Annotated in this window: 51 protein-coding genes and 1 tRNA gene (1 of these 52 only partly in view); 15 read left to right on the forward strand and 37 right to left on the reverse strand. The window is 62.1% G+C overall.

Annotation, left to right across the window (positions count from 1 at the left end; all coding sequences use genetic code 11):
* Positions 1 to 4: 4 nt before the first annotated feature.
* The 8 genes from J5J83_RS08920 to phaC form a co-directional block, all read right to left on the reverse strand.
* Positions 5 to 80, reverse strand: a tRNA-Ala gene (locus tag J5J83_RS08920).
* A 112-nt stretch (positions 81 to 192) separates the two neighbouring features.
* Complete coding sequence (locus J5J83_RS08925; protein WP_212348085.1) at positions 193 to 1,599, reverse strand: FAD-binding oxidoreductase; 1,407 nt, start codon at positions 1,597 to 1,599, stop codon at positions 193 to 195.
* Positions 1,600 to 1,610: 11 nt separating this feature from the next.
* On the reverse strand, positions 1,611 to 2,576 hold the full coding sequence (gene rssA / locus J5J83_RS08930) for a patatin-like phospholipase RssA (protein ID WP_212348088.1): 966 nt from the start codon (positions 2,574 to 2,576) through the stop codon (positions 1,611 to 1,613).
* A 61-nt stretch (positions 2,577 to 2,637) separates the two neighbouring features.
* Positions 2,638 to 3,972: a 30S ribosomal protein S12 methylthiotransferase RimO gene (gene rimO / locus J5J83_RS08935; protein WP_212348091.1), complete on the reverse strand. Its 1,335-nt coding sequence runs from the start codon at positions 3,970 to 3,972 to the stop codon at positions 2,638 to 2,640.
* 50 nt (positions 3,973 to 4,022) lie between these two features.
* Complete coding sequence (gene phaR / locus J5J83_RS08940) at positions 4,023 to 4,622, reverse strand: polyhydroxyalkanoate synthesis repressor PhaR (RefSeq protein WP_212348095.1); 600 nt, start codon at positions 4,620 to 4,622, stop codon at positions 4,023 to 4,025.
* 126 nt (positions 4,623 to 4,748) lie between these two features.
* Positions 4,749 to 5,489 (reverse strand): beta-ketoacyl-ACP reductase, encoded by a 741-nt coding sequence (locus tag J5J83_RS08945; protein WP_212352915.1) that lies wholly within the window; start codon positions 5,487 to 5,489, stop codon positions 4,749 to 4,751.
* Positions 5,490 to 5,696: 207 nt separating this feature from the next.
* Positions 5,697 to 6,437, reverse strand: coding sequence for a beta-ketoacyl-ACP reductase (locus J5J83_RS08950; RefSeq protein WP_212348098.1), 741 nt, complete (start codon positions 6,435 to 6,437; stop codon positions 5,697 to 5,699).
* A 108-nt stretch (positions 6,438 to 6,545) separates the two neighbouring features.
* Positions 6,546 to 8,288, reverse strand: coding sequence for a class I poly(R)-hydroxyalkanoic acid synthase (gene phaC, locus J5J83_RS08955; RefSeq protein ID WP_212348101.1), 1,743 nt, complete (start codon positions 8,286 to 8,288; stop codon positions 6,546 to 6,548).
* Between the two features lie 99 nt (positions 8,289 to 8,387).
* On the opposite strand from phaC, the gene J5J83_RS08960 reads away from it, so the two are divergent.
* On the forward strand, positions 8,388 to 8,606 hold the full coding sequence (locus J5J83_RS08960) for a hypothetical protein (RefSeq protein WP_212348104.1): 219 nt from the start codon (positions 8,388 to 8,390) through the stop codon (positions 8,604 to 8,606).
* 44 nt (positions 8,607 to 8,650) lie between these two features.
* On the opposite strand, the gene pgeF is transcribed toward J5J83_RS08960, so the two are convergent.
* A complete protein-coding gene (pgeF, locus tag J5J83_RS08965; RefSeq protein ID WP_212348107.1) occupies positions 8,651 to 9,391 on the reverse strand; it encodes a peptidoglycan editing factor PgeF in 741 nt (246 codons plus the stop codon).
* Positions 9,388 to 10,377 (reverse strand): 23S rRNA pseudouridine(1911/1915/1917) synthase RluD, encoded by a 990-nt coding sequence (gene rluD, locus J5J83_RS08970; protein WP_349251876.1) that lies wholly within the window; start codon positions 10,375 to 10,377, stop codon positions 9,388 to 9,390. The genes pgeF and rluD overlap by 4 nt, the downstream gene beginning before the upstream one ends.
* On the opposite strand from rluD, the gene J5J83_RS08975 reads away from it, so the two are divergent.
* Positions 10,364 to 11,173, forward strand: a complete 810-nt coding sequence (locus J5J83_RS08975) for an outer membrane protein assembly factor BamD (RefSeq protein ID WP_212348113.1) — start codon at positions 10,364 to 10,366, stop codon at positions 11,171 to 11,173. The two genes, rluD and J5J83_RS08975, sit on opposite strands and share 14 nt — an antisense overlap.
* Before the next feature lie 87 nt (positions 11,174 to 11,260).
* On the opposite strand, the gene J5J83_RS08980 is transcribed toward J5J83_RS08975, so the two are convergent.
* The 4 genes from J5J83_RS08980 to J5J83_RS08995 all read right to left on the reverse strand — a co-directional run bounded on the left by J5J83_RS08980 (position 11,261) and on the right by J5J83_RS08995 (position 19,493).
* Positions 11,261 to 12,418, reverse strand: coding sequence for an alpha-hydroxy acid oxidase (locus tag J5J83_RS08980; RefSeq protein ID WP_212348116.1), 1,158 nt, complete (start codon positions 12,416 to 12,418; stop codon positions 11,261 to 11,263).
* Positions 12,419 to 12,513: 95 nt separating this feature from the next.
* On the reverse strand, positions 12,514 to 13,434 hold the full coding sequence (locus J5J83_RS08985) for a LysR substrate-binding domain-containing protein (RefSeq protein WP_212348119.1): 921 nt from the start codon (positions 13,432 to 13,434) through the stop codon (positions 12,514 to 12,516).
* A gap of 134 nt (positions 13,435 to 13,568) precedes the next feature.
* Positions 13,569 to 15,746, reverse strand: a complete 2,178-nt coding sequence (locus J5J83_RS08990) for a malate synthase G (RefSeq protein WP_212348138.1) — start codon at positions 15,744 to 15,746, stop codon at positions 13,569 to 13,571.
* 144 nt (positions 15,747 to 15,890) lie between these two features.
* Positions 15,891 to 19,493 carry an indolepyruvate ferredoxin oxidoreductase family protein gene (locus J5J83_RS08995; protein ID WP_212348142.1) on the reverse strand — a complete coding sequence of 1,201 codons (3,603 nt, stop codon included), beginning with the start codon at positions 19,491 to 19,493 and terminating at the stop codon, positions 15,891 to 15,893.
* A 212-nt stretch (positions 19,494 to 19,705) separates the two neighbouring features.
* Between J5J83_RS08995 and J5J83_RS09000 the strand changes: the two genes are divergently transcribed.
* Positions 19,706 to 20,203 carry an Lrp/AsnC family transcriptional regulator gene (locus J5J83_RS09000; protein ID WP_212348145.1) on the forward strand — a complete coding sequence of 166 codons (498 nt, stop codon included), beginning with the start codon at positions 19,706 to 19,708 and terminating at the stop codon, positions 20,201 to 20,203.
* Between the two features lie 104 nt (positions 20,204 to 20,307).
* Positions 20,308 to 21,951: a methyl-accepting chemotaxis protein gene (locus tag J5J83_RS09005; RefSeq protein ID WP_212348148.1), complete on the forward strand. Its 1,644-nt coding sequence runs from the start codon at positions 20,308 to 20,310 to the stop codon at positions 21,949 to 21,951.
* A gap of 71 nt (positions 21,952 to 22,022) precedes the next feature.
* Here the strand turns inward: J5J83_RS09005 and J5J83_RS09010 are convergent, their stop codons facing one another.
* From J5J83_RS09010 to J5J83_RS09065, 12 genes are all read right to left on the reverse strand, one after another.
* Entirely contained in the window at positions 22,023 to 23,525 is a 1,503-nt protein-coding gene (locus tag J5J83_RS09010) for an aldehyde dehydrogenase family protein (RefSeq protein ID WP_212348151.1), read from the reverse strand.
* 91 nt (positions 23,526 to 23,616) lie between these two features.
* Positions 23,617 to 24,099 (reverse strand): TerB family tellurite resistance protein, encoded by a 483-nt coding sequence (locus J5J83_RS09015; RefSeq protein WP_212348155.1) that lies wholly within the window; start codon positions 24,097 to 24,099, stop codon positions 23,617 to 23,619.
* Between the two features lie 58 nt (positions 24,100 to 24,157).
* The gene (locus J5J83_RS09020; RefSeq protein WP_212348157.1) at positions 24,158 to 25,120 is read right to left on the reverse strand and encodes a YCF48-related protein; all 963 of its coding nucleotides are present in this window, start codon (positions 25,118 to 25,120) and stop codon (positions 24,158 to 24,160) included.
* Positions 25,121 to 25,130: 10 nt separating this feature from the next.
* Positions 25,131 to 27,494: an efflux RND transporter permease subunit gene (locus tag J5J83_RS09025; protein ID WP_212348160.1), complete on the reverse strand. Its 2,364-nt coding sequence runs from the start codon at positions 27,492 to 27,494 to the stop codon at positions 25,131 to 25,133.
* 55 nt (positions 27,495 to 27,549) lie between these two features.
* Complete coding sequence (locus J5J83_RS09030; protein WP_212348163.1) at positions 27,550 to 29,325, reverse strand: DUF1302 domain-containing protein; 1,776 nt, start codon at positions 29,323 to 29,325, stop codon at positions 27,550 to 27,552.
* Positions 29,326 to 29,352: 27 nt separating this feature from the next.
* The gene (locus tag J5J83_RS09035; protein ID WP_212348166.1) at positions 29,353 to 30,732 is read right to left on the reverse strand and encodes a DUF1329 domain-containing protein; all 1,380 of its coding nucleotides are present in this window, start codon (positions 30,730 to 30,732) and stop codon (positions 29,353 to 29,355) included.
* A 49-nt stretch (positions 30,733 to 30,781) separates the two neighbouring features.
* Positions 30,782 to 31,246, reverse strand: a complete 465-nt coding sequence (locus tag J5J83_RS09040) for a cytochrome c (RefSeq protein ID WP_212348169.1) — start codon at positions 31,244 to 31,246, stop codon at positions 30,782 to 30,784.
* Positions 31,247 to 31,254: 8 nt separating this feature from the next.
* Positions 31,255 to 31,791 carry a methylamine dehydrogenase light chain gene (locus J5J83_RS09045; RefSeq protein WP_212348172.1) on the reverse strand — a complete coding sequence of 179 codons (537 nt, stop codon included), beginning with the start codon at positions 31,789 to 31,791 and terminating at the stop codon, positions 31,255 to 31,257.
* 26 nt (positions 31,792 to 31,817) lie between these two features.
* The gene (gene mauD, locus J5J83_RS09050; RefSeq protein ID WP_212348175.1) at positions 31,818 to 32,420 is read right to left on the reverse strand and encodes a methylamine dehydrogenase accessory protein MauD; all 603 of its coding nucleotides are present in this window, start codon (positions 32,418 to 32,420) and stop codon (positions 31,818 to 31,820) included.
* Entirely contained in the window at positions 32,417 to 32,968 is a 552-nt protein-coding gene (locus J5J83_RS09055; RefSeq protein ID WP_212348178.1) for a MauE/DoxX family redox-associated membrane protein, read from the reverse strand. The genes mauD and J5J83_RS09055 overlap by 4 nt, the downstream gene beginning before the upstream one ends.
* On the reverse strand, positions 32,968 to 34,122 hold the full coding sequence (locus J5J83_RS09060; protein WP_212348180.1) for an amine dehydrogenase large subunit: 1,155 nt from the start codon (positions 34,120 to 34,122) through the stop codon (positions 32,968 to 32,970). The genes J5J83_RS09055 and J5J83_RS09060 overlap by 1 nt, the downstream gene beginning before the upstream one ends.
* Positions 34,123 to 34,229: 107 nt before the next feature.
* On the reverse strand, positions 34,230 to 34,589 hold the full coding sequence (locus J5J83_RS09065; RefSeq protein WP_212348183.1) for a hypothetical protein: 360 nt from the start codon (positions 34,587 to 34,589) through the stop codon (positions 34,230 to 34,232).
* A gap of 181 nt (positions 34,590 to 34,770) precedes the next feature.
* Here J5J83_RS09065 and J5J83_RS09070 point away from each other — a divergent pair, with 181 nt between their 5' ends.
* On the forward strand, positions 34,771 to 35,763 hold the full coding sequence (locus J5J83_RS09070; RefSeq protein WP_212348186.1) for a helix-turn-helix domain-containing protein: 993 nt from the start codon (positions 34,771 to 34,773) through the stop codon (positions 35,761 to 35,763).
* Positions 35,764 to 35,983: 220 nt separating this feature from the next.
* Here the strand turns inward: J5J83_RS09070 and J5J83_RS09075 are convergent, their stop codons facing one another.
* Positions 35,984 to 36,757 carry an EAL domain-containing protein gene (locus J5J83_RS09075; protein ID WP_249115661.1) on the reverse strand — a complete coding sequence of 258 codons (774 nt, stop codon included), beginning with the start codon at positions 36,755 to 36,757 and terminating at the stop codon, positions 35,984 to 35,986.
* Positions 36,758 to 37,095: 338 nt separating this feature from the next.
* On the opposite strand from J5J83_RS09075, the gene J5J83_RS09080 reads away from it, so the two are divergent.
* From J5J83_RS09080 to J5J83_RS09115, 8 genes are all read left to right on the forward strand, one after another.
* Positions 37,096 to 37,773, forward strand: a complete 678-nt coding sequence (locus J5J83_RS09080) for an FCD domain-containing protein (protein ID WP_212348189.1) — start codon at positions 37,096 to 37,098, stop codon at positions 37,771 to 37,773.
* A gap of 29 nt (positions 37,774 to 37,802) precedes the next feature.
* Positions 37,803 to 38,609, forward strand: a complete 807-nt coding sequence (locus tag J5J83_RS09085; protein WP_212348192.1) for a transporter substrate-binding domain-containing protein — start codon at positions 37,803 to 37,805, stop codon at positions 38,607 to 38,609.
* Positions 38,610 to 38,678: 69 nt separating this feature from the next.
* On the forward strand, positions 38,679 to 39,347 hold the full coding sequence (locus J5J83_RS09090) for an amino acid ABC transporter permease (RefSeq protein WP_212348195.1): 669 nt from the start codon (positions 38,679 to 38,681) through the stop codon (positions 39,345 to 39,347).
* Complete coding sequence (locus J5J83_RS09095) at positions 39,347 to 40,000, forward strand: amino acid ABC transporter permease (protein ID WP_212348198.1); 654 nt, start codon at positions 39,347 to 39,349, stop codon at positions 39,998 to 40,000. Before J5J83_RS09090 ends, J5J83_RS09095 begins: the two co-directional genes overlap by 1 nt.
* On the forward strand, positions 39,987 to 40,721 hold the full coding sequence (locus J5J83_RS09100; protein WP_212348201.1) for an amino acid ABC transporter ATP-binding protein: 735 nt from the start codon (positions 39,987 to 39,989) through the stop codon (positions 40,719 to 40,721). Before J5J83_RS09095 ends, J5J83_RS09100 begins: the two co-directional genes overlap by 14 nt.
* A 71-nt stretch (positions 40,722 to 40,792) precedes the next feature.
* The gene (locus tag J5J83_RS09105; protein ID WP_212348205.1) at positions 40,793 to 41,236 is read left to right on the forward strand and encodes an NfeD family protein; all 444 of its coding nucleotides are present in this window, start codon (positions 40,793 to 40,795) and stop codon (positions 41,234 to 41,236) included.
* A gap of 77 nt (positions 41,237 to 41,313) precedes the next feature.
* Positions 41,314 to 42,177 carry an SPFH domain-containing protein gene (locus J5J83_RS09110; protein WP_212348208.1) on the forward strand — a complete coding sequence of 288 codons (864 nt, stop codon included), beginning with the start codon at positions 41,314 to 41,316 and terminating at the stop codon, positions 42,175 to 42,177.
* A 122-nt stretch (positions 42,178 to 42,299) separates the two neighbouring features.
* Entirely contained in the window at positions 42,300 to 42,761 is a 462-nt protein-coding gene (locus tag J5J83_RS09115) for a TerB family tellurite resistance protein (protein ID WP_212348210.1), read from the forward strand.
* A gap of 11 nt (positions 42,762 to 42,772) precedes the next feature.
* On the opposite strand, the gene J5J83_RS09120 is transcribed toward J5J83_RS09115, so the two are convergent.
* From J5J83_RS09120 to J5J83_RS09140, 5 genes are all read right to left on the reverse strand, one after another.
* Complete coding sequence (locus J5J83_RS09120) at positions 42,773 to 44,797, reverse strand: methyl-accepting chemotaxis protein (RefSeq protein ID WP_212348213.1); 2,025 nt, start codon at positions 44,795 to 44,797, stop codon at positions 42,773 to 42,775.
* An 87-nt stretch (positions 44,798 to 44,884) separates the two neighbouring features.
* Positions 44,885 to 45,580 carry a CerR family C-terminal domain-containing protein gene (locus J5J83_RS09125; protein WP_212348216.1) on the reverse strand — a complete coding sequence of 232 codons (696 nt, stop codon included), beginning with the start codon at positions 45,578 to 45,580 and terminating at the stop codon, positions 44,885 to 44,887.
* A gap of 11 nt (positions 45,581 to 45,591) precedes the next feature.
* Positions 45,592 to 46,731: an ABC transporter permease gene (locus tag J5J83_RS09130; protein ID WP_212348218.1), complete on the reverse strand. Its 1,140-nt coding sequence runs from the start codon at positions 46,729 to 46,731 to the stop codon at positions 45,592 to 45,594.
* 3 nt (positions 46,732 to 46,734) lie between these two features.
* Complete coding sequence (rbbA, locus tag J5J83_RS09135) at positions 46,735 to 49,509, reverse strand: ribosome-associated ATPase/putative transporter RbbA (protein ID WP_212348221.1); 2,775 nt, start codon at positions 49,507 to 49,509, stop codon at positions 46,735 to 46,737.
* A 4-nt stretch (positions 49,510 to 49,513) separates the two neighbouring features.
* Positions 49,514 to 50,578: an HlyD family efflux transporter periplasmic adaptor subunit gene (locus J5J83_RS09140; protein ID WP_249115662.1), complete on the reverse strand. Its 1,065-nt coding sequence runs from the start codon at positions 50,576 to 50,578 to the stop codon at positions 49,514 to 49,516.
* A 148-nt stretch (positions 50,579 to 50,726) separates the two neighbouring features.
* On the opposite strand from J5J83_RS09140, the gene xpt reads away from it, so the two are divergent.
* Both xpt and J5J83_RS09150 read left to right on the forward strand, forming a co-directional pair.
* Positions 50,727 to 51,335 (forward strand): xanthine phosphoribosyltransferase, encoded by a 609-nt coding sequence (xpt, locus tag J5J83_RS09145; RefSeq protein WP_212348224.1) that lies wholly within the window; start codon positions 50,727 to 50,729, stop codon positions 51,333 to 51,335.
* A 117-nt stretch (positions 51,336 to 51,452) separates the two neighbouring features.
* On the forward strand, positions 51,453 to 52,313 hold the full coding sequence (locus J5J83_RS09150; protein ID WP_212348227.1) for an HDOD domain-containing protein: 861 nt from the start codon (positions 51,453 to 51,455) through the stop codon (positions 52,311 to 52,313).
* Here the strand turns inward: J5J83_RS09150 and J5J83_RS09155 are convergent, their stop codons facing one another.
* From J5J83_RS09155 to nuoL, 5 genes are all read right to left on the reverse strand, one after another.
* Positions 52,314 to 53,264: an alpha/beta hydrolase gene (locus J5J83_RS09155; RefSeq protein WP_212348230.1), complete on the reverse strand. Its 951-nt coding sequence runs from the start codon at positions 53,262 to 53,264 to the stop codon at positions 52,314 to 52,316.
* 241 nt (positions 53,265 to 53,505) lie between these two features.
* A complete protein-coding gene (locus tag J5J83_RS09160) occupies positions 53,506 to 54,063 on the reverse strand; it encodes an NUDIX hydrolase (protein ID WP_212348233.1) in 558 nt (185 codons plus the stop codon).
* A gap of 147 nt (positions 54,064 to 54,210) precedes the next feature.
* On the reverse strand, positions 54,211 to 55,680 hold the full coding sequence (gene nuoN, locus J5J83_RS09165; RefSeq protein WP_212348236.1) for an NADH-quinone oxidoreductase subunit NuoN: 1,470 nt from the start codon (positions 55,678 to 55,680) through the stop codon (positions 54,211 to 54,213).
* 37 nt (positions 55,681 to 55,717) lie between these two features.
* A complete protein-coding gene (locus tag J5J83_RS09170) occupies positions 55,718 to 57,199 on the reverse strand; it encodes an NADH-quinone oxidoreductase subunit M (RefSeq protein ID WP_212348239.1) in 1,482 nt (493 codons plus the stop codon).
* A 78-nt stretch (positions 57,200 to 57,277) separates the two neighbouring features.
* Positions 57,278 to 57,671, reverse strand: partial view of an NADH-quinone oxidoreductase subunit L gene (nuoL, locus tag J5J83_RS09175; protein ID WP_212348242.1) — the end only. It continues 1,628 nt past the right edge of the window; the window shows 394 of its 2,022 coding nt (coding positions 1,629-2,022); its start codon lies beyond the right edge, outside the window; it ends in the stop codon at positions 57,278 to 57,280.

Genomic DNA, 57,671 nt, shown 5'->3' on the forward strand with positions numbered 1-57,671 from the left:
TCGATGGTGGAGGTAAGCGGGATCGAACCGCTGACCTCTTGCATGCCATGCAAGCGCTCTCCCAGCTGAGCTATACCCCCTTCGAAAGAGCGCGCATTATAGGCAGAGGTTTTAACGTTGTAAAGCATCTTTTACGACTATTCAGCGACACCTGGCAAGAAAGCCGCCAGCCCGCGTCCCACCACAGCCCCATCAAAGGAGCTTTCCCGGATTCATCAGTCCGGCCGGATCGAGTGCGGCCTTGATCCGGCGCATGAGCTCGAGTTCGAGATCGCTCTTGTAGCGTCGGATCTCGTCGCGCTTGAGTTGACCAAGTCCATGCTCGGCCGAAATGGAACCGCCAAGCTCGGACACGAGATCATGCACCACACGGTTTGCTTCGTCTGTTCTGGCGATGAAGGCATCGTTGTCCTCTGCGTCGGCCTTTGACAGGTTGTAGTGCAGGTTACCGTCTCCAATGTGGCCAAACGCGACAACCCGGACATCGGGCCAGATTGCCCGCAGCCGCTCGCCCGCTGCGACCAGAAAATGCGGAATGCGGCTGACGGGCACGGAGATGTCGTGCTTGATGCTGACACCCTCGATGCGCTGGGCCTCGGAGATATTCTCTCGCAGCGCCCACAGCGTGGCGGACTGGGCAAGACTCCCCGCGACTGCTGCATCGATGACAAGCCCGCGCTCGCTGGCCGACGCCAGCTCGTGCATCAGCATCTCTTCGAGCGCAGCATCCGGCAAGGTATCCGACAGCTCCACCAGCACGGACCAGAGCGCCGGCGACGACAGGGGGTCACGGGCGCCATCGATGTGCTTGAGAACGATTTCAAGCGCCGCACGTGCGACAAGCTCGAATGCCGTGATGCGGTCGCCGCACGCGGCGCGCATGCTTGCCAGCAAGGCCACGGCTGCTGCCGGGTCGGGCACCGCGACCCACGCAGTCGCCCGCGCCTGAGGCGACGGAAACAGCTTCAGCGTCGCCGCCGTGATGACACCCAGCGTACCCTCGGCACCCACGAACAGATGCTTGAGATCGTAGCCGGTATTATCCTTGCGCAATTCGCGCAGACCGTCCCAAACCCGGCCGTCAGGCAGCACGACTTCCAGCCCCAGGACGAGATCACGCATATTGCCGTACCGCAGCACCTGGACGCCGCCCGCATTGGTCGACAGGTTGCCGCCTATTTCGCAGCTGCCTTCGGACGCGAGCGACAACGGAAAGAAACGCCCTGCTCCACGCGCTGCTTCTTGCACCGCAGCCAGCTTGCAGCCGGCCTCCACGCACAGGGTGTTGTTGTCGGCATCGAGCGCACGGACGCGATTGAGCCTCGACAGGCTCAATACCACGGACTGCCCGTCGGCAAGCGGTGTCGCCCCCCCACACAGGCCGGTATTGCCTCCTTGCGGCACCACGGCAACAGCGGCCGCATGACAGGCTGCCACAACCGCCGCCACTTGCGCCGTGCTGGTCGGTCGTACCACCGCGCGCGCCGCACCCTGATACCGGCCGCGCCAGTCGACGAGATAGGGAGCAGCATCGTCCGCATCGACAAGCACGTGATCGCGGCCGACGATGTCCGTCAGCGTACGCAGAAATTCATCCATCAGACGCTCCTTCAGGCACCCGCGTCGTCGGCCTGTCCCATGACATAGCGCAACAAAGGCCGTATGCGGGCAACCGCGGCCACCCCTTCGGCGATGGCCTCCTCCGCCCGATGATAGTCCATCAGCCCAAGCTGACCGACACGTGGTGAGATCAGCACGTCGGCCGGTTCGCCGGCGAGACGGCTGCGCGCAATGCGGACCTGCATGATGTTGATGCTGGCATTGAGGACGCTGACCAGAGACGGCAGATTCTCTTCCGGCGCCGGGTCGCCGTGACCGTTGCCCGCCGGGCCGGTCGCACCCAATCCGAGTCGCGACAGCAGGCGGTCGCTCCAACTCGCCTCGGTTTCGCCCTCGGGGGCAGGCTCCGCGGCGCTATGCCGCCATGCCCGCCCGACGATGTCCGAGCCCAGATCGACGGCGATGACGATATCCGCCCCCATCGCGCGGCACAGCGACACCGGCACCGGATTCACCAGACCGCCGTCGACCAGCAGGCGCCCGTCGCGCGCAACCGGCGTCATCAGGCCCGGCAGGGCGATCGAGGCGCGCACCGCTTCGGACACACTGCCGGTATGGAGCCACACTTCCCGCCCACTCGACAGCTCCGTTGCCACGCAAGCAAAGCGCGTCGGCAAATCGGTGAAGTCACGGTCGGTGAAATTGCGCTCGAAGTACTGAATCAGCTTTTCACCCTTGATCAATCCGCTGCGCAGACTGACGTCGAGCAAACCGATGACATCCTTCCATTTGAGCGCGTCCGCCCACTTCCGCAGCTTGCCCAACTCACCGGCGGCAGCTGCTGCGCCAACGAAAGCGCCAATCGAGCACCCGCAGATGACTTCCGGCACCACGCCCTCGTCGGCCAGCGCGTTCAATACGCCGAGGTGAGCCCAACCGCGCGCGGCGCCACTTCCCAGTGCCAACCCGATCGTCGGCCGCTTGCCGCCGCTGTGCATCATGGGAAGCGCCGTCATGCCCCACCTCGCAAGTCGCGAAAATACTCCAACCTGTGTCTGTTGCGCCGTGCCCGGCTAGTCAGCCGTCGATGCGTTCGGCGTACAGATCGTGAACATCGCAATCGGTAATCCGCACCCGGACGAAATCACCCGGCACAAGATCGTCCCCATCGGGAATGACGACCATGCCGTCTATTTCCGGTGCATCGCCTGGCGAACGCGCCAGCGCGCCCTCTTCATCCACATCGTCGACCAGGACCGTCATCTCACGGCCGATCTTCGCCTCGAGACGTTGAGTGGAAATATCTTCCTGGAAGTCCATCAGGCGCGCCCTGCGCTCCTCGCGCACCTCATCCGGCACCGGGTCGGCCAGCTCGTTGGCGGTTGCCCCCTCGACCGGCGAATAGGCAAATGCGCCAACCCGGTCGAGCTGCGCCTGCTCCAGAAACTGCAGCAGCTGCTCGAAATCCTCTTCGGTCTCGCCGGGGAAGCCGGTTATGAAGGTTGACCGGATCGTCAGATCCGGACAGATGCTGCGCCACTTGCGCACGCGCTCGAGCACATTCTCGGCGTTGGCCGGTCGCTTCATCGCCTTGAGAATGCGCGGACTGGCGTGCTGGAAGGGCACGTCGAGATAGGGCAGGATCTTGCCTTCCGCCATCAGCGGAACGATGTCGTCCACGCTCGGGTAAGGGTAGACATAGTGCATGCGGATCCAGATACCCAACTCACCCAGTGCATTGGCCAGATCGTACAGCCTGGTCTTGAGCGGCTTGCCGTTCCAGAAACCGGTGCGGTACTTCACATCCACACCATAGGCCGACGTGTCCTGCGAGATCACCAGGATCTCCTTGACGCCGGACTCGGCCAGCGCCTCGGCTTCGCGCATGACCTCGTGAATCGGCCTGCTGACCAGATCACCACGCATCGACGGAATGATGCAGAAGGTGCACCGGTGATTGCAGCCTTCGGAAATCTTGAGGTAGGCGTAGTGCTGAGGCGTCAGGCGAATGCCCTGGGGGGGCACGAGATCGACGAAGGGGTCATGGGGCTTGGGCAGATGCTTGTGCACGGCCTGCATCACCTCCTCCGTCGCATGCGGGCCAGTGACAGCCAGGACCTGCGGATGAGCGGACATCACCACCCCGTCCTTGGCACCGAGGCAACCAGTCACGATCACCTTGCCGTTTTCGGCCAGGGCCTCACCAATCGCATCAAGTGACTCTTCGACCGCAGCGTCGATAAAGCCGCAGGTATTCACCACCACGATGTCGGCATCTTCATAACTGCCCGAGATCTGATAGCCCTCGGCGCGCAGACGCGTGAGGATGTGTTCCGAATCGACCGTCGCTTTCGGGCAGCCGAGGCTGACGAAGCCGACACGCGGCACGTCAGGCGTTTTGAGGGTGGTCATACTGGATGCGGCCTGTGGGGAAATGCGCCCCTGCAAAGGGGCGCTGCACCTCATTTTTCGGTGCGGGTCTTTGTAACGGGCTCGGCGGTTTCCGCCTTGTCGCCCTTGTCCTGTTGCGTATACGCGGGGAACTGGAAGCCGGTGAACATGTTGCGCGTCTGGCTTTCAACCTGCTCCTGCATCTGCTGGAACATCTTCTTCGACTGCTCGACGTAAGTGCCCATCATGCTCTGCAGCGCCGGCCCCTGAAAATTCAGGAACTGCGCCCAGAGATCCTGGCTGATCGGGCTGTTCTCGCCATAGATGCCACGCGCCTGCTCCTGCAGCTTGCCCTGCATGTCGGTAAATGCCTTGATATTGTTTTCAAGGTACTTGCCCATCATCCCCTGCATCGCATTACCGTAGAAACGGATCATGTGCGACAGCAGGTCGCTGGTGAACATCGGTGCCCCACCCGCCTCTTCTTCGAGGATGATCTGCAGCAGGATGCTGCGGGTGAGATCGTCGCCGGTCTTGGCATCCACGACCTGAAAATCTTCGTTCCCAAGCACGAGCTCCTTCACGTCCGACAAAGTGATGTAGGAACTGGTGCGGGTGTCGTACAAACGACGGTTCGGGTATTTCTTGATCAGTCGCGATTGATCAGCCATGGTGAAGTCCTCCTCGGCGGCGGTGGATCCGCGCTCACTTGTGTTGAAAATTATACCGCGCTGCGAAAAGAAAAACCCCGCCACAGGACGGGGTTACGCAAATCCGCGTTGTGCACGGTTGCGGCATCAGCACATATGCAGGCCGCCATTGATGTTGATCGTCGCGCCGGTGATGTAACCAGCCAGCTCGGACGACAGGTAGGCACACAGCCCGCCGATCTCTTCGGGCTTGCCCAGGCGCTTCATCGGTACCGTGTCGATAATGCCCTGACGGATGTCGTCACGGATCGCCATCACCATGTCGGTGCCGATGTAGCCCGGTGCAATGGCGTTAACGGTCACGCCCTTGGTGGCCAGTTCGGCCGCCAGCGCCTTGGTGAAGCCCAGCACACCAGCCTTGGCCGTCGAGTAGTTGGCCTGGCCAGCCTGACCCTTGACACCGTTGACCGACGAAATATTGATGATGCGACCCCATCCGCGCTCGGCCATCTTGGGCGAGACATGGTGCGTCACGTTGAACAGGCTGTTGAGATTGGTGTTGATCACCGCATCCCATTGACCCTTCTCCATCTTGGGGAAGAACTTGTCGCGGGTGATACCGGCGTTATTCACGAGGATGTCGATGGGGCCGACATCGGCTTCGATCTTGGCCACCATGGCTTTGCACGACTCATAGTCGGACACGTCCCCTTCTGCGGCGACGAAGTCGAAGCCCAGCGCCTTCTGCTGCGTCAGCCACTCGTCCATTTGCGGGAAAGCGGGCAGACAGTTGGCGACAACCTTGAAACCGTCCTTGGCGAGGGACTGGCAGATTGCGGTGCCGAGGCCACCCATGGCGCCCGTAACGAGTGCAATTTTCTGAGACATCATCAAATCCTTTTGCAGCGAGTTATCTTTTCCGGACAGCGCAGCCTGACGCCGCATTTGTCCGCACCAGTCCTGCGGCAACGCATCAGCCACATAACGGCTACAGTATAAACGCACTCGTGCAGGTGTGCTGCATCGCAATAACCCGAACAAAAAAAGGCCTGCCACATTCGTGGCAGGCCTCAGGCAAAAAAACGTTCAGTGGAATCAGAACATGTGCTGGCCACCGTTGATCGAAATGTTGGCCCCGGTTACGAAAGCCGCCTCCTCGGAAGACAGATAGGCAACCAGACCAGCGATCTCTTCCGGCTTGCCAAGGCGTGCCACCGGAATCTGCGGCAGGATCTTGGAGTCGAGGATTTCCTGCGGAATGGCCATCACCATCTTGGTGCCAATGTAGCCCGGCGAGATCGTGTTGACGGTCACACCACTGCGGGCAACCTCGAGCGCCAGCGCCTTGGTGAAGCCGTGCATGCCGGCCTTGGCTGCCGAATAATTGGTCTGGCCAAACGCGCCCTTCTGCCCGTTGACCGACGACACGTTGATCACGCGCCCCCACTTGCGCTCGAGCATGCCGTCCATCACCTGCTTGGTCATATTGAAGACGGAATCGAGGTTGGTGCTGATCACCGCATCCCAGTCCGCCTTGTTCATTTTCTTGAACGTCATGTCGCGCGTGATGCCGGCGTTATTGACCAGCACATCCACCGGCCCGACTTCCTTGGTAACCTGCTCGACACACGCCTTGCACGAATCGAAATCGGCTACATCGCAAGGAAAGGCCTTGAAGCCGTAGCCCATGTTGTTCATCGACTGCAACCACTCCGCGGCTTTCGCATTGCCGGGAGAGTGGGTCGTTACAACCTTGTAGCCCAGCGCCGCAAGCTTGATGCAGATTGCTTCGCCGAGACCACCCATCCCGCCGGTAACCAGTGCAACTCTAGACATATCGTATCTCCTCCCAATCGGGTGTTTCCGGGGGGGCTTTGAACCCTGCTGCAAGCGGCCCCACCCGATCCGCCGACAGCCTTTGACTCAAACCGAACGCGGTCTGGATCAGGATTTTTCTTTTACGTAACGCCCCGGAGCGGGTTCGATCGGCCCGAACTTGGCATTGCCGAGGCGGCCGCGCGCCGCGACCTGCTTGCCGCCGTAGGCCTTGAGCCATTGCGCCCAATGCACCCACCAGCTCCCTTTCTGCTCCTCGGCCTGGCTCAGCCATTCGTCCGGATCCGCTGCAGTAGACGCCCCTACCCAATAACTGCGCCGATTCTTCGATGCGGGGTTGATTGCGCCCGCGATGTGGCCGCTTGCGCCGAGCACGAAGGTCGTCTCGCCCCCAAGCAGGTTGCGTCCCAGGTAAGCACTGGCCCATGGCACGATGTGGTCCTCGCGTGCGGCCATCAGGTAGGCAGGGACATCCACCTTGCGCAGGTCGACCTTCTGGCCGAGCATCTTGAGTTTCCCCGGCACACGCAGGTTGTTCTCGAGATACATGTTGCGCAGATACCAGGTCAGGAACGGCCCCGGCAGGTTGGTCGAATCCGAATTCCAGTAGAGCAGGTCAAACGCCTTGGGCTTGTTGCCCTTAAGGTAATTGCCCACCACGTATTGCCACACCAGGTCGTTGGCGCGCAGAAACGAGAACACATTGGCAAGCTCCTGACCCTTGAGCAGCCCGCCCTTTCCTATGGCGGCTTCACGTGCCGTCACACTGGCCTCGTCGACCAGACACCCCAGCTCGCCGGCATCGGCAAAATCGAGCAGCGTAGTCATCAGGGTCAGGCTTGAAACAGGGTCTTCACCTCTCGCCTTGAGCACTGCCAGTGCGGAAGTCAGGATCGTGCCGCCAACACAGAAACCCAGCACGTTCGGCTTCTTCACCCGGGTGATGGCCCGCACCACCTCGAGCGCGGCAATCGGCCCTTCCTGCAGGTAGTCGTCCCAACCCTTGCGTGCTTCGTTTGCGCCCGCATTCTTCCACGACACGAGGAATACCGTATTGCCCTGCTCGACGGTGAAACGCACCAGCGAATTTTCGGGCTGGAGGTCCATGATGTAGAACTTGTTGATGCAGGGCGGCACGATCAGCAGTGGAACCTGCGCAACCTTTTCGGTCAGCGGCGAATACTGGATGAGCTGCATCAGCTCATTCTCGAACACGACAGCACCGGGCGAAACAGCGAGGTTGAGACCGACCTCGAAAGCACCGTCGTCGGTCATCGAGATACGGCCTTTCTCGAGATCCGAGATCAGGTTCTGGATGCCCTGGGTGATGCTCTCACCCTTGCTCTCGACCGCGGTCTTAATGAACTCCGGGTTGGTCGCGGCAAAGTTGGTTGGCGCCAGGGCATCGATGTATTGCCGTGTCAGGAACTGGATCCTGGACTTGGCACGACCATCCGAAATCGGCATCTCGTCGGCCACCTGTTTCAGGAAGTCCGCATTGACCAGATAGGCCTGGCGCACATAGTCGAACAGAGGACTCTCGGACCATTCGGGCGCGCTGAAGCGGCGATCACCCGGGTCGGGCTGGGCAATCTGCTGGCCGGGCTCACCGGGTTTGCGCCCGAGCATGGCCGACCACAGAGCCACATGTCTGGCGGCGAACGCCTGTTGCATCTTGTTCAGGGCGTCGGCTTCGGGCAAGGGCAACTGCGACGCGGCCACGCCGGAAGAGTCCTGCATCGCTGCGTGCTGCTTGGCGACCGCCGAGAAAAACGTCTGTGCCATCGCCTGGCCAGCCATCAGCATGGCCTGCATGGCCCCGGGCGCCTGCTTGTCATTCGAGTCGGACATCAGCCCCTCCTAAGGCTTGGTCGGCACAGTCACCGCTGCGCCCACCGGAATGGTGTTGCCCCAGCTACAATCGCCTTCAGCCACATCGGTCGAATCCACATGTACCTTATCGCGATTGCCTGGTTCTATGTCGCCCTGTTCGCCGCTATTTCCGATGACACCGTACTCGGCGGCGTGCTTACGTTCTTGTTCTATGGACTCGGCCCCATCGCCCTGTTCCTGTGGCTGTTCGGCTCGCCCTCCCGGCGGCGGCGCCAGAAGGCACTGGAGGCAGCCGAGGCCCTCAACGATAGAGGTGATTCAGGCGCCGGGCAATAGCGAATATGCGTGAAACGCCCCTAAATTGACGTTGCAGTGCGTCATCATGGCTCCGGCTCACGCCAGATCAGGGAAGCAAAGCGTCCGGTCACACCGTCCCGCCGATAGGAAAAGAAGCGCGCTTGCTCATGCCAGGTGCACAGGCCTCCGCCATAGACACGTACCACCCCGGCATGCACCAGTCTTCGCCTTGCCAGCATGTAGATGTCCGCCAGCCACTTGCCGGGCTGCCGTTGGGTCACGAAGGCGTCGGCGGCCCCAGGGTCTTTCGACAGGAATGCATCCCTGACATCGCTGCCCACTTCGAAGGCATCGGGGCCGATGGCGGGGCCCAACCAGGCCAGAATGCGCTCGGGGCGGACGCCCATTGCGCCGACAGCCGCCTCGAGCACACCCGCCGCCAGGCCGCGCCAGCCCGCATGGGCAGCCGCCACGACGGCGCCCGTGTCATCGCAGAACAGCACCGGAAGGCAGTCGGCCGTCATCATTGCGCACACGGTCTGCGCCTGCCGGGTCATCGAAGCATCCCCGCGAGCGAGCACAGGCACAAGGTCGAGATCGACCACCTGATTGCCATGAACCTGCTGCAGCCATACGGGATCGGCCGGCAGAAACCTGCGCAGACGCGCCCGGTTCTCCACAACCGCCCGCGGCATATCGCCCACATGGTCGCCCAGATTGAGACTGTCGAACGGCGCCACGCTGACGCCCCCCGCACGGGTCGTCACCAGCGCACGGATATTGGACGGTGCCGGCCAGTCGGGCACGATGAATGAACGGTTCACGGTAAGTGGTGCCCCCCCAACTGTTCCACCAATGACAGGATGTCTTCCGCGATGGGTGCAAACCACTCCAGTTCGAGCCCGGAGGACGGATGCACCAGACCAAGACGAAAAGCGTGCAGCGCCTGGCGCGAAAATGCATCCACAATCGGGTCGCCGGCACGCTTGAGCCCGTACACCGGGTCACCGACGAGCGGATGGCCAATATGAGCCATATGCACGCGGATCTGGTGCGTGCGCCCGGTCTCGAGCCGGCACTCGAGCAGACTCGTTTTCGCCAGCCGCTCGCGCACGACATAGCGCGTCAAGGCCGGACGCCCGTTGCCGACAACCGCCATTTTCGTGCGCTGGCTCGGATGCCTGCCAATCGGTGCATCGACTTCGCCCGCTGCGGCAACCACGCCGTGCACCAGCGCGAGATAGTGGCGCTTCACCGTCCGCGCCTGCAACTGGCGGATCAGGTCGGTCTGTGCCGCCAGCGTCTTGGCCACCACCAGCAGACCACTGGTATCCTTGTCCAGCCGATGCACGATGCCCGCGCGCGGCACACCCTCCAGCGCGGGCGCATGATGCAACAGGGCGTTGAGCAAGGTGCCGCTCCAGTTTCCACTCCCCGGGTGCACCACCAGCCCCGCGGGCTTGTTGACGACGAGCACATCCGCGTCCTCGAACACGATGTTCAGCGGAATGTCCTCGGCCTGCTCCGCGTGTGTCTGCGGCTCGGGCGCCGCGCTGACCAACAGCCGCTCTCCGCCCCAGATCCTGTGCTTTGCATCCGGTGTTCCGCCATCCACCAGGATGCGCCCCTCGCGCAACCATGCCTGCAGGCGACTGCGCGAGTGTTCGGGAAACAGCCGCGCCAGCGCCTGGTCTATTCTCAATCCGGCGAAATCGCGCGGAATCATCAATTCGGCGGGCGAGTCATCCGCGTCCGCTGGGCTATAATCGGTCAGTTCATTCACGCGAGTGTTATCGATGTCCAGGTTCACCTTCGGAAGTTTAGCGGGAAATGTTGCCCTGATTGGCGCCTTGCTGCTCGGCGGTTGCGGCATGCTGCCGGAACAGATCGACGAGACGGCGGGCTGGAGCGCGCAAAAGCTCTACTCGGAGGCGAAGTCCTCGATGACCGAGGGCGGCTACGACCAGGCCATCAAGTATTTCGAGAAGCTCGAGGCGCGCTATCCCTATGGTCGCTTCGCGCAGCAGGCGCAGATCGAGTCGGCCTATGCGTATTACAAGTCCAACGAACCCGCGCTTGCGCTGGCTGCAGCCGATCGCTTCATCAAGCTGCACCCGAACCACCCCAACGTGGATTACGTGTATTACCTGAAAGGCCTGGTGAATTTCAACGAGGATCTCGGCCTTCTCGCCAGCCTGTCGAACCAGGACTTGTCCGAACGCGATCCGCGCGGCGCAAGAGAGGCTTTCGACACCTTCAATGAGCTCGTCACCCGCTTCCCGGAAAGCCGTTACGCGGAAGACGCCACCCAGCGCATGCAATACCTGGTGAACTCGCTCGCCTCCCATGAAGTCCACGTCGCGCGCTATTACTACCGCCGCGGCGCCTACGTGGCCGCGGCCAACCGGGCACAGGCAGCGATCACGACCTACCCGCGGGCACCGGCCATCGAAGAGGCCCTGTTCCTGCTGGTCAAGAGCTACGACGCAATGGGCATGAACGACCTGCGCGACGACGCAGACCGCGTCATGCGCAAGAACTTTCCCAACAGTGTCTATTACTCCGGCGGCCCGGCGGATAACAGGCCCTGGTGGCAACTCTGGTAATAGCCTGGCCTGCATGCAAGAAGGGCGTTCCGGTGGAACGCCCTTTTTTGTTCTGGCCGCATTCAAAGACGAAGCGGACCCGCCACATCAGGTCGACGCGGGATACGTCCCCGGAATCAGCACCTCGCGCCCGACCCGGCGGATATCCGTGTGGCCGCAAAACGCCATGGTGATATCCATCTCGTTGGCGATGAGCTGCAGGCACTTGCTCACGCCGGCCTCGCCCATTGCGCCAAGACCGTACAGGAACGGGCGGCCGATCAGGGTTCCCTTCGCCCCCAGCGCGACCGCCTTGAACACGTCCTGGCCACTGCGAATGCCGCCGTCCATCCACACCTCGATCCGGTCGCCCACCGCGCCGACGATGCCCGGCAGGGCGTGAATCGACGATGGCGCACCATCGAGCTGACGGCCGCCGTGATTGGACACGATCAGTGCATCGGCGCCGCTGTCGGCTGCCAGACGGGCGTCTTCCTCATCCATGATGCCCTTCAGGATCAGCTTGCCGCCCCATTGCTTCTTGACCCACTCGACGTCAGCCCAGCTCAGCGCCGGATCGAACTGTTCTGCGGTCCAGCTCGACAACGAGGACATGTCGCCCACGCCCTTGGCGTGACCGACGATGTTGCCGAAACTGCGACGGCTGGTTCCCAGCATGCCAAGGCACCAGCGTGGCTTGGTGGCCAGGTTGATCATGTTGGCAAGCGTCGGCCGCGGCGGAGCCGACAGACCGTTCTTGATGTCCTTGTGACGCTGGCCGAGGATCTGCAGGTCCAGCGTCAGCATCAGGGCAGAACACCGGGCTGCGCGCGCACGCTCGATGAGGCGGACGATGAAGTCGCGGTCGCGCATCATGTATACCTGAAACCAGAAGGGTGCGGTCGTGTGCGCGGCGACATCCTCGATCGAACAAATGCTCATTGTAGACAGCGTAAAGGGCACGCCGAATTTCTCTGCCGCGCGCGCGGCCAGAATCTCACCGTCGGCATGCTGCATGCCGGCCAGCCCGGTCGGCGCAATGGCCACCGGCATGGCGACTTCCTGCCCCACCATCGTGGTGCGCAGATTGCGGCCTTCCATATTGACCGCCACACGCTGGCGCAACTTGATCGGCAGAAAGTCGGATGCATTGGCGCGATAGGTGCTCTCGGTCCACGAACCGGAGTCGGCGTAATCGTAGAACATGCGCGGCACGCGCTTTTCGGCAAGGCGCCGCAGGTCTTCGATGCAGGTAATGACGGGCATGCGGGGTCTCCAGCGATTCTTTTCGGGGTGATCCGGACTGATCTGCTCAAGGCATCATCGTCGCGCAGAATCGCCCTCCCCGGCCGGAAGGATTTTCAGCTGCGACGGGAAATAAGTTCCGCCCCTTCGTCTGCAGCTGCCGCGCACACGCCCCGCAACCAGTCAGCGAAGACCGCTGCCGGCCCCTGCGGCGAGGCCGTCGCGATGTAATACTGCGAGCGCGCCTCGACCGCAATACCGAACAGTGGCACCAAGGCGCCCGCGCGCAGCCATTGGCGCGCCAGCGACGGCCGTCCCGGCACCACGCCCTGCCCGCTCGCCGCCGCCTCGAGCAGCAGCCCGAGATCGATCAGACGAGGACCACTCGCCGGCTCTTCACGACAGCCCAGTCCGGCCGCCTCGAACAATGGCGCCCAAGGCTCGAGCGGACTGCGCAACAGGGGCATGCGGCCGAGATCGGTCGCACTGCGCAATGTGCCGATTGAGCCGAGCAAGCCGGGTGACGCCATTGGCACGACCCTGTCCTGCATCAGCACGTCGCCACCATGTGCCGCGAAGTCGCCATGGCGTACCTCGATCTGCGCATCTTCTGCCCCTTGGTCCAGATAGGGCACGCTGAGCACGATCTCGAGTTCGACCTGCGGCTGCGCACGGGTAAAGGATTCGAGCGCAGGCACGAGAATCTGACGCGCGAACGTGGGCGGAGCACACACCCGCAAGCGTTCGATGCGTTGCGAGGCGCGCCGATGCAGCGGTACGGCGGCCAGCAGACCCAATGCCACACGCACCTGCTCCAGGTATTCCTTGCCGAGCACGCTCAACCCCAAGGCCTTTCCACCGCGCACCAGCAGGTTCGCGCCCAGCAGCTCCTCTACGGTGGACACCCGCTTGCTGACCGCGCTCGCGGTCACGTTGAGTTCATCGGCCGCACGTTCAAAGCTGCCCAGACGCGCCGCTGCCTCGAAGGCACGCAGTCCGTCGATGGAAGGGAAGCGGACGTCGGCAATCGGAGACATGTTCTGGCAAATCCGGCTTTCTGGCGTGACCTCAAGGCTATCACGCCCGGCGCGCATACCGCACGGAGCCGGCCTTGGGCACAAAAAAGCCGGCCACGGGGGGCCGGCTCGGTGCGAACCAATGACAATGCCGCTTACTGTTTGGCCTTGAACACCTGACGATAGTGGTGCAGCAGCGGCTCAGTGTAACCGCTGGGCTGCACACAGCCTTCGAAAATCAAGTCACGGGCAGCGCGGAACGCCGTCGACGAAGCAAAATCGGGCGCCATCGGGCGATAGGCCGGATCACCCGTGTTCTGACCATCCACCACCGCAGCCATGCGGCGCAGCGTTTCCTCGACTTCGGCCGGCTGAACCACGCCGTGGCGCAGCCAGTTGGCGATGTGCTGGCTGGAAATGCGCAGCGTTGCGCGGTCTTCCATCAGGCCGACGTTGTTGATGTCGGGCACCTTGGAGCACCCCACGCCCTGTTCGACCCAGCGCACGACATAACCGAGGATGCCCTGGCAGTTGTTGTCGAGTTCCTGCTGGCGCTCCTCGGCGCTCCACTTGGCCTCGGCCACGACCGGTACCGTCAGCAGGCCATTGAGCAGGTCGTCGTACTCGGCATTGAGGTCGATCCTTTCGAGTTCCTGCTGCACCGACTGAACGTTGACCTGATGGTAGTGCAGCGCATGCAGCACCGCGGCCGTCGGCGACGGCACCCAGGCGGTGTTGGCACCGGCCTTCGGATGCCCGATCTTCTGTTCCAGCATCGCCGCCATCAGGTCGGGCATGGCCCACATGCCCTTGCCGATCTGCGCCTTGCCGCGCAGGCCGCACGCCAGACCGACCAGCACGTTGCTGCGCTCGTAAGCCTGGATCCAGGCCGAGGACTTCATGTCGCCCTTACGCATCATCGGGCCCGCTTCCATTGCGGTGTGCATCTCGTCACCGGTACGGTCGAGAAAGCCGGTATTGATGAAGGCGACGCGGTGGCTGGCGGCCGCAATGCAGGCCTTGAGGTTGATACTGGTGCGGCGCTCCTCGTCCATAATGCCCATTTTCATGGTGTATCGTGGCAGGCCAAGCAGGTCCTCGACGCGACCGAACAGCTCGTCGGCGAAAGCGACTTCGGCGGGCCCGTGCATCTTGGGTTTGACGATGTACATGCTACCGGCGCGCGAGTTGCCCTTGCGCTGGCGGTCATGCAGCGAGATCAGGGTCGTGACGACGCCATCGAGAATGCCTTCCGGAATCTCGTTGCCATCGCCGTCGAGGATGGCCGGATTGGTCATCAGGTGACCGACATTGCGGATGAAGAGCAGCGCACGACCATGCAGACGCAGCGCGCCGCCATCGGCCGCGGTGTATTCACGGTCGGCATTGAGGCGGCGAACGATGGTCTTGTCGCCCTTGGGCACTTCTTCGGTCAGCGTGCCCTGCATCAGGCCCAGCCAGTTGCGGTACACCACGACCTTGTCTTCGGCATCGACGGCAGCGATCGAGTCTTCGCAGTCCATGATCGTCGACAGCGCGGCTTCCATCAGCAGGTCGTTGATGCCCGCAGCGTCGGTCTTGCCGATCATGCCGCTGCGATCGATCTGGACTTCGATATGCAGTCCGTTGTTCTTGAGCAGAACCGCCTTGGGCGCAGCCGCGTCGCCCTGGAAACCGGCGAACTTTTCCGGCTGCTGCAGGCCGACCGTGCTGCCATTGGCGAGCTTGACGGCCAGCTTGCCATCGACCACCGCATAGCCTGCCGCGTCGGCATGCGAAGCACCTGCCAGCGCAGCCGCCTGATCGAGCACCTGACGGGCAAAGGCGATGACTTTCGCACCACGCACCGGGTTGTAGGCCTTGGTGATTTCCGCGCCGCCGGTCTGCGCAATGGCGTCGGTGCCATACAGCGCATCATAAAGCGATCCCCAGCGCGCATTGGCCGCGTTGAGGGCGTAACGCGCATTCATCACCGGCACCACGAGTTGCGGGCCGGCCTGGGAGGTGATTTCGCTGTCGACGTTCGTCGTGTCGACGTTCACCGCACCCGGCGGCGGCAGCAGATAGCCGATGGAGGCCAGGAAAGCACGATAGCCGCCCATGTCTGTAATCGGGCCCGGATGGTCGCGATGCCAGTTGTCCAGTTCGGTCTGAAGACGGTCGCGTTCGGCAAGCAGCGCGCGATTCTTGGGCGCAAGATCATGCACCAGCGCCTCGAAGCCGGCCCAGAATGCGCCGACATCGACACCTGTGCCAGGAAGTGCTTCGGTTTCGATGAATGTCTTGAGGTTGGATGCCACCTGCAGGCGCCCGCAGTTCACGCGTTCGGTCATGTCACTCGGTCTCTCGTTGTCGTTGATCAACAGGCTTGCTGCAGCGCATAGGCACCGGCTCACCCGCGGCACACGGAGCGGTGATCCCGATTCCGTTGCCACGCCAACCCGGAAGGATAAACGCTCACCGCGCTCGACGGTAGATCAAGGTGCCTTCACCACCGAAATCGCCTGCAGCGCCGCACGACCGCGCGGGGTCTCGCACAGCTTCGAAACCGTCGGCCCCGCGACGAAATCCAGCCCCAGCGCATGCACCAGGCTTCGCTCCTGCTGCTTGATGCGGCGCAGGTTTGCGAGTTTGACCGGGCCGAAACCGCGAATGCCCTCGGCCAGCCCTGCCAGTTCGACCGCCTTGCCGAGGTTGGTACTCGAAAGACGAGGCAGCAGCGCGCGAATGGTACGGGCATAGTCTGCCGCAAGCTCGCGCTCCATGCGACGTTCGTCACTGCGGCCGAAGAGGTCGAGCACCGTGCCGCGCAACACCTTGCCCCGGGCCAGCAGTCTGAGCACGGGCATCAGGCGCGGACCGAAGGTGAGCTTGCGCGGACGTCCGTCGGGACCGGGGCGCGACAGCAGCGGCGGCGCCATATGGAACTGCAGGCTGAAATCCCCTTCGAACTGGCGTGCCAGTGCGGCATCGAACTGGCCGTCGGTGAACAGTCGGGCGACTTCGTATTCGTCCTTGACGGCAAGCAGGCGGGCATAGACTCGGGCGACAACCCGGCTCAGATGCAGCGCGCCAGCCTCACCCACCACGCCGCGCTCGGCAAGCTCCACCTCTCTCAGCAAAGCCCGGTAGCCATCCGCATAGGCCGCATTCTGGTACGCCGTAAGCCGTTCGACGCCGGCATCGATCACGGCACGAAGCGATTCGCCGTGCTCGTCGGCCACGTCGGTGCCGGTTTCCGGCGCACTGCCGACCAGTTCGGCCAGGCCCCGGGGGTCGGTCGCCGCCAGCCGTCCGAGGCTGAATGCGGTGAGATTCGTCGGCACCGCCACGGCGTTGAGCTCGATGGCACGCGTCAAGGCCTCGAGCGAGACCGGTACCATTCCGAGCTGCCACGAAAAACCGAGCAACACGATGTTGGCGCCGATGGTGTCGCCGAGCACGCGCAGCGACAGAGCCTGTGCATCGCAGGTGCTGAGCTGCTCTCCCCCCGCAGCGTAGCGGATCTTCTCCAGCAAGGCATCCACGTGCAGGTCGGCCTCGGGGTCCTGCACGAACCGGGCGGTCTGAATCTCGTGCAGGTTCGCGACCACCCGGGTGCGACCATGCTTGATGGTCTGCAGCGCGTCGTTGCTCGCCCCGACGACCAGATCGCAGGCGATCACCGCATCGGCCTGCTGGGTATCGATGCGGACCTGATTGAGCGCGCCGGGATCGGTCGCGATGCGCACGAAGGACAGCACCTGCCCGCCCTTCTGTGCAAACCCCATGAAATCGAGCACCGAGGCCGACTTGCCCTCCAGGTGCGCCGCCATGGTGACGAGTGCGCCCACGGTGACCACACCGGTACCGCCGACACCGGTCACCAGCAAATCGTACGGCCCGGTCCATTCGTGGGTGGCGGGCATCGCCAGCGCGGCCATCCGGGCCTGCAGCCGGGGCTGGTCGAGCGCCGCGCCGACCGCCTTGCGCACCTTGCCGCCCATCACCGACACAAAGCTGGGACAGAATCCCTCCACGCAGGAATAGTCCTTGTTACACGAAGACTGGTCGATCATGCGCTTGCGCCCCAGCGGCGTATCCAGCGGCACGATCGACAGGCAGTTCGACTGCTTGCCGCAATCGCCACACCCCTCGCACACCGCCGCGTTGATGAACAGCCGGCGGTCGGGGTCGGGGTAGGCTCTCTTCTTGCGGCGGCGGCGCTTCTCCGCCGCGCAGGTCTGATCGTAGATCAGCACGCTGACCCCCTTCACCTCACGCAGCTCGCGCTGCACGGCGTCGAGTTCGCTGCGATGATGGAAGGTCGTGCCGCGCGGGAACAGCCCCTCGTGACCGTCATACTTCTCGGGCGCGTCACTGACCACCACGACACGCCGCGCGCCCTCGGCCTCGACCTGGCGCGCAATGCCGTCCACCGTCACCGTACCGTCCACCGGCTGACCACCGGTCATTGCCACCGCGTCGTTGTAGAGAATCTTGTATGTAACGTTGGTGTGTGCCGCAATCGCCTGGCGGATGGCGAGAAACCCGGAGTGGAAATAGGTCCCGTCGCCCAGGTTCTGGAACACGTGGGGGGTGCGGGTGAAGCCGGAGTGCGCCACCCAGTCCACGCCCTCTCCACCCATCTGGATCAGGCCTGTCGTCTCCCGGTCGGGCATCCACGAGGCCATGAAATGGCAGCCGATACCCGCTTGCGCATGCGAGCCTTCGGGCACCCGGGTCGACGTATTGTGCGGGCAACCGGAACAGAAGTACGGCACACGGCGCACGCCATCGGCCACATTCGCCAGCAACATCGGCGCGGTGAAATCCTCGACCAGTGCTCGGCGGTCGAGCGCGGGGCGATGACCTGCCAACCAGTCGGCCAGCACCGGCATTACCCGCGATGGACGCATCTCGCCGAGTGCAGGCAGCAAGGGCGCACCGCACTGCGCCGTCTTGCCGAACACCTGCGGGCGCTGGGCTGGATCGTCGTTGTAGAACAGATTCTTGATCTGTTGCTCGACGAAGGGCCCCTTCTCCTCGACGACGAGGATTTCCTTCAGCCCGCGGGCAAAGGCGCGCATCCGGCCTTGCTCGAGCGGAAAGCTCTGTCCCACCTTGTACAGCCGAATGCCATGGGTCTCGAGATCGGTCAGTCCAAGGCCGAGGCGGCGCAAGGCTTCGAGCAGGTCGAGGTGAGCCTTGCCGCAGGTGACGATGCCGACATCGGCAGCGGTGGCCGGACACAGCAGGCGGTCAATCGAATTGTGGCGGGCAAAGTGGCGCGCCGCGTCGAGCTTGGCGGCCAGACGCTGCTCGATCACCAGGCTGGGCAGATCCGGCCAGCGGTAATGCAGCCCCCCCGCAGGCGCGGTGTAATCAGTGGGCGCATCGAAGCGGGTCCGGATGGCATCGAGATCCACCGTCGATCCACTCTCGACCGTCTCCGAGATGGCTTTCAAACCCACCCAGCACCCCGAAAACCGCGACAATGCCCAGCCATACAGGCCGAACTCGATCATCTCCGCCACCGACGCCGGATTGAGCACCGGCAGACTCCACGCCTGCAGGGTGAAGTCGCTCTGGTGCGGCATCGACGACGACACGCAGCCGTGATCGTCTCCGATCACCGCCAGCACACCGCCGTGTGGCGAGGCGCCATAGGCATTGCCGTGACGCAGGGCGTCGCCGGCGCGATCGACGCCGGGTCCCTTGCCGTACCAGATCGCGAACACGCCATCGACCATACGCTCGGCATCACCCTCGACCTGCTGCGACCCCAGCACGGCGGTTGCGCCGAGCTCCTCATTGACCGCGGGCAGAAAGCGGATCTGCCTGTCCTCGAGCAGGGACTTCACCTTCCACAGTTGCTGATCATAGGCGCCGAGCGGAGAACCGCGATAGCCGCTGATGAAGCCTCCGGTATTCAGGCCGGCAGCGCGATCGAGCATCGCCTGCATCAGCGGCAGGCGAACCAGTGCCTGGGTACCGGTGAGGAAAACCTGGCCGCGATCCGCCTCGAGATTGTCGGCCAGACGATAGTCGTGGTTCACCACTGCGACCGATGGGGTCGCCTGGATGGTCGGCGTGTTCATGGGCTTGTCTCCTGTCGTCGTCGGGTGTGCTGCCCACAGCCCCCGGCCTGTCTTTTAATTGCTTCGATTCGCACACCTGGATTTGGCTCCCGGCGCCGTCTCAGATGAGCTCATCGTAGGCCGATTCACCGCCACAATGCGTGCATTGTTTGCATTCCAATCCCGTTATGGCGAGTATTCCGTGCATTAAACATAGAAATTACGCACGAACCATGAATGAGCTGGACAAATTCGACCTGCAACTACTCGACGAACTTCAGGCGGACGGCCACGCCTCCAACGCGGCGCTTGCCGAACGCATACACCTGTCACCCTCACAGGTGAGCCGCCGTATCCAGCGGCTCGAGCAGGCGGGCTTCATCGAGCGCTACGTCGCCCTGCTGCGCCCTGCCGCGGTCGGTCTGGGTGTGACCGCCTTCGTCAATGTCTCGCTCGAGCGCCATGGCGAGGCGCATACCGATGCCTTTACCGACGCCGTACGCGGCATGGACGAGGTGCTCGAGTGTTTTGCCATCAGTGGCGAGGCCGACTACCTGTTGCGGGTGATGACGCCTACCCTGCCCGCCCTGTCTGACTTCATGCTGCACCGTCTGATGCGGCTGGGCGGCGTACGCAGCGTGAAATCGAACATCGCACTCACCGAGCTCAAGCGCAGCACCCGACTGCCGCTCGATCACCTCGGCGCCGTGCCGCGGGCGAAAATCTCATGAATTTATTGAAGAACGCTCGGCAAGCTGCCGATATGATTCACGCCTTCACGAGATGACGCTCGCCGCCCAGAGCAGCGCGATCGTGGCCCGAAAGGAGAGGATCCATGGAAGATAGTGCGCCGAAAGGTGTCGCGCGCTGGCTCTTGCCCGCCAGCCTGATAGTCAGCAACGCGTTGCTGTTGTGGCACGCCCTTGCCTCGCCACTGCCCACAGCACTGGCAGCCGCGCTGGCGGCGGCGGGCATCGCACTTGCACTGCTGATGCTGATCATGCCCGGCAGCGGACAGACCACGACCAGGCGTGCCGACGCCGCGCCCGCACTCGAAGGCGATCGCCCCGACATCGGCAACCAGACGGCCGCGGGCACCAACCCTTTCGTCGCCCGAGTACGCCAGATCGTTGGCGAATTGCGCAGCAGCGGTACCGGCATCGCAGTCAGTGCGGCGCAACTGAACCAGCGCATCAAGCAGACGGCGACGAGCGCCGGACGTCAGCGCGAACTGGCCGCGTCCATCTTTTCAGCCAGCAAGACCGCAGCCGAGGCGGTCGACCGCGTCATGGTCAATGCCGACGAGGTCAAGGCCACCACCACGACCAATCTTGCCGCGGTCAGCGCCAGCCAGCAGGAACTGCTCGATGTCACCGCTAGGATCCGCAATGTCAGCGACAAGGTGCAGGCCTTCGCCACCATCGTCGCAGAGCTGAGCCAGAATTCGGCGCAGATCCGCGACATCGGCATGCTGATCAACGATGTTTCCGACCAGACCAACCTGCTTGCGCTCAATGCGGCCATTGAAGCCGCCCGCGCAGGCGAAGCCGGTCGCGGGTTCGCAGTCGTTGCCGACGAGGTGCGCAAACTGGCCGAAAAGGTCAAGTCGGCGACCGGCGTCATCACCCGCAACTCGGACAAGATGCTCGAACTGGTGGCCAGCACCGAGGCCGAAACCGTCCGCATTACCGAGGATTCGAGTCTTGCGCGCGAAGTCGTGCAGCGAACCTCGACCAATTTTGCCGCCATGGTGGGCGAACTGCAGCACATGAGCGAGCAGTTGCTCGACATCACCGGCGCCATCCATCACATTCATGACAGTAACGTCTCGGTGCACGGTCTGGTCGGCGAGATCACCAGCCTCTCCGAGCAGGTGTCGAAGCAGATGCACGAATCGGAACAGGTGTCGGACGACCTGCGCAACCACACCGAGGGACTGCACGCCCTGTCGACCCGCTTCCGTATCGGCGAATCCGCCTATGACCGACTCATTACCGTCGCAGAGAGGTTCCGCGATGACACCGCGGCACATCTGGAGCATTGCGCCGGCTCGCTGGATGTATTCGATACCGCCTATCAACGCATTCCGGGCACGGAGCCGCCGAAGTTCAACACCAAGTACGACCGCGCCGTGGAGAAGGATCTGCAGGCCATCTACGAACGCATGCTGGCGGAAGTGCCGGGCGTGGCCTTCTGTGGTGGCTTCGACATGAACTGCTACATGCCGGTGCACAACCGCCGCTTCTCCGAAGAACCGAACGGCGATCCGCAGCACGATCTCGCCTTCAGTCGCCAGAAGCGCATTTACGACGATCCCACCTGCCGACGGGCCATCGCCAACAAGGGGCATGTGCTGCTGCAGACCTACGTTCGCGACACCGGGGAGGTGCTGTGCGACCTGTCGCTGCCGATCATGGTGAAGGGTCGGCAGTGGGGCGTGTTCCGCGTCGGCTTCGCCCCCTCGCTGCTGCAGGGCTGAGCAAAAAGACAGCCGGACGGCCGCGTGACGGGCGCACGCGACGATCCGGCTGCACACCATGATCTTCGCATTCAGAGCGCCATGATCACCGACTTGGATTCGGTATACATGTCGATCACCGCGCGTCCCATCTCGCGCCCGATGCCGGACTGCTTGTAGCCGCCGAATGGCATCGCGTTGTCGAGGATGTTGTGGCAGTTGACCCACACGGTGCCCGCCTTGATCTTCGGAATCAGGCGATGAACGCGCGCCAGGTCATTCGACCAAATGCTGGCTGCAAGCCCGTAGGGGGTGTCATTGGCACGCCGCGCCACCTCGTCGAGATCGTCGTAGGGCATGGCCACCACCACCGGGCCGAAGATCTCCTCCCGCACGACCTTCATATTGTCGCGCGTATCCACCAGCACCGTCGGTTTGACGAAATAGCCGTCACCCTCTCCCGCCACGCCCCCGGCCGCTGCGCGCGCCCCTTCCGCAAAGCCGCTCTCGATGTAGCCGAGTACGCGCCGCTGCTGGATGGCTGACACCAGCGGCCCGATCTGCGTGGATGGATCGATGCCGGGGCCGAGCTTCATGCCCGAAGCGATGCCCGACAGCCCTTCAACCACCTCGTCGAATCGGCTCTTGTGAATGAACAGGCGCGAACCGGCGGTGCACACCTGGCCCTGATTGAAGAAGATTGCCTGGGCAGCACCAGCCGCTGCCTTTGCGGGATCGGCATCGTCGAGCACGATCACCGGACTCTTGCCGCCGAGTTCGAGCGACACCCGCGTCATGTTGTCGATTGCCGCCTTGCCCACGAGCTTGCCGATTTCGGTCGAGCCGGTAAACGCCACCTTCTCGATGCCCTTGTGCCCGGCCAATGCGGCACCGGCCGTATGTCCGTGCCCGGTCACGACGTTGAGCACGCCTGCCGGATAGCCCGCCTCGAGGGCCAGCTCGGCAAAGCGCAAGGCGGTGAGCGGCGTTTCTTCAGCCGGCTTGAGCACCATGGTGCACCCCGTCGCCAGGGCCGGCGCAACCTTCCATGCTGCCATCAGCAGCGGGAAGTTCCACGGAATGATCGCACCGACCACACCGACGGGTTCGCGCCGGGTGAAGCCGAACAGTTCGCGATCACGCATCAGCGGCACCGACACGTCCATCGTCGAGCCTTCGATCTTGGTCGCCCACCCGGCCATGTAACGTAGAAAGTCGACGACAAGCGCCACATCGACATGGCGCGCCATCGTCACCGGCTTGCCATTGTCGAGCGCCTCGATCTCCGCCAGCTCCTGCGCATTAGCCTCGATCAGGTCGGCGAACCTCAGCAGCAGGCGCTCCCGATCGACAGGCCGCATCTTCGGCCACGCGCCCGCTTCAAAAGCGTTCCGGGCTGCCATCACTGCGCGATCGATGTCGGCAGCAGCGCCCGCAGGCACCTGGGCAAATGTCCGTCCGCTGGCTGGGTCAATCACCTCAATGCGCTCGCCACCGACGGCATCCACCCACTCTCCCCCGATCAGCATGCGCTGCGACCTGGATAGAAATTGCCGCGTTGCGTCGCTGATGAACTGGCCCTGATAACGTTCCATACTGCTGTCTCCTGGTGTTGTTGTGTTACCGCAAGAAAAACATCCTGGATCCGTGAGCCGGCCTTGACGCCGGCTTGCGCGGGCACACGTGTCAACTGTCGTCTGCGCTGTTCCCGATCATTCCCGCACGCGCGGCAGCCGTCGCCCGCGCCTGCTCGATCGCCGAATGGTCAAGGTCCAGCAGTCCGGCTAGGCGGTTCAGCAGTCGATGCTCGAGACGCGCAAGCGCCCCATCGGCGTAGGCAACCTCCCACAGCATGGTCAGGATCTCCACCCTTTCCGCCGGATTGAATCCCGCCCTCACCGCCTCGGCGAACTCCCAGTCGTCGAGCACTTCGGCATAACGCTCTTCGGCGACACGGACCAGCTCCCGCGCCGTTGTTTCGGGCAACTGGAAATGGTCCCGCAGCAGGCGCATGACGGCGGCGTGCTCTTCATCCGTCGCGTGGTGATCGACATACATGGCCTCCAGCAGGAGGGCGGCAACCGCAATGTGGCGGCGCTCGAAAGGCCCGCACTCCTTGGCCTCGGCCGTGAGCGAGCCGCTCAACAGGGAAATCAGTCGGGTCAGCATGGCGTCATGGATCCTCTTGTTCTGGTATGGCCGTTGGTCAATATTCGGTCGGCGGCGTTCAACGTTCGCCGTTCATGCGTTCGACGCCGAGTTGGCCGGCGACGACCACCGCTCCGTCAGGGGCGATCTGAACCGCGGCGAGATTCTGCCGGTCGGGCCGGATCTCGGACTGCAGGCGCCCATGCACCTTCAGCACCACACCGCCCGACCCCACCGCGATAAAACCGCCATCGCCATCCACCACCCCGGCCGTGATCGACTGCGCCGATTCGTCCTCCGTCACCTGCCAGCTGTCGCCGCCGTCCCGGCTGCGCAAGACGCGGCCACTCATGCCCAGCAGCACGATTTCGCCGGCACCGCTTTCGAGACCGCTCCATAGCGATCCGCTCACACCAGTCGGTAGCGACACCCAGGTGTCGCCACCGTCAGTCGAACGGAACGCAAGTCCGCCTTCGGCGGCAATGAAGAGTGCGCCACTGCGGGTAGCAAACAGGTGGTTCAGGTGCATGTCGGCGTCGGCGCCTTCCCCCACCTTCATCGGCGACCATTTGCGCCCGCCGTCCGTCGTACGCCACGCCGTGCCATAGGCACCAACAGCAAAGCCCTTGTCCAGAGAGGTGAAATGAACCGAGAGCAGTACCGGTTTGTCGGCCAACTCCTGCTGCAGCGTCCACCGCACGCCACCATCTGTGGTAGTCAGGATCACCCCGCCATGGCCGACCACCCAACCGTGCTGCGCATCGACGAAATGTGCCTCGGTCAGCAAGGTGCTCACCGGCACGTCGGCCTGTATCCAGGTGCGCCCGCTGTCGGTCGAGCGCACCACCGTGCCGTAATCGCCAACGGCGATCAGCGCGTCGCCCGCGCGAACCAGTCCGGTCAGGGGCACCTTCGCGGCGAGTCGTGCCTTCATCGCCGGCACCGGTGCCGGGTCCGCCGCCATCGCTGGCACGCAGGCCGATGCCACGGCGACCGCCAGCGCCGACACCAAGGCGCCGACGTGTTTGATCGATCTCTTCATCCCGTTCTCCTCAGTGCGCCATCAACGGTGCGCGCACCGGTCCGCGGCGCGGAATCAGCATGTCGATGGTCACCGCCAGCGCGGGCAGCAAGGTGATCGCCATGATCATGTTCATCATGAACATGAAAGTCAGCAGCATGCCCATGTCGGCCTGGAACTTCAGTGCAGAGAACGACCACGTCGCCACCCCGACCGACAGCGTCACCGCGGTGAACACGGTGGCCACGCCAATTTCACGCAGCGCCTGCTTGAACGCGGTAACAATGTCCTCACCGTGTGCCATGTGCATCTGCAGTCGATTGTAAATGTAGAACGCATAGTCGACGCCAATACCCACCGCCAGCACCATTACCGGCAGCGTAGCCACGGTCAGGCCGATATCGAGCTCCTTCATGAACCAGTAGCCGAGGAAGGTCGCGAGCGTGAGTGGCACGCAGCAGGCGATCATCGCGCGCCAGTCGCGATAGACCAGGAACACCAGGACCAGAATGGTGGCGTACACATAGAGCATCATGGGCAATTCGGAATGCTCGACGATCTCGTTGGTCGCCGCCTGCACACCGGCGTTGCCGCTGGCCAGGCGTACGGTGACACCTTCGAAGGGCTGGGTTTCGCGGAAGTGCTTCACCGCAGCGACCACGCCTTCGAGCGTAGACGCCTTGTGGTCCGTGAGGTACAGATTCACCGGCAACAGCGTGCAGTCGGCATTGAACAGGCGCAGTCCTTCTGGCACCTGCCGCACCGCTTCGCCCAGGGTCAATTCGTCCTGCGGCAGCGCGGCCCACTTCGGGTTGCCCTCGTTCACCCCGGACGCGGCGAGTTTGGTCAGCGTCGGCAAGGACTGTGCAGAAAGCACACCAGGCACGTTCATGAGGTACCAGGTCAGGCGATCGACATGACTCATGACATCATGCCGATAACAGCCATCGGCGGGCGTCTCGACAACGACGGTGAGGAGATCGAGACCCAGGCTGTAGTGGTCGACCACCGCCTCAACGTCCTGGTTGTAGCGCGAGTCGTCATGCAGTTCGGGCGCGCCGGGCAGCACATGACCGACGTGCCGCCCCTGGCTCTGCCACACGGCAACGCCCATCAACAATGCACAGGCGATGGTGCCGATGGCGGCATTACGCGGGCTGGCGATATGCACACCAAGCGAGGCCATCATCCGGTTGCGCAGTTGTTCGACCTTGCTCGCACGCAGCACGAAGGCATCGTCGAAGCGGAAGTAACTCGCCATGACAGGCAGCATGATCAGGTTGGTGACGATCTTGTAGGCTACGCCGACGGAGGCAGTGATCGCCAGTTCGCGGATCATCGGAATCGGCACCAGCACGAGCGTCGCGAAACCGACGAAGGCGGTGATCAGTGCCAGCGTACCCGGTACCATCAAACCGGTGAAACTGCGACTTGCCGCGGTATAGCCATCCGCACCGTTGATCACTTCCTTGGCGATGTAGTTCACCTGCTGGATACCGTGCGACACCCCGATGGCGAACACGAGAAAGGGCACCAGGATCGCCAGCGGGTCAAGCCCGAAGCCAAGCAGGGTAATGGTGCCGAACTGCCACACCACGGATACCAGCGAACACGACAGCGGCAGCACGGTGAGCATCCATGAACGGGTGTACCAGTAAACCGCCGCGGCGGTCAGGATGAAGGCGAGTGCAAAGAACTCGATCACGCTGGTCGCGCCTTCGGAAATGTCGCCCATCTGCTTGGCAAAACCAATGATGCGAATGCGCACATCGCCATCTGAAAAGGCGTCTCGTATGTCCTGTTCCAGACGCTGGCTGAATTCGGCATAGTCCAGACGTTCACCGGTCTGGGGATCGGGGTCGGCCAATTCGGCCACCACCATGGCAGAGGAGGAGTCGTTCGCCACCAGGCTGCCGATGAAACCGCCGATGATGGTGCGTTCACGAATGGCGGCGATATTGTCGGGGGTCAGGGCCTTGACGGTGACGTCGCCGCCGATCACGTCTTCGGCTTTCATGCCCTCTTCGGTGATCTGCACCGCGCGCGTATTCGGGGTCCACAGCGAGCTGACCGTGCGGCGATCAACCCCCTTCATGAAGAACAGGGCCTGGGTAACGTCGTACAGACGGGTCAGCACCTTCTCGTTCCAGATGTCGCCCCGGGTCGCCTCCACGGTGACGATGATGCGATTTGCACCGAACAGCACCTCGCGGTATTGATTGAAAGTCTGGATGTATTCGTGGTTCTGCGGCAATTGCTTGTCGAAGCCCGCGCTCATGTGAAGGCGCGCCGCAAAGGTGCCCATCACAGCCGTGAATGCCAGCAGAGTGAGCAGGATCGGCAGACGAAACCTGAAGCAGAAGCGCTGCAGGGCCAGCACTGAATTCTCGATCATGTGAGTGAGTCCGTTGAGTCCGGGGCCGGCCACACGCCGGCCCCGGCACTGCGCATCAGAACGAGTAGGAAACGCTCGCGGAGATGAAGTCGCGGTCGCGCATCAGGTTGTTCGAGCCACCACCGTAGAAGTTCACCCACTGGATCGCACCCTTCCAGCTGTCGCGATAATTGGCGAACAGCGACAGGGTGAGGGCCTTGCGCCCTTCCACGAAAGGAATTGCGTTCGGGCTGGTGCCGCTGACATCGTGATACCAGTCGATCTGGGGCGTCAGCGTCACACCGGAGTCGAAGGCATTCGGATAGTTCAGCCCCATCTCGAACACATAGCCCCAGGACGTCTTGTCCGGCAGCGCGTAGTTGGGCAGGAAGTAAGGCACCCGTCCGCTGAGGTCGAGATTGGGATAGTGGGTGACCGCCGCCTCGGCCAGAATGAAGCCGTCACTCGCGCCGACGCTCTTGGCCAGGCCGCCCAGCGGGTCGTTGTGGGAGAAGGTGTAGAAGCCGGTCAGGTGGAGCTGGTATTTCTCCTCCTCGACATAGCCCGGATGGCTGCCGACGTCATACACGCTGTTCTTGTCGAAGGCGCCACCAAAGATCGAGCCGAAAGGCACCGTCGGGTCCACACCGACACTGTCATTGGGCCGGTAGGACAGTTCCGCGCCCACGGCAACATTGAACAGCTTGGTGTTGGCCGACACCGCGAACAAATCCTTGTCTTCGCCATAGGCCACGAAGTAACCCGTCACCGCACCATCTGGCGTGCCGGTGAAACCGAGGAAGGGCAACTTGTCGTGATAGCGCTGGTAGGTGAACGCGAACTCGGTGTCGATCTGTTCGGCGTTATAGCGGAAGTTCACCCCGTACTGTCCGCTGTTGCGTGCCTCCTTGGTCCCCAGGTAGGGGACTGCGGTGCCACTTGCAATCATGTCCGCATCGCTCAGCCCTGAGTGGTCGCCGCACGGACCCGCCAGACCGAAGTCGTTACAGATCGAAGTCGGCAGATAGGCCACGCGACGGCCCTTGCCGAGGACATCCGCAGCAGAGAAGAAGGTGCCCGAGGGGTCGAACTTGAAGCTGTTCCAGCCGTACTGGTAATACGCCTCCATGCCAAGGTTGTCGGTCAGGCCGAACGAGCCCGACAGCATCGGTGCGGGTACGAAGATCTCCTTCAACTGCGTGCCCGGCACATGGAATTTCTGCAGGTCGATGGCGTTGATCTGGTTCACGCCGCCGAGGATGAAAATGTCCTCCCCCCAGGAAATGACCTGGTTGCCGAGCTTGATCTTGCCGTACTGGTCGCCGATGGAAAAACTCTTCGCCACCCAGGCGTCGAGCAGGGTCACATCGCCCTCGGCCTCTCCGGCCACGCCGGTACGCCGGGTATCCTTGGCCTGGAAATCCTTGAACCAGGTAAAGCGCGCCAGCGCGCTCCAGCCTCCAGAGTATTTCAGGGACAGATCATGCGTGCCCTTGAGCGCCGCGGAGAAGACATCGCCCTTGTCGTAGTTCAGGTTGCCATCGTCGAAATTGGTGAAGTTGAAGTCGGCGTTGGCATAACCATTGGCCCCCTGCTTGCGCTGCAGCTCGTTGTTGGTGCCCACGTTGCAGCCACCGCTGTCATTGCCCAGGGTCGAACAGCCGGCCGACGAGGTGCGCGCACTCATGCCGAAGGACACGGTGCTGTCGAAGCTGCCGGAAAGGCCCTCCTCGGAGCCAAAGCGGAAAGCATGGCTGCTCGGCGCCCACAGGCTCGCGGCCACGGCGAGTGCGAGGGTGGAAGGCGCGAGGGCGAACGCCGCCCGACGATGCGAAATCGTCTGTGTCTTCATGGAAATCTCCTTGATCCTGTGGTCGGGTCAGCGTTCGCCGCGGCGGCGCATCTGGTCGGGGCTGAAGGTCGCCTGGTTGACGCGACCATCCTTCGCGGCGGTCAGGTCGATGACCTCGCCTTCGGCGGTCCAGTTATCCACCACGTAACGGCGGGCAACGAGGTCGTACATCTGGGTCTCGTAGGTAATGCAGGCGCCGACATCGGGTGCGGCCCACAGACTCCCCTCCTGCACCCGCCACAGGTTGCCCTTGGCGTCGTACATGTCGACCTGCAACAGCGCCCACGAATCCTCGTCGAAATGGAATACACGTTTGGCGAAGGAATGGCGCTTGTCAGCCTTCACCGTCGCCTCGACCACCCATACACGGTGCGGCTCATAGCGCATGAAGTCGCGATTGACGTAGTCCGGCCCGAGCATGTCCTTGAACTTGTTCTTCTTGTCGATCAGCTTGTAGGAGTTGTAAGGGACGAACATCTCCTTCTTGCCCACCAGCTTGTAGTCGTAACGGTCGAGTGCGCCGGTGAACACGTTGATCTGGTCGACGAAGTACAGGTTGTCGAAACCCGCAATCGGATTGTCATAGGCAAAGGTGGGAGAGCGGCGCACGCGGCGCTGCCCCGGGAAATAGATCCACGCATCCTGGGGCTTGTCGAGATAGGCATGGATCAGGTAGCCCTCGCCCGCCCGCGACGCCGGCGACAGAACCTCATACAGCAGCATCGATTCGATCCCGCCGACATCGGCGGGCCCGGTCACGGCAGGATCGTTGAACGGATAGAGTTCGTAGGCCCACTGCTTGTTCTCGGTGTAGCCACCGTCCTTGTCGGGTAGCAGCGCGGAGATCTGTGCCCTGCGGCCCATGCCGGTATAGCGCAGCTTGTAGTTCCACATGGCTTCGGCGCCGTTCTTCGGGAAGGGGAAAGGGATACCTCCGCCCAGTACCTGTTCGAGCTGCCAGCCCTCGCCGCCGAGCTTGGCGGTCGTGCCATTCTTGCGCGTCTGCTGCGCAACGGTGTCTGGAACAGGGCAACTGCGCCGGCTGGGATAGACGTCCATGCGATACCCCGCATAGGTCTTGATCAGCGCGACCTGGCCCGCCGACAGCTTGTCCGCATACTTGTCCACATTCGAGGCATCGATCGAATACAGCGGCTTGTCGTCCTTGAACGGATCGACGGTACCCGGCTTCCAGCCCGCTGGCGCCTTGCTCATGCCGCCGGTCCACGCCGGAATCGTTCCGTCTGCATTCTTGCCAGCCTCGGCACCGATCGGCGTCAGCGTTTTGCCCAGGCTCGCGAGTTCGGTTTCGCTCGCGGCCGGCCAGGCTGCGGAACTTGCCGTCAGGGCTGCAATGGCCAGCGCCATCAGTCCGGGGCGGCACAGGTTTCTTGTCGTTTTGTCCATTTCGGTCACGTCCTCTACAAGTGAATCAAAGAATGGGGCCCACACCGCATCACTCGACGCGCACGCCGTGCGCAGCCAGCTTGTCGACGATGTCGCGCCGTGCCGCAGTCACGTTTGCCAGCGGGGCATTGCGCAGTCGTGTTACCTCTTCCTCGGTATAGGGTTCGAGTTCGGCCGGGAGGGTTTCGGCCGAAAATGCCTTCAGCATCCAGTTGAGCATGTTGGCGATGTCGGCATTGTTCAGTGCTGAGTTCGACGTGCCGGGCACCTTCACCAGAAATGCGCGCCCCTCAGGAATACTGACGAAATGCCCCAGTTGCGACCGCATGCTCGGTACGCCCCCCCGCTTCGCACCGCTGCCGTCGGCCTGATGGCAGCCGGCACAGTTGAGGATGTACTGGTAGCGTGCCTTGCCCGCCTCGACTGCCTGCGCCGGGCGGTGCGAACCGAGCCCGGCAACGAGCGCCAAGACGATCAGGGTCCGCCCCCATCCAGCGACAGACAGTCCGTTCATCTTCGGCCTCAGCTCTGCGAGTTCGCCAGGCCGACCACGGTCGCCAGCGTGCAGTGGAACATCGTCGAGTCGTTTGCCATGCACCAGTTGATGTCGTTGTGCAGGCCCATGCGATAACCCGGCATCTCGCGCTCGTTGGTATTGCAGAAACACCGCCCGCAAGCGGTCTTGCCGCAGCAGTCGTTGTAGCTGATGAGGTAATCCTTGCCGTCCTCGGGGTTATGGCAGGTACCGATCCACGACACCTTCGAGGCCTCGGTGCCGGGCGGACAGCTCGACGCGGTGCCGCCACAGCAGTTGCACAGGTAGCCGTCCTGCGCGCAGTAGCGCCAGTATTCGCAGTCCTGATCGGTTGGCAGCTTGCCCGCCGCCTTCTTGGACGCAGCGGCGCCAGCGGCTTGGGCCGTGCGGTCGAAGGGCAGCACTGGCAGCACGAAGGCCGAGCCGACCAGCAGTTTGCCGATACCGATCAGCGCACTGCGCCTCGACGCGCTTTGCGCCACCTTGCGCGACTTGCGCTCGAAGAATTCATCCAGCCATTTCATCTTGTGTTTTCCTTGTCTCGTCGAAATCAGGCATTGCCGGGCTGGTCGAGGTAGGCCTGCACCGACGCCACGCCCATCTCCTTGGCGGTGAAGAGGCTTTCGAGCTGCTCGCGCGAGTTCACCAGTCCCTTCGCAGCGACGCGGCCGTGTTCGTTGATGAGTACGGCATACGGGAGCTTGGCCACGCGATAGGCAATGCCCAGCTCACGCGACAGCACATAGGGAAAGTCCTGCAGACCGGCCTTGTCGTAGAAAGCGAGATGCTCGGGCTGCTCGCCGTCCGAGGTCAGCACGACGCGCATCCAGCTGCGCTCCGACTGGTTGGCAGAGCGCAGGATCGGCAGCAGCTTCTTGCACACCGGGCAAGTCGGTGACAGGAAGAAGAGCAAGGTGCTCTTGTCGCCGGGCAGGCCGAGCGAAACGCGCTCGCGGCTGCTGACCAGATGCGGCAGATCGAACACCGGTGCCGCTTCACCGACCTGCGGACCAGTGTCGAGCATCAACGCGCCCATTGGGGCGACGCGCTCGTAGAGCACGCCGATCTGGCGCGCGAGGGCAAACAGTCCGACCAGCGCGGCCAGCACGGCGATCCACAACAGGACATTCGAAATCATCAAGGCTTCGTTCATGATCCGCTCCTCATTTGGGCGAGATGGGGGTGATTGGCGAGCAGTTGATTGGCTGCCGCATAGAGGGTGAGCAGCATCAGGGTGCCGCCCGCGACGGAGAGGTAGTCGATCCATACCAGGCCGCGATCGCTGCCGGTCTGGGCGCCTGCAACGAGCAGGACAACGAGGACCGTGTTGCGTACGACCAGCAGCCACGACAGCCGCGTGTGTCCTTCGGCACCGCCGCAACCACAGTCGATCTCGGTGTGGCCGCGGGCGACGTTGATTGCCACCCCGGCGGTCGCACAGCCGAGCACCAGCAAACCGAGCACGAGGCCGAATCCGCGGGACACATCGAACAGCAGGGCAACACCGGCCATGGCTTCCAGCACCGGAAAAAGGCGGGCGAACACGGGCACCAGCGTCTCGGGCAACAGCCGGTAGAGCTCGACCGACGCTTCGAAGACCGCCATGTCGCGCAGCTTCTGCCATGCCCCCACGATCAGGATGACCGCCAGTGCTGCGCCACAGGCACGTGCCAGCACCGGGTCGATGGCAAGGGCGTCCATCAGTGCAGCTCCATCAGTGAAGGCGTCTCACCAACGCCTTCCATGCGCTTGACCAGCTTGAGCGCCGCGCTCGCGTCATAGGCCGCGATCCCGCCCTTGACACCGTCGTAGGCGAAAAGCCTCGGCTTGTCACCCTTGCTTACCGCGAGCGCGATTGCGTTGCTGCCAGGCGCACGGGTCACACGCTTCTGCGTCTTGAGGTCGAAACCCCAGATTTCCTTGGCCGGGGTCTTGTGGCTGCCGACCTTCGCGCCATCGTGCATGCCGACGAAGACGCGACCGCTGGCGTTGTGCTGCGCCAGCAGCTGATAGCCCCCGGGACGCCAACCGGCTTTGCGCTCGGCCGCCGTCAGCAGCGACCACTTTGGTTCGAAGTTCGCCACCGGGCCACCCAGGTGCGCGGTATACAGATCCCCGCCATAGGACACGAAACGGTAGGTATCTCCGTCCTGCTCGCCATGGATGAAGATAGGATCGACATCGGGATCGAAGAACTTTGCACTGCGTTGCTGATCGACGGCCTGTCCGGCACCATCGAGCGTCACCGTGAGCATGGTGCCGTCACCACAGATGGTGGAAAAGCGGTTCGATACCGACCCGGCCGGCAACAGTATCCAGCAGCCGGGCAGATCGATCTGGGAAGCGACCTTCTTCGCTTGCAGATCGAGCACGGTGACCGAGATGGCCGGCGTCGCGTTCAGCACGTAGAGCCAGCGTCCGTCGGCCGAGGTCCGGATCGTGCCTTTGTAATGCAGCGACTGCGCATGAATGGGCGGAATGACGATCTCGCCCGTCTTGGTCAGGGTGCGGGCATCGTGGATATCCACCGTATCGGTCCGATCCCCCGACGACAGACGCGAGTAATAGGTCGTCGCCACGTAAATCTCATTGCGATCGGGCGACAGGACGGCCTGCCCCGCGTAGGCCGTCGAGATCACGCCGAGATACTTCATGCTGTCGCCGTCGAGCACATGCAAGCGGCCGTCGACGATATGGCCGATGGCAACGTCGGACAGATAGATGCGATAGGGATTGGGTGGCGCAAGCTTCTCCACCGAGGGAATTTCCACGGCCAGCTCGGCGTTCGCGGATGTGCCCGACAGGGCAATCAGCAATGCAGCCGCGCAGGTCTTCAGGGCGCGATATCGAACCACGACTGAGCTCCTTGCAACCCGGCGCGCCCCGCCCGCAAAGGTCGCTGCGGGACGAACCGGCGTTTGTCTTGTTGACCGTCAGACCGACACGACCTGACGAACCCTTTTCATCTCCGTCCCCATTTGATCCAGATCAAAAGAAACGGGTTGAACGGATTCTGGGTCGAGGCAGACGCAACCCGGTAACCCAAATCGGCAAGACGAAAATCGGGACAGAAGAACCTGATCGCAGCACCAAAGTAATAATGCGGCGCACCAAAACGGCGCACCTCGTCGCGCTTGCCGGGACAGCAAAGAAAGGAGTTTTCAAGCGTGGAACTTAGGTTTAGTCTTAAAGAAGCTGGATTTATAAAACGATAAAAATCCGAGTTTTTTCTTCGGGTGAGAGAGACAGACGATGGAGACTCATGCACTTGCCGCTCGCGCAGGACTTGGCGTGGGCGCAGCGATGCCGCGACCACTGGCATTCAGGGCCCCATACGGCCGCGATGCCGTCAGCCGGACAGCGCGCAAGCCACACCGGCGTGGGCGGGCGGGGCAGTCGCTCACTCCTGTCCGCGCGACGCGTGTATTCATAGTGGCCTCACCTCCCTGGCACGATCACTGCTTTGGTAAGCGGTCCAACAGATGCGACGGAGTGTCAGGTTCATGAAGCCCCTTGCTTGCACTGGTGATGACGAGGCATTCAGGTCATTCCGACGCGTTACCAAAGATGCCGACGACCATGCATCCTGCCTGCGCAACTGGGATCAGCAATACGATCAGTTGACTGCCGGCGCATTCGAGGGCGACTTCGAAGAGTACTGGTTCGAGAATCTGCAGATCTTCCGCGAAAGAACCAACCAGTCCGTGCGCGAAGTGGGCCAGCCATGGAAAGGCTCGCGCACTTTCGGGATTCCTGTCGAAATCGATGGCACGGGCTGGTTCTGCGGCGAAACGCTGGACGTCAACTCGTTTCTGACCTTGAAGGGCGGCGACGAAATGGACTTCCGAACGCCGAAACTTCAAGAGATCATCGGCATCACTGCCGATGCACAGACACTTAATGACTATGCATTTCAGGTCGAACACCGTGACCTCGAAGCAGAGCTTGAAGGCAAACGCATACTGCCTTCCACACCCGAACAGGCAGCGACCCTGCGGGATTTTCTCGGAACAGTCTTGGCAAGTCTGCGTGCAACACCGGAAATGCTCAGGCATGCGGCGATGCGCAAGGCATTGGAACAGGCGATCTACGGCAGCCTGATCAACGCAATCAACCCAAATCTGGAGAACCGTGCAGCGCCTTCGTGCCGTGCCCGGCAGCTCGTGGTGGAGCGCGCCCGGGAGTACATGAGCGCACATATCGAGGAGCCCATCACGGTTGCCGACCTGTGCGCCGAGCTGAGGGTATCGCGCCGCACCCTGCAATACAGTTTTCAGGACGTGCTCAATCTGAACCCGGTCAGTTTCCTGCGTGCGCTCCGGCTGAACGGCGTACGACGAGCGCTGAAGCGGGCGCCGGCAGAGGCGACATCGGTCGCCGATATCGCTGCCTGCTGGGGGTTCTGGCATCTGTCCCACTTTGCCTCGGACTACAAGGCCATGTTCGGCGAGCTGCCGTCTGAAACACTGAAAGGACCGACCAGCCTCATCACCTGAACAGGGTGGCGCGCCGCCGATGCACCACTCTGGTTCGCGCAGTGCAGCATCCCGTCCCGTCGCATGCATGCGAAGGCATTTTCAGTTCAACGCACTGCCCCCGTTTCTGTCGCGCCAGCAGGCAATAGCCCATATTGGCAATCCGAACAGCGGGACAAACCGGAGCGAAACTGCTGACAGCGGCCATCTTGTGCGGCTTTGAATGTCGCTTGGTCGCGTCTCAGGCACCGGCCAGACTGGCCAACACTGCCGCATCGGGCTCAGGAAGTGCTTCGAACGCGGGCCGGGCGTAGAGGTAACCCTGATGCAGCGCGATGCCGATATCCAGCAAACAGCGAGCCTCATCGATCGTTTCCACTCCCTCGGCGATCAGCGTACATGGCAGTTCGCGCGCAAGGGACACCATATGGGCGACGATCAGTTTGCGTACGCGATCCTTATCGATATTCCGGATCAACTCCATGTCGAGCTTGAGCACGTCGGGCCGCATACGGACGAGCAGATTAAGACCAGCATAGCCGGCACCGAAATCATCAACGGCTGTACTCATGCCCATTTCCCGGTACTCATCGACGATTCGCCTGAGATGATCGTCGGCACGCACCTGCTCGACCTCGGTGATCTCGAATTGCAGGCGATCCAGCGGAAAACCGACCCGCGCCGCCGCATCGACCGTCGCACGGATGCAGGCTTTCGGCTCATACACCGCATTGGGCAAAATGTTGATGCTCAGACGCCCGGGCATGCCCAGACCGTGAGCAAGTTCGATTGCTCGAATGCGACATTGTTGATCGAAAGCGTAGCGATTTTCGTCGGTCACCTGCGACAGCACCGAAAAAGCACTTTCACCTTTCGGGCCGCGTACAAGCGCCTCCCAGCCCCAGACCTCAGCGGCAGAAAAATCGTAGATCGGCTGGAAGGCCATAGAGAAGGAGAACTCGAGCGCGGCCACATCGCGGCATCGACCGCACCCAGTGGCAGGACGACTATTCATGTTTATTCCATCTGTTCGCTGTGAGTAACGATAGCAGGATCGGATGTCGTCGCTGCGGTCATCGCTACTTCCGCGTGACGGAGACCACACCGTTTTCTTCGGCCACATGCCAACGCCGCCCTCGCCGGCAGTGCGCTCACCCGATCCGCGCCCCATGGTGGTTCATACACCTTTGTTCACACACCATGCCGGGGCATGCACCCGCGTCAATTTTTCGCCGAGGACACGCCGTTTCAAGAAACACCTAGCTGAAACAGGCAGATAGCGAACTGGCACGGCTCATGCTAATCGTGATCGTACCGGTCTGACCAGTCAGGCCATTGTTTTCAGGACATCCGATGCCCAGCATTGCCAACCTTGCCGCTCAGGCGCTTCAGCGTCGTATCGTCAACCGGGAGTTTCCCAAGGGCTCCGCCCTGCCCTCGCAACGTGAGCTCGCCGAGCAACTGTCGATCAGCCGAGCATCGCTACGTGAGGCGATCTCCACGCTTGAGGCGCTAGGGCTGGTGCGCACCCAACCGGGAAAGGGTGTTTTCGTCACCGCCGGCAGCCGGCCAGACCCAGCGCACCCGCCGCGCGGCATTGCGAACATGACGCCGCAGGCCCTGATCGAGTTCCGCGCCGCCCTTGAACCGGCCTGGGCCAGCCTGGCCGCGCGACAGATCGACGCCGAAGGGCTTTCCCGGCTCGAAGCCATTCAAACCGGCATGGAACATGCGCTCAATGCCTGCGATCTTGTGATGGCCGCTGACTGGGATCTGCAATTTCACCTGCTGCTTGCCGAACTTTGCGGCAACCCCGGTCTGACCAACATTGCGAATCAGTTCAGCGAACAGATTGGCCACAGTCTGCGCCTCCCCTTTTCCGATCCTGCCGGGGTCTGGGAGCCCGCTGACGAACACCGCCGCATCATCGCCGCAATTGCTGCGGGCGATGCGCCAGCCGCCGGTGCCGCAATGCGCGCACACCTCAATGCCGCCGCCCGCCGCGTCGGTATCGACTCACCACTGTATTGATCCCTTCACCAAACCAGAGGAACACTCCGATGATATCCAGCCGCCGCCCCTTCCTTCGTAGCCTGTGTGGCCTTGTTGCAGGTGTTGCAGTCGCCAGCGTGATCGGCACCACCGACGCACGCGCCGACGTCCTGGCCGGCATTCAACAGGCCGGCACCCTGCGCGTTGCCGTCCCGCAGGACTTTCCGCCCTTCGGCAGTGTGGGCACCGACCTCCAGCCGCGCGGCTACGACATCGACATGGCCAGACTGATCGGCAAGGAACTCGGCGTCAAGGTCGAACTCATTCCGGTTACCAGCACCAACCGCATTCCCTACCTGACAACGGGCAAGGCCGATCTGGTCATCTCCAGCCTGGGCAAGAATCCTGACCGCGAGAAGGTCATCGACTTCTCCGATGCCTACGCACCATTCTTCAACGGCGTGTTTGGCCCTGAAGACGTCAAGCTGACCAAGGCCGAGGAACTTGCCGGCAAGACGGTGGGCGTGACCCGCGGCTCGGTCGAAGATCTCGAGCTGACCAAGATTGCACCGGCCACCGTGACCATCAAGCGCTTCGAGGACAACAACTCGACGATCTCCGCCTATCTCACCGGCCAGGTGCAGTTCGTCGCCACTGGCAACGTCGTGGCTGCCGCGGTCAATGACATGACCAAGCTGCGTCGCCTTGGCGCCAAGTTCCTGATCAAGAACTCGCCCTGCTACGTCGGCGTGGCCAAGGGTGAATCGGCCCTCATGACAAAGGTGAACGCGATCATCGCCAAGGCCAAGCAGGACGGAGCACTCAACGACATCGCCCAGCGCTGGCTGAACGCGCCGCTGCCCAAGGATCTGTAAACAGGCAACACGCTCCGGGACGGCAAGAACGCCATCCCGGGCTCCCCTGACCTGCTCGGAAACGCTGTAATGGCATACCAATTCGATTTCACCCCCGTGCTCGACAATGCCGGATTGCTGCTGACAGGCGCGGGCTTCACCCTCGCCCTCACTGCAGTCGGGGCCGTGTTCGGTATCGGCCTCGGCGTGCTTGGCGCGGTCTGCCGCGCGTGGAAACTCGCCCCGTTCGACCGCCTGTTCGGCCTCTACGTGGAAGTGATCCGCAACACGCCGTTTCTGGTCCAACTGTTCTTCATTTTCTTCGGACTGCCCTCGCTCGGCGTGAAGATGACCGAATGGCAGGCGGCTGTACTTGCCATGGTGATCAACCTCGGCGCCTACTCCACCGAGATCATCCGCGCAGGCATCCAGGCCACCCCCCGCGGCCAGCTCGAAGCGGCCGAATCGCTGGCGATGACGCGCACCCAGACCTTCAAGCATGTGGTGCTGCGCCCAGCCCTGGCCAAGGTCTGGCCGGCACTCACCAGCCAGGTCATCATCGTCATGCTCGGCTCGGCCGTGTGTTCGCAGATCGCTACCGAAGAGCTGACCTTCGCCGCCAACTTCATCCAGTCGCGAAGCTTCCGCGCGTTCGAAACCTATTTCGTGACCACGGCGATCTACTTTGTCATGGCCCTGCTGATCCGCCAGTTGCTGATACAACTCGGGCAACGCGTCGTCGTCGGGAGGGCACGCTGATGTTCGTCCAGTTCTCCACCTGGGACATCGTCCGCAATCTGCTCGAGGGCGGGAAATGGACGCTCGGCCTGTCGCTGATCGCGTTCTTCCTCGGCGGCGGTGTCGGCCTCGTGATCCTGTTTGCACGCATCGCCCACAACCGCCTGCTGCAATCGCTCGCCAAGGCCTATATCGAAGTCTTTCAGGGCACGCCGCTGCTGATGCAGCTCTTCATCGTGTTCTTCGGCCTGTCGCTCGCCGGCGTGGACGTGTCGCCCTGGTTCGCGGCCGCGGCCGGACTCACGCTGTTTACCAGCGCCTATCTCGCGGAGATCTGGCGTGGTTGTGTGGAGTCGGTGCCGAGAGGGCAATGGGAGGCCTCGACCAGCCTGGCCCTGTCCTATCCGCAGCAGATGCGCTACGTTGTGCTGCCACAAGCCTTGCGTATCGCCATTGCGCCGACCGTGGGCTTCTCGGTGCAGGTCGTCAAGGGTACCGCGGTCACCTCCATCATCGGCTTTGCCGAACTGACCAAAACCGGCTCGATGCTCGCCAACGCGACCTTCCAGCCCTTCCTCGTATTCGGTCTGGTGGCTGCGGCTTACTTCATTCTGTGTTACCCGCTCTCCCTGTACGCAAAAAGCCTGGAGAAGAAATTCCATGTCGCTCGTTAAGATTTCCGGCCTGCACAAGTATTTCGGCAGCAATCACGTGCTCAAGGGCATCGACCTCGACGTTGCCCAGGGCGACGTCATCGCCCTGATCGGCCGCAGCGGCTCGGGCAAGAGTACGCTGCTGCGCACCATCAACGGCCTCGAAACCATCGATAAGGGTGAACTGGTGGTCGATGGCACCGCATTGCACGACGGCAAGGGCGACTTGCGCGCCCTGCGGCAGAAGGTCGGGATGGTTTTCCAGCAATTCAACCTCTTTCCCCACCTGACCGCGGGTCAGAACGTGATGCTGGCGCCCACCGTGGTCAAGGGCATCTCCAAGCGCGATGCGGAAGACATTGCGCGTGAGATGTTGCTCAAGGTCGGCCTGTCGGACAAGTTCAACAGCTTCCCCGACCAGCTCTCCGGCGGGCAGCAGCAGCGCGTCGCGATCGCCCGCGCGCTGGCAATGCAGCCAAAGGTGTTACTGTGCGACGAGATCACGTCGGCCCTCGACCCCGAGCTTGTCAGCGAAGTGCTTGCGGTGGTACGGCAACTGGCCACCGAGGGCATGACCCTGATCATGGTCACGCACGAAATGCGCTTTGCCCGCGACGTGGGCAACAAGCTGATCTTCATGCACCACGGACTGATCCACGAGAGTGGTGACCCGAAGGCGGTTTTCGCCAACCCGCAGACACCGGAACTGGCAAACTTCGTCGGCGCCGTGCAGATGGCGTGAACGCCCCCCCTCACGCGGGCTCGCATCAAATGCCCTGAACCGGCGTTACAATGCCGGCATGGAGGGTCTTCATGACTATTGAATGGTGGCACTGGACGGTAGGGGGCATCGCCCTTGTCCTGCTCGAACTGGCGATCCCCGCCTTCTTCGTCATCTGGTTCGGCTTCGGTGCGCTGCTGCTGAGCGTCGTGCTGCTCGCGATGCCATCCCTGTCGCTGACGGCACAGATACTGTTGTGGCTGGCCGCCTCGATTGCAATGGCGATTCTATGGTTCAGAGTCTTCAAGCCCTCTGCTCACAAGACGTTGATCGGCACGGCCGCGGGCGACGTGATTGGTGAGGCCGGCTTGCTGGTAAGCTCGGTGGCACCTTTCCAGCGCGGCAAGGTGCGGTTCCAGCGTCCCATCCTCGGTGCCGAAGAATGGGCCTGCACCGCGGAGACCGAGATCGCCGCCGGCGACCGGGTCAAGGTCGTCAGCGTCGAAGGCAGCTTCGTCAAGGTCATCAAGGCCTGATCAACGGGCCGGATGGTCGCTCACCGGCGTCATCGGATGGCCCGCCCCCGAACTCACAACACGCGGAGAATCCTCTCATGACTGCAGGCATGGCAATCGCGCTGGCACTGGTCGTTTTCGTCGTCATCACCATCGCCAAAGGCGTGCGGCTGGTGCCGCAGGGCGAGGAATGGGTCGTCGAGCGCCTGGGCAAGTATTACGGCACGCTGCGCCCCGGACTCAACATCCTCATTCCGTATCTGGACAACGTCGCCTACAAGCTGATCACCAAGGATCTGATCCTCGACGTGCAGGAACAGGAAGTCATCACCCGCGACAACGCGGTCATCCTGACCAACGCCATCGCCTTCGTGAAGATCACCGATCCGGTCAAGGCCGTTTATGGCGTCACCGACTTCTCCGAAGCCATCCGCAACCTGATCATGACCACACTGCGTTCGATCGTGGGCGAAATGGAACTCGACGAAGCGCTGTCGTCCCGCGACAAGATCAAGGCCAGACTACGCGAGAGCATTGCAGACGAAGCGGTGGACTGGGGCCTGACGGTGAAGTCGGTGGAGATCCAGGACATCAAGCCGTCGGAATCGATGCAGCGGGCAATGGAGCTCCAGGCCGCTGCCGAACGTGAACGCAAGGCCGCAGTCACCAAGGCCGAAGGCGCGAAACAGGCGGCGATTCTCGAGGCCGAAGCGCGACTCGAGTCGGCCAAGCGCGACGCCAATGCCCAGGTCATGCTGGCGGAGGCCTCGGCCGAATCCATCCGTCGCGTCAGCAGCTCGATCGGCGACCAGACCGCGCCGATGCTCTACCTGTTGGGAGAAAAATACATCACCGCCATGGAGCAGCTGAGCCAGTCGAATAACGCCAAGCTCGTCGTGCTGCCCGCCGACCTCCAGGAGACGCTGCGCGGACTTGTGGGCAAGGTCGGCATGCGCAGCTGAACGTGACGGCATGGCCATGAAGATGCCACCCCGTCCTCGAAGGCAGGGGCAGCGATGCGAGTAGCGGGAACCTCTGCGGGCACGGCACGCTCTGCGTACATGTATTCCCAACGGAAAACTTCATGCTTCGGACCCTGAAAGACCTCTTCAACTCGTTCATGCCTGTCGACGCCGCCGGCGGCCATACCGAGGACACGCTGCAACTGGCCACCGCGGTATTGCTGGTCGAGGTCATGCGCAGCGATGCACAGATTGATGCGGAGGAACGCGCCGCCATCCTGGCGGCACTGGGCGCCCGTTTCAATCTGGACGAAAGTGCGCGCAAAAGCCTGCTCGAACTGGCCGAACATACCTCGTCCGAAGCGGTGGACTTCCATCGCTTTACGTCGCGAATCAATACCGGTCTCGACGCTGCGGAGAAGGTTCGCGTCATCGAACTGATGTGGCAGGTCGCCTTTGCCGATGGCCACCTCAGCAGCCACGAGAACCACCTGATGCGCAAGATCGCCGATCTGCTCCATATCTCCCACGCAGATTACGTGCTTGCCAAACAACAAGCCCGGGCGGCACTGGACAAGCGTTGACGGGTACTGCCTCAGACGTGGAAACGCTCGACCCGCTGCTCAAGCTCCTGCGCCAGCGCACCCAGTCCTGAGGAGATCTGCGCGGTGTTGTTCACCGCCGAACTGTTTTCTTCCGCCATTCGTGCGATCCGTTCGACATTGCGCGCAATCTCTGCGCTGGCGCTGCTTTGCTCGCGCAGGGCTCGCGAAATTTCGCTAACCGCACGCAGCACTTCGTCGGCACCGCTATTGATCTCGGCCATCGCCTGTCCCGCTCGTGCAGTGAGCTCAACACCATCGCGCACGCGGGCCACGCCGGCCTGCATCGACGACACCGCTTGCTCCGTGCCGTGACCAATGGAACCCGCCATGTCGGTGATTTCTTCGGTCGCGGATGCGGTGCGTTCGGCAAGTTTGCGCACTTCGTCGGCCACGACCGCGAATCCGCGTCCGCTCTCGCCGGCACGGGCGGCTTCAATCGCGGCATTGAGCGCGAGCAGGTTGGTCTGATCGGCAATCTGCTTGATGACGACCACCATCGAGCCGATCTGCCTCGCCTTCTCGCCCAGTTCGCTGATGGTTGCGGCCGACGAATGAACGGCGTCAGCAATGCGCTCCATCTCGCTCACCGTGCGCTGCATGACGTCCCCCCCTTCACCGGAGAGTGCGCCCGATTTCTCCGCGAGTGCCTGGGCGGTACCGGCGTGCCGGGCGATCTCGTCGATGCCTACCGTCATCTCTTCGACCGCTGCCGCCATTCCGGTGGCGGCCTCGCTCTGGGCCGACGCGCCCTCCGCCCCCCGGGACGCTGCGTTCGACATCTCGACCGACACACGCACGAGTCGCTCGCCGCCGCGCTGAATCTCGGCGATGAGCTCGCCGACATCCTTCACCATGGCGTTGAACGCGTCGGCCACATCGAGCAGTTCGTCGCGGGCGGTGAATGTGACCCGGGTGCGATAGTCCCCCTGTGCCAGCTGACGTGCGCCTGCTGTGAGCTCACGCACCGAACGAAGAATGGAGAAATAGATGCCGCCAAACAGGTACCCCGCCATCAGCAGCGCAACACCGGCAATCGCGGCCTCTGCATAGAGTCTTGACAGCAGGGTATCGAGCCGCTCATGGAGCAAACGCTCGGCCTCGGGGCGCAGGGATTCACGATAGTGCTTGAGCACGATTTCGATGGCGCCACTGCCCACGCCAAAGAACTCGGACGGCGCCATGCGAAAGCCTTGCTCAAGCACCTCCACCTGCACCGCAGTGCGAAAACGACCGATCCCAGCGTCGATTTCGCTCAGCGCTGCCCCCAGGGCCCCTTTCAGGCTCGTGTTATCCCGTATCGCCCGCGCCAGGCGGTCGCGAAACTGGGTCTCGGTCATCGACAGCTCTGCCAGCTGCGCGACGATGCTGCGCTCATCGACCGCTTGCAGGCTTCCCCGCGCAATGATTCCGGTCGCGCGTCCGCGCAGTCGACCGAGACGCTCTGTCAGATCCGGAACCGAACGTAGCATGGGCTCGATCAGGTTGTAGCTTGCACTCTCGGGATCGAGCGACAGATTGGCTGCGTCACCAATATCGCCGATCCAGGCCAGCACCGACTCGATGGCCAACGAGTGCGCGCGAAAGTTCTCCGCCGCAGGCATTTTCAATCCTTCACGCGTCAGGACCTGGAGTTGCTCACGAATCGTGCGCCAACGATCCTGCAACGCATGCCACTCCGGCGTACCTTCGAGCTCCGCATCGACCACAGTCAAAGCCTTGTCCAGCGCGCCGGCTTTTTCCGCCACTGCAGGGCGCAGGTCCTCGCTACCGCCCAGCAAACCGGCTGAGAGGCCACGATGCTGCTGACTCAGCACCAGCACGGCATAAGCCTTGTCAAGCACGACCAGGCCGGCGAGCTCACGCTCGGAAAGCGTGATGTCGTCCCGTAGTCCGACATACACCTGCCACAGGAGCACAACGGAACCCAGCGCACAGACCGTGGCGATGATGGCAAACTTCCATGGGTAGCGAAATCGGTCGAGCAGGCCCATGACAGGGCGAAACAGGATATCCATGCTTTTCACTCCCTTAACTGCGTCCGCGGGCCGCGTGCGGGACGAGGTCGCCAATGTGCGCCTAGGATAACTCTCACATGCGACACATCATCGCCCGAACAAGCCAGGAAATTTCTCGGTGTTCATGGCTTGGAGCCCGCGCACAGCGGCAATCGTGAAACGCCTTACGGTGTCGAGAACGGCAACCTGGTCCAACTCGTCGACGTCGAGCCGTCGCTGGAGCAATACCCGACCGGTAACGAAACCCGACACCTGGGCAAGAAACGACTCCGCAAGCAACATGGTGGAAGGCGCGTTGGCGCCCCCTTGCCCCAGCGCTTCGAGTACATCACAGACCAGTGCATGGACGGGCAACAAAATCTGATCGTAGATCAGATCAAAGGCTGCTGATGGAGACAATTGCTCGCGAACGAAAAAGGCGTATTGAAGCAATCCCTGCTCGCGACCCACTACGACATCAACGCACGAAACGATAAACTCGGCCAGCACGTGTGCTGCTTCTGCGCCCTCCGACACCAGCGCCACACGCGCACGGACAACGGCCTGACGAATCGAGCATCCTGTCGTGTCGCACAAGTGCTGTGCCACCGCCAGGTAAACGCCCCGTTTGCCACCAAAATGGTAAGGGATGGCCGCCTGGTTCACCTCGGCCTGCGCCGCAAGACGCCGAGTCGTTACCGCATCGTAGCCAATGCTGCCGAAGAGCTGCAGCCCTGCCGCCACCAGTCGAGCACGCGTTGCGTCGCCTGACACCTCGGGGATGGAACATACACTCGATTCCATGGCCCCCCCTGTCAGCCTTGCGTTACCGACTTGCGAAACCGGTGCTGCGCGATGGCGAAGAAGACACCGCCGATCAGACCGATGGCGACAAACTGGGGCCACACCTCCGACATGGAGGCCCCCCGATAGAGCACCCCTTGCGCGAGCTTGATGAAATGTGGCGTGGGTGCGACGGTCATCACCCGCTGCACCAGTACGGGCATGCTCTCTATCGGTGTCACACCACCAGAGAGTAACTGCAACGGAATGATCACCAGAATGATCAACAAGCCGAATTGTGGCATCGACCGCGCGAGCGTACCGAGAAAGATGCCGATCGATGCCGTGGAGAAAAGATACAGCGCGGCAGCCATCAGGAACAAAGAGATTGACCCCGCAATGGGCACTTCGAGAAGCCGATGTACCACGACGAGCAAACCGAAACTCGCAGCAAGCAGTACCACGAGCCCGTTGGCCCAGACCTTACCCATTATGATCTCGAAGGCACTCAGGGGCATGACCAGAAGGTGCTCGAGTGTGCCGTGTTCGCGTTCGCGGATGAAAGCCGCACCGACAAGAATGATGGAGAGCATGGTGATGTTGTTGATCACCTCCATCATGCCGCCAAACCACATCCCGTTCAGGTTGGGATTGAATCGCACCCGGGGCAGGAGTTCGACCGGCGCAGTCGCACTCACATTCGCGCCGCGTCCGACGAAATCCAGCACCTCTCCGGCGATGATGTTGCGAATGTAGCCCGAGCCGATGAAGGACTGCGACATGATGGTGGCGTCGATATTGAGCTGAATGACGGGACGCCTCCCCGCAAACAAGTCGCCCTGGAAACCTGCAGGAATGACGAGCGCGAACGAGTATTCTCCGCGATCGAGTCCGCTATCCATCTGCCGCCAATCGATCCGCTGCGGCGTCCGGAAATACGGCGGATAAAGCGCACTGACGATCTGCGCCGACAGTTGCGAACCATCCTCGTCGACAACCGCAACCGGCGCGTTGTGCAATTCACGCGACATGCCCGTCGCAGCCACGTAGAGACCGACTGAGAATGCCCACACGATGACGACAAGAAGGATGCGGTCGGCGGCGAGGCTGCGCAACTCCTTGACACCAAGCCGAACGATGTTGGCGATTCGACCACCGCCGATGCCACGCATGATTCAATCCTCCTGTTTGGCAAGCAACAGTACGCACAGTGCGGTCAATACGGGTACGAACAGGATGAGCGCACCGATCGGCCCTTGCAGGGAGGAAAGCCCCAGATCCTTGGTAAAGATACCGCGGCTGATCTGGAGAAAATAGGTCGCGGGCCAAACTTCGCCCAACACCCTTCCGAATCCGTCAAGCGAGGTGACAGGATCGGTGAGTCCGGCGAACTGGATGGTCGGCAGCATGGTCAGGATCGCCGTCGCAGCCAGCGCGGCAATCTGGCTGCGAGTGAAACTCGACACCAGCAGTCCTATTCCCGTCGTCGCAGTGACATAGATCAGCGCTGCCGCAGACAGCAGTAGCATGCTGCCCTTGAGCGGGACCTGGAATACCTGGGTCGCCAACATGAGCAATCCCACGTAACTCATCATGGACAGTCCGATATAGGGCAATTGCTTGCCCAGCAGGAATTCAAGCCGGGTAACCGGCGTGACGTACAGGTTGGTAATCGAGCCGAGCTCCTTTTCGCGCACGACCGACAAGGCGGTAAGGATGGCGGGAATGAACACCAGAAGCAGCGGGATGACGGCCGGCACCATGGCGTTGAGACTCTTGAAATCCTGGTTGTAGCGGTAGCGGGTCTCGATCAGTACCGGCAACTCGGTAGGCAGACGCCCGGTGCGGCTGGCGACCAGTTCGGCCATGGACTGCTGATGCAGCCCGATGACATAGCCGCGCGCCGTTTCGCCACGGAAGGGCATGGCGCCATCGATCCAGGCAGCCAGGGAAGGCGTTTCGCCTCGACGCAGCGCGCGGCCGAAACCCGAAGGTATTTCGAGCGCGAGTGCCAGTTCTCCACTGCGCATGCGGCGGTCGAGTTCATTCGTGTTGCTTATTGGCGCCCGCTCGATGAAATAGCGACTGCCGCCGAAATTCTCGATCACCATCCGGCTCTCGGGACTGTCGTCACGGTCGAGCACGGCGAAATTCAGATTTTCCACATCGAGCGTGATGCCAAAGCCGAGTATCAGCATCAGCATGACCGATCCCAGCAATGCGAACGTCAGGCGAATGGGATCCCGCCGCAGCTCCAACATCTCGCGATATGCATAGCCGAGCAGCCTCCGCGTACTGAACGCGGCGTGGCTGGGTTTGACTGGCACATCACGGGGAACAGGGCAGTCCGCCCCCGAACACGTGCTCTGCGCAGTGGGCGGCGACTGCATATTGTCTTCGCCGGGCAGGCCCGCATCGATGGCCTGCTCAAGAACGGCGATGAAGGCGGTTTCGAGCGAGTCGGTGCCGTAGCTTGCCTTGAGCGCGGCCGGTGTATCGCTTGCCAGCACTCGGCCGGCGTGCATCAGGCTGATGCGATCACAGCGCTCAGCTTCGTTCATGAAGTGGGTGGAGATGAAGATCGTCACCCCTTGCTCGCGCGACAACTCAATCAGCAGCGACCAGAAAACATCCCTGGCGACGGGATCCACACCGGACGTCGGCTCGTCGAGAATGAGCAATCGTGGTTCGTGCACGACCGCCACTGCCAACGACAGCCGCTGGCGAATACCTAGTGGCAAGCTGTCGGCTACGATATCTGCTTGTGTTTTGAGCCCGAATCGTTCCAGCAGCATCTCTACACGCGGGCCAATATGTTCAGCGGGCAGATGAAAGAGATGGGCATGCAGCTCGAGGTTCTGCCGTACCGTCAGTTCGCCATACAACGAAAAGGCCTGAGACATGTAGCCAACCTGCCGCCGACTCTCTGGCGAGCGCGCATCCGCGAGTTTGCCGAACAAGCGGGCCCACCCCTCGCTCGGAGGCAGCAGTCCGGTGAGCATCTTCATCGTGGTCGTCTTGCCACAGCCATTGGACCCGAGAAAGCCGAATATCTCGCCCTGCGCGATGCTGAAACTCACATGATCCACCGCTGTGAAATCGCCGAAGCGCTGAGTAAGTCCTTCAGCCTCGATGACCGGCTCCGCGTCACCCGCAGGGCGCGGTGGAATCAGGAGCGTGTGGTAACCACCGCGCCGTGCCTCGGGCAGCAAGGCGACGAAGACCTCCTCCAGCGAGTCCTCTCCGGTCATCTCCCGCAGCGCATCCGGCGTGCCGGCCCCCAGGACCTTTCCCGCATCCATCGCCACCAGCCAGTCGAAGCGGGCAGCCTCTTCCATGTAGGCAGTCGCCACCAGCACGCTCATGCCAGGGCGCCCGCTGCGAATGCGGTCGATCAGATCCCAGAATTGTCGGCGCGATAGCGGATCGACACCAGTCGTGGGCTCATCGAGAATTAACAGGTCCGGATCGTGAATCAAAGCGCAGCACAGGCCAAGCTTCTGCTTCATGCCACCCGAGAGCTTGGCCGCCGGCCGCTCGCTGAAGGACGTCAGTCCGGTCGCGGCAAGCAGATCGGCAATACGCTGCTCGCGTTCGCTCGCACGCTGCCCGAACAGGCGGCCAAAGAAATCCACGTTCTCGAATACCGACAGCGTTGGATACAGGTTTCGCCCCAGCCCTTGCGGCATATATGCGATGCGGGGCTGGACTCGGCCGCGAAAATGGCGGTTCGCCATGTCGCCGCCGAGGACCTCCACGCCGCCAGTCTGTATCTTGCGCGCACCGGCGATCAGGGCCAACAAGGATGACTTGCCGACACCATCGGGGCCAATGACCCCAGCCATGCAGTTGCGCGGAACATCCAGACTGACCCCGTCGATGGCAAACCTGTCGCGATAGCGCAGGACGACATTCCGCAAACGGGCAACCGGAGTCTGTATTGCCGACATGATTTCACCGCTCGGGCAATTGGTCTGGCCACGATCGGGAAGCGTCGAGACGCACCCATCCGACGGCAGGCATTCCGGGTTTGAGCAGATCCGGATGGGCCGAAAGCCACCCCGAGTCCACACGAAGCTTGACCCTGAACATGAGTTTCTCGCGCTCATCGCGTGTTTCGACTTCCCGCGGCGTGAATTGCGCACGCTCGGCCACGAAGATCACTTGGGCGGGCACGTATTGATCGGCAAGCGCGTCGACACGCAGTCTCGCCTCAGATCCAAGCGCGATCTGGCCGGCGGACCCGGCCGGCACGAAAATGGTCATGAACACGTCTGAGGGATCAAGCACCGTGAGGACGCGCGCGCCCCCTGCCAGTACCTCGCCCGGCTCGGCGAGGCGGTACAACACCCTCCCACTGACCGGCGCACGCAGACTGGCGTCATCCACATTGCTTTGAATTCGACGGACGTTGGCTTCCGCGGCCAGCACGGCTGAATCCGCAGCAGCCACCTTCGACTGAGCCGCCAGAAGTGATGCGTCAGCAATTCGCACATTGTTCAGGTCCTGATCGAGCCGCTGCGGCGACAGAAAGCTGCGCGCGACCAATTCCTGTGTGCGTACAAGCGTTGCGCTCGCAAGTTTGCCCTCACTCTGACAGCGGACCACCGTTGCCCGCGCCTCGGCTGCAACCTGTTGAGCTTGCCGCACGAGCGCCTCGGATTGAGTCAGCTGCGCTTGAAGATCGCGCACATCGATCTGGCCAAGCTCGTCGCCCCGGACGACAAGGTCGCCTTCTCTTGGACGGAGCGCTATCAGACGCCCCGGGATGCGCGTTGCCACGTCATAGGCCGTCGACTCCAGACGCCCGTTGCCTGATACGAGATATGTCGGTACCGGCGGCGAACCGGTCCGCAGCCAAAGCGACCAGCCGCCGGCAACGACGCCAAACAACAGCACGACCAGAACAGGCCAGCGAAATGAAGCAGAACTGGAGAACATGATGCATCTCCTCAGGAGATCTTGCGTCAACGAGCGGACAGCTGACAGGGGACAGCGCTTATCGCTACTTTCATTCATTTGAATGAATAACTCGACGACTCGCATTGACCTTCGTCATGGAAGGCTCAGATCGGCTCGCTTCCGCTTTCGGTAGAACGGCGCCGCTGCGCTAGAATGCCGGATCCCGCCTCGACAACAGGGGCGCATCCGAACATGAGTCTCCAACATGACCAATAGCGCTGAACTGAACGCCCCCTATGGCCCGCTGGTACGCCGGATCGAAAGCGAAGCGACCATCATTGGTGATCAGATTCTGAAGATCGACCATTTCCTCAACCATCGCATCGAGCCCGCCTTCATCATGGAACTGGGCCGTGAACTGGCACGCCGTCTCTCCGCCTACCAACCTTCGGTCATACTCACCGCAGAAGCCAGCGGCATTGCCCCAGGGCTCGTCGTCGCCCAAGCCCTGAACGTCCCCCTGGTGTATGCGAAGAAATACGCCCCGCAGGTGGAGTCTCCCTTCATCTCGCGCGTCATTCCGTCGCCGACAAAAGGGGGCGAAACCAAGCTGGTGCTGTCGCAGCGCTACATCCAGCCCGACGCCCGCGTCGTCATCGTCGACGACTTCCTCTCCAACGGCCGTACAGCCGTGGCCTTGGTGGAAATGGCGCGTGAAGCCGGCGCCATCGTGCTCGGGGCAGGTTTTGTGGTCGAAAAGCGTTTCAAGCTCGGACACCAATCCATCGCCGCACTGGATGTTCCGGTCGCCACGCTTGCCCAGGTCGAACGACTCGAGAACGGCAAGGCGGTGCTACATCAGCCGACCGCCTGAGGTATGCAGGTATGAGCGCGTCGGACCAGGGTGCATGCGGTCAATTTCGCGACGATGCTCCCTCCTCACCCCCCGGTCGCGCTAAACTGCGGTCATCTCAAGCAGGACGGAACAGCGATGCATGACTTTGATGCGCAGGCACAAGCCTTCTCCGAACAGATCGAAGCAGAGCTAGATGATGGCCGGCTGAACTTTCCCACCTCGCTCGACGTGTCGATGCGGGTTAAGCGCCTAGCCGATGACCCTGACTCTTCCCTTGACGACATTGCCATGGTCGTCAAGGCGGAACCCGTGCTCAGTGCCAAAGTCATCCGCATGGCCAACGCGGTGCTTCTCAACCCCTACGGCACGCGCATCGCGGACGTGAATACGGCAGTCAAGCGTATCGGCCTGGCATCCCTGCGTTGCCTTGCCTTCGCAGTGGCCGCGGAGCAGCTGGCGCAGGACCACCGCTCGAAGCACATGCGCCTGATTGCCAACGGCCTGTGGATGCATTCCGTCGACGTGGCCTCGTGGTCCTACGCGATTGCGCATCATCTGCGAACGGTCAATCCCGATACTGCGATGCTTGCCGGCATGATGGTCAACATCGGTCAGTTCTTCCTTCTTGCACGGGCATCGGCCTACCCCGCGCTGGAGGAAAACCTCGAGCGCTTCGCCGAATTCGTGTCGGTATGGAACGAACCGGTCGGGCGCGCCATTCTTGAGGTCTTCGAACTCCCGGAAGACGTTCTCGATGCGTTCGAGTATGAGAACCCCTATGGCGGTTCGTGGCCGCCGGCCAATCTGGGCGACCTCATCTTTGTCGCCTCACTTGCGGCGGAAACGCCCAACCCGTTCGATTCGGTTCTCGGTGTAAGCCGCCGTCCCGAACTCTTCGACTCATGCATTGCCGGGATCGAAAAAGACAAGCTGGACGAGCTCCTCAACGAAGCTCGCAGCGGCAAGATGGAAATGCTTGGCGCGGTCTGCGGTTGATCAAGCAAGGTCTGCCATCCGTGCGCGCAGGCTGACGGTGACACGGCCAATTGCCGCTTGGGCTTCGGGAAAGAATTTTCCCAGAGTGATGAAGCCATGCACTACCCCAGCCGCACGGTAGACATCGACAGCGCCACCTTCTCTCGCCAGGCGTTCGGCAAATGCTTCGCAGTCATCGATCAGAGGGTCGCATTCGGCGGTCACGATCAGCGTCGGCGGCAAACCTGCCAGCGATGCCGCACGCATCGGTGAAATCCGCCAATCCTCGGTATCTCCATGCGGCAGGTAACGGGTAAAGAACCAGTCAAGCGTTTCGGTGTCCAGGAAATATCCGTTGCCGAAGGCCTGTCTCGACGCCCGCTCGCTCACGATCTCCGTACTCGGATAGATCAGCGCGAGGAAGACCGGCTTCAGATTGTCTTCGTCGCGCAAGGCAAGCGCGGTCACCACCGAGAGATTGCCGCCGGCACTGTCTCCTCCGAGCGCAAACCGCAGCGGATCGACATTCAGTAAATCCGCATGCGCTGCAGCCCACTCGACCGCCAGGCGCGCGTCATCGACTGCAGCGGGGAATGGATGCTCGGGCGCCAGACGGTAGTCAACCGAAAGCACCGCGACACCGGCACCATTTGCCAGCTCGCGACAAAGCACATCATAGCTCTCCACGTCACCCACGCACCAACCGCCCCCGTGAAAAAACACCAAGAGTGGCAGCCGCTGCTCGGGCCGTGCCTGCACAGGCCGATAGTAGCGGGCCAGCAAGACGCTCCCATCACTGCGTCCGATCGGCACCTCGGTAACCGACGCCACTGCCGGCGCGTCGGGACGGAAGGCGAACTGCAGTTTCTGGAATGAATGCCGCGCCTGCGCCGGCGTCAGTTCATGGAATCGCGCCGCACCCACGCGGTACACCATGTCGATAAGGGCTTGCGCCTGGAGGGAAAGCGGCATTGGAAACGTCCGGATACCCCGCAGCGGACACGCGGGTCATTGCTTTGATTAAAGGGCGATATTACAGGCAGCCACCCGACACATCGGTTTCGATGTTTTCATGCGTGCAAGCACCGCTCGAGCGCACTCCGCTGCAATCCGCACGGGAACGTTGAAACAACATACCGTATCCGGCAGGTTCCGGCCCCGACGGATTGGGCAGTGCAAGCCGTCGCGCCAACAGCCCCTCTGGCCCGAGGGTTCAATCCAGGAAGGGGCTCGCCAGGAATAGCGCGGTAATGGTCTTGCTGTCGGTGATCCGTCCGTCATGCACCGCGGCGACCGCCTCTGCAAACGGAAACTGAAGCACTTCCAGGAACTCACCATCATCCAGCGCACGACCGACCTGAGTGAGTCCCCTGGCCAGAAACACCTCGATCCTCTCGTCCGAGTAGCCAATGCAGGGGTGCATCACCCCCAGATGTGTCCACTCGGCAGCCTCATAGCCGGTTTCCTCTCTGAGCTCGCGCTTCGCGCAATCCAGAATGACTTCGCCCGCATCGATCTTCCCCGCTGGCAGCTCGAGGAAGCTTCGCTTCAGCGGATAGCGAAACTGTCGTTCAAACACCAGTTGCCCGTCTGCGCTCGCGGCCACCACCACCACGGCACCGGGATGACGAACATATTCGCGCACCGCTTCCTTGCCGTCTGGCAGTCGAACCCGGTCGCGCGATACCTTGAGCAGGACACCATCGAACACACGCTCGGACTGGAGCGTGTGTTCGCTCAATGGGTCATCGACAGTATGCGGCCTGCTCATGTATCCAGTCTCGATAATGGCGAAATTCCGTGATCGTCCCGCAGCAAGCGATCACCAACAAAGCAGCGGACCGCTTAGAGCACAATTGCAGGCTGCCTGCTAAGCGCGTCTGAAACGATCCGCAACATTCAATCCGGAGCGGGTCGGTCAGAGCGAAGCCAGCAGTGCGTAGGCACAAATCGACATCAAGGCCTGCGGCGCGAGCCCAAGCGCTGCGATCGCGATGCCATTTGCGGAGAGCAGCACCCGCAACTCTGCAGGCGCGTGAATCGGCGCCGTGTCGACAGGTTCGTCGAAGTACATGACCTTGACCACGCGCAGGTAGTAGAACGCGCCGATCACTGACATGACCACGGCAACGGCAGCAATCCAGAAATAACCCGCGGCGACAACTGCCTGCAAGACCGAGAGTTTCGCAAAGAAGCCGATGAAGAACGGAACCCCGGCCATAGAGAACATGACGAACATCATCACTGCGGCGAACCACGGGCTGCGCTTGTTGAGCCCCTTGAAATCATCGATCCGCTCGGCCTCGAATCCTGCCCTGGACAGCAGGATGATCATGCCGAAGGAGGCGAGGCTCATGATGACGTAGGCAACTGCATAGAACATCGCAGAGCTGTATGCATTGAGCGCGAAGTGACGATCACCCTCGACCACACCCGACAACAGGCCGAGAAGCATGAACCCCATATGCGAAATACCGGAATAAGCGAGCATGCGCTTGATGTTCGGTTGCGAAATTGCCGCCAGGTTGCCGAGGATAATCGACGCCACCGCAACCAGCATCAGCATCGTCTGCCACTGTTCGGCGATGTCGAAGAGCCCCCAGATCAGCAGGCGCACCGCCATCGCAAAGGCGGCCAGTTTCGGCGCCGTAGCAAGGATCAGGGTTACCGCGGTCGATGCGCCCTGATACACATCGGGCACCCACATGTGGAAGGGCACGACACCGAGCTTGAAGCAGATGCCGGCAATGAGGAAGACCAGCCCGAACAACAGCACCGGCTTGTTCGCGGCCTGGTTGTACACCGACTGCGCCACCCCGGAAAACTCCAGCGTACCCGTCGCCCCGTAGACCATGGACATGCCGTACAGCAGCAGACCCGACGCCAGCGCGCCGAGCACGAAGTATTTCATCCCGGCCTCGGTCGAACGCGCCGAATCGCGATCGAACGCCACCAATGCGTAGAGCGCAAGTGACATCATCTCGAGACCGATATACATCGTCAGCATGTGGTTCGACGTCACCATCACCATCATGCCGAGCGTCATCAGGATCGCCAGCAGGTAGTACTCCGGCTTGTTGATGTTGCGATCCGCGAGATAGCTGCGTCCGTACAACAGCGCGATCGCCATCGAGAAGTAGATCATCACCTTCAGGAAGTCGCCCATCAGGTCGCTGATGAACATGTTGCTGAAGGTGTAGCTCACCTCCCCGTGCATCGTGCCGATCGTTATGAAGGCCGCTGCGATGAGCGTGAATTGGCAGAGGAAGTAGCCCAGAGAGCGGGCGATGCTGCGCGCGAAGGTCGTCGACAGCATGATCACGAGCGCCATCACGGCGACAAAAATCTCGGCCGCTGCGGGGTAGAAGTCGGGGACAACAAAGTTCATCTTCTGACCAGTCCGTTTAAGTGTCTCGCCCGCTCGCTCAGAGCTTGCTCACGGCAACATGCCGCAGGAGTTCATCCACCGAAGCATGCATCACCTCGGTAAAGGGGAAGGGATACAGACCCATCGCTAGCACACACAGCGCCAGTACGCCGAGGAAGGCGAATTCACGCCCGGTGACATCCTCGAGCTCGCCAACATGATCGTTCGCCACCGCGCCGAAAACCACCCGCTTGTACATCCACAGGCTATAGGCTGCACCAACGATCAGCGTCGTGGCTGCAAGGAAGGCGACCCAGAAATTGAACTGCACCGCACCCAGGATGACCATGAATTCACCGACGAATCCACTCGTAGCCGGCAGGCCCGAGTTGGCCATCGCAAAGAGCATGAAGAAGGCGGCGAACTTTGGCATCTTGTGCACCACGCCACCGTAGTCCGCGATCAGTCGGGAATGCATGCGGTCATACAGCACGCCGATACAGAGGAACATGGCCGCTGACACGAAACCGTGCGAAATCATTTGAACCAGCGCGCCTTCGACAGCGAGCGGGTTGAAGGTGAAGAAGCCCAGCGTCACGAAGCCCATGTGGGAGATCGACGAATACGCCACCAGCTTCTTCATGTCCGCCTGGGCCAGCGCAACGAAACCGATATACACCACTGCGATAAGTGACAGGGTGATCACGACCGGTGCCAGTTGCATCGACGCATCGGGCACAATCGGCAGCGAAAAGCGCAGGAAGCCGTACGCACCGAGTTTCAGCGCGATTGCAGCCAGAACGACCGAGCCGCCCGTCGGCGCTTCGACGTGAGCGTCCGGCAACCAGGTGTGGACCGGCCACATCGGCACTTTCACCCCGAATGCGATCAGGAAGGCAAAGAAGATCAGTGTCTGCGCTTCGATACCGAGTGGCAGATTGTGCCATTCGAGAATGCTGAAGCTGCCGCCCGACTCCATGAACAGGTAGAGCAGCGCAATCAGCATCAACAGCGAGCCGGCAAGCGTAAACAGGAAGAACTTGATCGCTGCATACACCCGGTTCGGACCGCCCCAGATGCCGATGACCAGATAGAGCGGAATCAGCGATGCTTCGAAGAACACATAGAACAACACACCGTCGAGCGCAGCGAAGATGCCGTTCATCAGACCCGACATGATCAGGAAGGCCGCCATGTACTGGGCAACCTTGGTCTCGATGACCTTCCATCCGGCCACGACCACGATGATGGTAATGAACGCATTCAGGATCACGAACAGCATCGAGATGCCGTCCACCCCGAGGTGATAGTTGATGTTGAACCGGGGCACCCAGGGCACCAGCTCCACATACTGCATCGCGCTCGTACCCAGATCGAATCCGGTATAGAGCGGAATGGTCACGACGAGGCCGACAACCGCCACCAGCAGTGCGAGCGCACGTGCCATCGGGGCGTTGCGATCGGAGCCTGTCGCGAGCACCAGCAGCCCGCCAATAATTGGCACCCAGACCGCCAGACTGAGGAGGGGAATGTCCGTCATCGTTGCTTTCCGTTCTGTGCGCTGCAAGCAGCGCGTTCGATCTTGTTGTTGTTGCGTCCCTGCGGGTTACGTGGCTGCTCAGGCACGGTTGAGCCAGAAAGTCAGCAGCACGAACACGCCAATGATCATGGTGAAGGCATACTGGTAAAGGTGCCCGGTCTGGAATAGCGCCGAGATGCGCGACACCCATCCCACCAACCTGGCCGATCCATTGATCATCAGTCCATCGATCAGGCCCTGGTCCCCGCCCTTCCACAAGATCTTGCCCAGCAGTCGCGCGCCGCCGGCAAAAACGATCTCGTTGAAACGGTCAAAGTAGTACTTGTTATCAAGCAGGGTGTAGAGGGGCTTGAACGTACGCTGGATCGCTGCCGGAATCTCCGGTTTGATCATGTAGAAGAACCAGGCCGTTGCCACGCCTCCCATTGCAAGCCAGAACGGGAGGCTCTGAATGCCGTGCAGGGCCATCGCA

The sequence above is a fragment of the Azoarcus sp. L1K30 genome, from assembly GCF_018122735.1.
In the GTDB taxonomy this organism is placed as follows: domain Bacteria; phylum Pseudomonadota; class Gammaproteobacteria; order Burkholderiales; family Rhodocyclaceae; genus Parazoarcus.

Coding starts and splice junctions, on each gene's coding strand:
- J5J83_RS08985 (WP_212348119.1), bottom strand. CDS start 13,434: ATGTCTCCGATTGCCGACGTCCGCTTCCCTTCCATCGACGGACTGCGT.
- phaR (WP_212348095.1), bottom strand. CDS start 4,622: ATGGCTGATCAATCGCGACTGATCAAGAAATACCCGAACCGTCGTTTG.
- nuoN (WP_212348236.1), bottom strand. CDS start 55,680: ATGAACTTTGTTGTCCCCGACTTCTACCCCGCAGCGGCCGAGATTTTT.
- J5J83_RS09150 (WP_212348227.1), top strand. CDS start 51,453: ATGCATGACTTTGATGCGCAGGCACAAGCCTTCTCCGAACAGATCGAA.
- J5J83_RS09120 (WP_212348213.1), bottom strand. CDS start 44,797: ATGGATATCCTGTTTCGCCCTGTCATGGGCCTGCTCGACCGATTTCGC.
- J5J83_RS09075 (WP_249115661.1), bottom strand. CDS start 36,757: ATGAATAGTCGTCCTGCCACTGGGTGCGGTCGATGCCGCGATGTGGCC.
- J5J83_RS09065 (WP_212348183.1), bottom strand. CDS start 34,589: ATGCCAGTGGTCGCGGCATCGCTGCGCCCACGCCAAGTCCTGCGCGAG.
- xpt (WP_212348224.1), top strand. CDS start 50,727: ATGACCAATAGCGCTGAACTGAACGCCCCCTATGGCCCGCTGGTACGC.
- J5J83_RS09160 (WP_212348233.1), bottom strand. CDS start 54,063: ATGAGCAGGCCGCATACTGTCGATGACCCATTGAGCGAACACACGCTC.
- J5J83_RS08990 (WP_212348138.1), bottom strand. CDS start 15,746: ATGACCGAACGCGTGAACTGCGGGCGCCTGCAGGTGGCATCCAACCTC.
- J5J83_RS09090 (WP_212348195.1), top strand. CDS start 38,679: ATGGCATACCAATTCGATTTCACCCCCGTGCTCGACAATGCCGGATTG.
- phaC (WP_212348101.1), bottom strand. CDS start 8,288: ATGTCCGACTCGAATGACAAGCAGGCGCCCGGGGCCATGCAGGCCATG.
- J5J83_RS09140 (WP_249115662.1), bottom strand. CDS start 50,578: ATGAATGAAAGTAGCGATAAGCGCTGTCCCCTGTCAGCTGTCCGCTCG.
- J5J83_RS09000 (WP_212348145.1), top strand. CDS start 19,706: ATGAATGAGCTGGACAAATTCGACCTGCAACTACTCGACGAACTTCAG.
- J5J83_RS09020 (WP_212348157.1), bottom strand. CDS start 25,120: ATGAAGAGATCGATCAAACACGTCGGCGCCTTGGTGTCGGCGCTGGCG.
- J5J83_RS09010 (WP_212348151.1), bottom strand. CDS start 23,525: ATGGAACGTTATCAGGGCCAGTTCATCAGCGACGCAACGCGGCAATTT.
- J5J83_RS09030 (WP_212348163.1), bottom strand. CDS start 29,325: ATGAAGACACAGACGATTTCGCATCGTCGGGCGGCGTTCGCCCTCGCG.
- J5J83_RS08925 (WP_212348085.1), bottom strand. CDS start 1,599: ATGGATGAATTTCTGCGTACGCTGACGGACATCGTCGGCCGCGATCAC.
- J5J83_RS09080 (WP_212348189.1), top strand. CDS start 37,096: ATGCCCAGCATTGCCAACCTTGCCGCTCAGGCGCTTCAGCGTCGTATC.
- J5J83_RS09100 (WP_212348201.1), top strand. CDS start 39,987: ATGTCGCTCGTTAAGATTTCCGGCCTGCACAAGTATTTCGGCAGCAAT.
- J5J83_RS09045 (WP_212348172.1), bottom strand. CDS start 31,791: ATGAAATGGCTGGATGAATTCTTCGAGCGCAAGTCGCGCAAGGTGGCG.
- J5J83_RS08980 (WP_212348116.1), bottom strand. CDS start 12,418: ATGCCCGTCATTACCTGCATCGAAGACCTGCGGCGCCTTGCCGAAAAG.
- rimO (WP_212348091.1), bottom strand. CDS start 3,972: ATGACCACCCTCAAAACGCCTGACGTGCCGCGTGTCGGCTTCGTCAGC.
- J5J83_RS09025 (WP_212348160.1), bottom strand. CDS start 27,494: ATGATCGAGAATTCAGTGCTGGCCCTGCAGCGCTTCTGCTTCAGGTTT.
- J5J83_RS09015 (WP_212348155.1), bottom strand. CDS start 24,099: ATGCTGACCCGACTGATTTCCCTGTTGAGCGGCTCGCTCACGGCCGAG.
- J5J83_RS09070 (WP_212348186.1), top strand. CDS start 34,771: ATGAAGCCCCTTGCTTGCACTGGTGATGACGAGGCATTCAGGTCATTC.
- J5J83_RS09005 (WP_212348148.1), top strand. CDS start 20,308: ATGGAAGATAGTGCGCCGAAAGGTGTCGCGCGCTGGCTCTTGCCCGCC.
- J5J83_RS09130 (WP_212348218.1), bottom strand. CDS start 46,731: ATGCGTGGCATCGGCGGTGGTCGAATCGCCAACATCGTTCGGCTTGGT.
- J5J83_RS09170 (WP_212348239.1), bottom strand. CDS start 57,199: ATGACGGACATTCCCCTCCTCAGTCTGGCGGTCTGGGTGCCAATTATT.
- J5J83_RS09105 (WP_212348205.1), top strand. CDS start 40,793: ATGACTATTGAATGGTGGCACTGGACGGTAGGGGGCATCGCCCTTGTC.
- J5J83_RS09040 (WP_212348169.1), bottom strand. CDS start 31,246: ATGAACGGACTGTCTGTCGCTGGATGGGGGCGGACCCTGATCGTCTTG.
- J5J83_RS09095 (WP_212348198.1), top strand. CDS start 39,347: ATGTTCGTCCAGTTCTCCACCTGGGACATCGTCCGCAATCTGCTCGAG.
- J5J83_RS09035 (WP_212348166.1), bottom strand. CDS start 30,732: ATGGACAAAACGACAAGAAACCTGTGCCGCCCCGGACTGATGGCGCTG.
- J5J83_RS09085 (WP_212348192.1), top strand. CDS start 37,803: ATGATATCCAGCCGCCGCCCCTTCCTTCGTAGCCTGTGTGGCCTTGTT.
- J5J83_RS09155 (WP_212348230.1), bottom strand. CDS start 53,264: ATGCCGCTTTCCCTCCAGGCGCAAGCCCTTATCGACATGGTGTACCGC.
- J5J83_RS09125 (WP_212348216.1), bottom strand. CDS start 45,580: ATGGAATCGAGTGTATGTTCCATCCCCGAGGTGTCAGGCGACGCAACG.
- rbbA (WP_212348221.1), bottom strand. CDS start 49,509: ATGTCGGCAATACAGACTCCGGTTGCCCGTTTGCGGAATGTCGTCCTG.
- rssA (WP_212348088.1), bottom strand. CDS start 2,576: ATGACGGCGCTTCCCATGATGCACAGCGGCGGCAAGCGGCCGACGATC.
- J5J83_RS08975 (WP_212348113.1), top strand. CDS start 10,364: ATGTCCAGGTTCACCTTCGGAAGTTTAGCGGGAAATGTTGCCCTGATT.
- J5J83_RS08995 (WP_212348142.1), bottom strand. CDS start 19,493: ATGAACACGCCGACCATCCAGGCGACCCCATCGGTCGCAGTGGTGAAC.
- mauD (WP_212348175.1), bottom strand. CDS start 32,420: ATGAACGAAGCCTTGATGATTTCGAATGTCCTGTTGTGGATCGCCGTG.
- J5J83_RS08950 (WP_212348098.1), bottom strand. CDS start 6,437: ATGTCTAGAGTTGCACTGGTTACCGGCGGGATGGGTGGTCTCGGCGAA.
- J5J83_RS08960 (WP_212348104.1), top strand. CDS start 8,388: ATGTACCTTATCGCGATTGCCTGGTTCTATGTCGCCCTGTTCGCCGCT.
- J5J83_RS08945 (WP_212352915.1), bottom strand. CDS start 5,489: ATGTCTCAGAAAATTGCACTCGTTACGGGCGCCATGGGTGGCCTCGGC.
- J5J83_RS09110 (WP_212348208.1), top strand. CDS start 41,314: ATGACTGCAGGCATGGCAATCGCGCTGGCACTGGTCGTTTTCGTCGTC.
- J5J83_RS09055 (WP_212348178.1), bottom strand. CDS start 32,968: ATGGACGCCCTTGCCATCGACCCGGTGCTGGCACGTGCCTGTGGCGCA.
- J5J83_RS09115 (WP_212348210.1), top strand. CDS start 42,300: ATGCTTCGGACCCTGAAAGACCTCTTCAACTCGTTCATGCCTGTCGAC.